The 54,024-nt window shown below is 67.1% G+C and carries 58 protein-coding genes, 1 tRNA gene and 1 pseudogene (2 of these 60 running past the window's edge); 36 read left to right on the top strand and 24 right to left on the bottom strand.

The features are described from left to right. Both pdxA and rsmA read left to right on the top strand, forming a co-directional pair. Nucleotides 1-908 carry the 3' portion of a 4-hydroxythreonine-4-phosphate dehydrogenase PdxA gene (gene pdxA, locus H7X47_RS21615; RefSeq protein WP_193370838.1) on the top strand. Its footprint begins 79 nt before the window's first position, so the window shows 908 of its 987 coding nt (coding positions 80-987); the start codon falls outside the window, past its left edge; its stop codon occupies nt 906-908. Continuing rightward, nucleotides 905-1,762: a 16S rRNA (adenine(1518)-N(6)/adenine(1519)-N(6))-dimethyltransferase RsmA gene (rsmA, locus tag H7X47_RS21610; RefSeq protein ID WP_193370837.1), complete on the top strand. Its 858-nt coding sequence runs from the start codon at nt 905-907 to the stop codon at nt 1,760-1,762. Before pdxA ends, rsmA begins: the two co-directional genes overlap by 4 nt. A gap of 9 nt (nt 1,763-1,771) precedes the next feature. Here rsmA and gmk read toward each other — a convergent pair whose 3' ends face one another. Then, entirely contained in the window at nt 1,772-2,410 is a 639-nt protein-coding gene (gene gmk, locus H7X47_RS21605) for a guanylate kinase (protein WP_193370836.1), read from the bottom strand. Nucleotides 2,411-2,414: 4 nt separating this feature from the next. Then, nucleotides 2,415-3,287, bottom strand: a complete 873-nt coding sequence (locus H7X47_RS21600) for a YicC/YloC family endoribonuclease (protein ID WP_193370835.1) — start codon at nt 3,285-3,287, stop codon at nt 2,415-2,417. Between the two features lie 168 nt (nt 3,288-3,455). On the opposite strand from H7X47_RS21600, the gene H7X47_RS21595 reads away from it, so the two are divergent. Further along, nucleotides 3,456-4,229 (top strand): SDR family NAD(P)-dependent oxidoreductase, encoded by a 774-nt coding sequence (locus tag H7X47_RS21595; protein WP_193370834.1) that lies wholly within the window; start codon nt 3,456-3,458, stop codon nt 4,227-4,229. Nucleotides 4,230-4,241: 12 nt separating this feature from the next. Here H7X47_RS21595 and mltG read toward each other — a convergent pair whose 3' ends face one another. The 5 genes from mltG to fabD all read right to left on the bottom strand — a co-directional run bounded on the left by mltG (nt 4,242) and on the right by fabD (nt 8,746). After that, nucleotides 4,242-5,237, bottom strand: coding sequence for an endolytic transglycosylase MltG (mltG, locus tag H7X47_RS21590; protein ID WP_193370950.1), 996 nt, complete (start codon nt 5,235-5,237; stop codon nt 4,242-4,244). A gap of 12 nt (nt 5,238-5,249) precedes the next feature. Continuing rightward, complete coding sequence (fabF, locus tag H7X47_RS21585; protein ID WP_193370832.1) at nt 5,250-6,515, bottom strand: beta-ketoacyl-ACP synthase II; 1,266 nt, start codon at nt 6,513-6,515, stop codon at nt 5,250-5,252. 78 nt (nt 6,516-6,593) lie between these two features. Next, entirely contained in the window at nt 6,594-6,830 is a 237-nt protein-coding gene (locus H7X47_RS21580; RefSeq protein WP_193370831.1) for an acyl carrier protein, read from the bottom strand. Nucleotides 6,831-6,994: 164 nt separating this feature from the next. Next, complete coding sequence (gene fabG / locus H7X47_RS21575) at nt 6,995-7,732, bottom strand: 3-oxoacyl-[acyl-carrier-protein] reductase (RefSeq protein WP_193370830.1); 738 nt, start codon at nt 7,730-7,732, stop codon at nt 6,995-6,997. A gap of 72 nt (nt 7,733-7,804) precedes the next feature. Continuing rightward, nucleotides 7,805-8,746 carry an ACP S-malonyltransferase gene (gene fabD, locus H7X47_RS21570; protein WP_193370829.1) on the bottom strand — a complete coding sequence of 314 codons (942 nt, stop codon included), beginning with the start codon at nt 8,744-8,746 and terminating at the stop codon, nt 7,805-7,807. Between the two features lie 358 nt (nt 8,747-9,104). Between fabD and rpsF the strand changes: the two genes are divergently transcribed. From rpsF to H7X47_RS21505, 13 genes and pseudogenes are all read left to right on the top strand, one after another. Continuing rightward, nucleotides 9,105-9,593 (top strand): 30S ribosomal protein S6, encoded by a 489-nt coding sequence (gene rpsF, locus H7X47_RS21565; protein WP_193370828.1) that lies wholly within the window; start codon nt 9,105-9,107, stop codon nt 9,591-9,593. Further along, nucleotides 9,590-9,844: a 30S ribosomal protein S18 gene (rpsR, locus tag H7X47_RS21560; RefSeq protein WP_193370827.1), complete on the top strand. Its 255-nt coding sequence runs from the start codon at nt 9,590-9,592 to the stop codon at nt 9,842-9,844. Before rpsF ends, rpsR begins: the two co-directional genes overlap by 4 nt. Before the next feature lie 22 nt (nt 9,845-9,866). Next, nucleotides 9,867-10,442, top strand: a pseudogene (gene rplI, locus H7X47_RS26390) (50S ribosomal protein L9); the annotation flags it as partial. Nucleotides 10,443-10,738: 296 nt separating this feature from the next. Then, the gene (locus H7X47_RS21550) at nt 10,739-12,259 is read left to right on the top strand and encodes a replicative DNA helicase (RefSeq protein ID WP_193370825.1); all 1,521 of its coding nucleotides are present in this window, start codon (nt 10,739-10,741) and stop codon (nt 12,257-12,259) included. Then, complete coding sequence (gene alr, locus H7X47_RS21545) at nt 12,234-13,391, top strand: alanine racemase (RefSeq protein ID WP_193370824.1); 1,158 nt, start codon at nt 12,234-12,236, stop codon at nt 13,389-13,391. Before H7X47_RS21550 ends, alr begins: the two co-directional genes overlap by 26 nt. Nucleotides 13,392-13,397: 6 nt before the next feature. Then, entirely contained in the window at nt 13,398-14,171 is a 774-nt protein-coding gene (locus H7X47_RS21540) for an MlaE family ABC transporter permease (protein WP_193370823.1), read from the top strand. Next, nucleotides 14,168-15,001: an ABC transporter ATP-binding protein gene (locus H7X47_RS21535; RefSeq protein ID WP_193370822.1), complete on the top strand. Its 834-nt coding sequence runs from the start codon at nt 14,168-14,170 to the stop codon at nt 14,999-15,001. Before H7X47_RS21540 ends, H7X47_RS21535 begins: the two co-directional genes overlap by 4 nt. A 44-nt stretch (nt 15,002-15,045) precedes the next feature. Next, nucleotides 15,046-16,506, top strand: a complete 1,461-nt coding sequence (gene radA, locus H7X47_RS21530; RefSeq protein WP_193370821.1) for a DNA repair protein RadA — start codon at nt 15,046-15,048, stop codon at nt 16,504-16,506. A 27-nt stretch (nt 16,507-16,533) separates the two neighbouring features. Beyond that, nucleotides 16,534-17,238 (top strand): CvpA family protein, encoded by a 705-nt coding sequence (locus tag H7X47_RS21525; RefSeq protein WP_193370819.1) that lies wholly within the window; start codon nt 16,534-16,536, stop codon nt 17,236-17,238. Continuing rightward, nucleotides 17,235-18,698, top strand: coding sequence for an amidophosphoribosyltransferase (gene purF / locus H7X47_RS21520; RefSeq protein ID WP_193370817.1), 1,464 nt, complete (start codon nt 17,235-17,237; stop codon nt 18,696-18,698). The genes H7X47_RS21525 and purF overlap by 4 nt, the downstream gene beginning before the upstream one ends. A gap of 24 nt (nt 18,699-18,722) precedes the next feature. Then, complete coding sequence (locus tag H7X47_RS21515; protein ID WP_193370816.1) at nt 18,723-19,220, top strand: DUF2937 family protein; 498 nt, start codon at nt 18,723-18,725, stop codon at nt 19,218-19,220. After that, a complete protein-coding gene (locus tag H7X47_RS21510) occupies nt 19,220-19,951 on the top strand; it encodes an SDR family NAD(P)-dependent oxidoreductase (RefSeq protein WP_193370815.1) in 732 nt (243 codons plus the stop codon). The genes H7X47_RS21515 and H7X47_RS21510 overlap by 1 nt, the downstream gene beginning before the upstream one ends. Before the next feature lie 45 nt (nt 19,952-19,996). Then, on the top strand, nt 19,997-20,587 hold the full coding sequence (locus tag H7X47_RS21505) for a LysE family translocator (RefSeq protein WP_193370814.1): 591 nt from the start codon (nt 19,997-19,999) through the stop codon (nt 20,585-20,587). 7 nt (nt 20,588-20,594) lie between these two features. On the opposite strand, the gene H7X47_RS21500 is transcribed toward H7X47_RS21505, so the two are convergent. The 6 genes from H7X47_RS21500 to H7X47_RS21475 form a co-directional block, all read right to left on the bottom strand. After that, nucleotides 20,595-21,650 (bottom strand): pentapeptide repeat-containing protein, encoded by a 1,056-nt coding sequence (locus H7X47_RS21500; RefSeq protein WP_193370813.1) that lies wholly within the window; start codon nt 21,648-21,650, stop codon nt 20,595-20,597. Nucleotides 21,651-21,985: 335 nt separating this feature from the next. After that, the gene (locus H7X47_RS21495; protein WP_193370812.1) at nt 21,986-22,756 is read right to left on the bottom strand and encodes an alpha/beta fold hydrolase; all 771 of its coding nucleotides are present in this window, start codon (nt 22,754-22,756) and stop codon (nt 21,986-21,988) included. A 13-nt stretch (nt 22,757-22,769) separates the two neighbouring features. Next, complete coding sequence (der, locus tag H7X47_RS21490; RefSeq protein WP_193370811.1) at nt 22,770-24,158, bottom strand: ribosome biogenesis GTPase Der; 1,389 nt, start codon at nt 24,156-24,158, stop codon at nt 22,770-22,772. 102 nt (nt 24,159-24,260) lie between these two features. Then, nucleotides 24,261-25,592, bottom strand: coding sequence for an outer membrane protein assembly factor BamB family protein (locus H7X47_RS21485; RefSeq protein WP_193370810.1), 1,332 nt, complete (start codon nt 25,590-25,592; stop codon nt 24,261-24,263). 7 nt (nt 25,593-25,599) lie between these two features. After that, nucleotides 25,600-26,244 carry a tetratricopeptide repeat protein gene (locus H7X47_RS21480; protein ID WP_193370809.1) on the bottom strand — a complete coding sequence of 215 codons (645 nt, stop codon included), beginning with the start codon at nt 26,242-26,244 and terminating at the stop codon, nt 25,600-25,602. Nucleotides 26,245-26,457: 213 nt separating this feature from the next. Further along, nucleotides 26,458-27,009: a thioredoxin family protein gene (locus H7X47_RS21475; protein WP_193370808.1), complete on the bottom strand. Its 552-nt coding sequence runs from the start codon at nt 27,007-27,009 to the stop codon at nt 26,458-26,460. Between the two features lie 274 nt (nt 27,010-27,283). On the opposite strand from H7X47_RS21475, the gene H7X47_RS21470 reads away from it, so the two are divergent. From H7X47_RS21470 to H7X47_RS21460, 3 genes are all read left to right on the top strand, one after another. Further along, nucleotides 27,284-27,640: a hypothetical protein gene (locus tag H7X47_RS21470; protein ID WP_193370807.1), complete on the top strand. Its 357-nt coding sequence runs from the start codon at nt 27,284-27,286 to the stop codon at nt 27,638-27,640. A gap of 174 nt (nt 27,641-27,814) precedes the next feature. Then, on the top strand, nt 27,815-28,144 hold the full coding sequence (locus H7X47_RS21465; RefSeq protein WP_193370806.1) for a DUF2794 domain-containing protein: 330 nt from the start codon (nt 27,815-27,817) through the stop codon (nt 28,142-28,144). 372 nt (nt 28,145-28,516) lie between these two features. Next, nucleotides 28,517-28,873 carry a PilZ domain-containing protein gene (locus H7X47_RS21460; protein ID WP_193370805.1) on the top strand — a complete coding sequence of 119 codons (357 nt, stop codon included), beginning with the start codon at nt 28,517-28,519 and terminating at the stop codon, nt 28,871-28,873. 99 nt (nt 28,874-28,972) lie between these two features. On the opposite strand, the gene H7X47_RS21455 is transcribed toward H7X47_RS21460, so the two are convergent. Then, a complete protein-coding gene (locus tag H7X47_RS21455; RefSeq protein ID WP_193370804.1) occupies nt 28,973-29,857 on the bottom strand; it encodes a c-type cytochrome in 885 nt (294 codons plus the stop codon). Nucleotides 29,858-30,211: 354 nt separating this feature from the next. Here H7X47_RS21455 and H7X47_RS21450 point away from each other — a divergent pair, with 354 nt between their 5' ends. Continuing rightward, nucleotides 30,212-31,486 carry an NAD(P)/FAD-dependent oxidoreductase gene (locus tag H7X47_RS21450; RefSeq protein WP_193370803.1) on the top strand — a complete coding sequence of 425 codons (1,275 nt, stop codon included), beginning with the start codon at nt 30,212-30,214 and terminating at the stop codon, nt 31,484-31,486. A 201-nt stretch (nt 31,487-31,687) separates the two neighbouring features. Next, nucleotides 31,688-32,362: a hypothetical protein gene (locus tag H7X47_RS21445; RefSeq protein ID WP_193370802.1), complete on the top strand. Its 675-nt coding sequence runs from the start codon at nt 31,688-31,690 to the stop codon at nt 32,360-32,362. Between the two features lie 15 nt (nt 32,363-32,377). Here the strand turns inward: H7X47_RS21445 and H7X47_RS21440 are convergent, their stop codons facing one another. Continuing rightward, a complete protein-coding gene (locus H7X47_RS21440; RefSeq protein WP_193370801.1) occupies nt 32,378-33,271 on the bottom strand; it encodes a LysR family transcriptional regulator in 894 nt (297 codons plus the stop codon). A 100-nt stretch (nt 33,272-33,371) separates the two neighbouring features. Between H7X47_RS21440 and H7X47_RS21435 the strand changes: the two genes are divergently transcribed. The 3 genes from H7X47_RS21435 (at nt 33,372) to H7X47_RS21425 (ending at nt 35,030) form a co-directional block, all read left to right on the top strand. After that, nucleotides 33,372-34,109, top strand: coding sequence for an NAD(P)H-dependent oxidoreductase (locus tag H7X47_RS21435; RefSeq protein ID WP_193370800.1), 738 nt, complete (start codon nt 33,372-33,374; stop codon nt 34,107-34,109). A gap of 208 nt (nt 34,110-34,317) precedes the next feature. After that, nucleotides 34,318-34,620 (top strand): BON domain-containing protein, encoded by a 303-nt coding sequence (locus H7X47_RS21430; RefSeq protein ID WP_193370799.1) that lies wholly within the window; start codon nt 34,318-34,320, stop codon nt 34,618-34,620. Nucleotides 34,621-34,643: 23 nt separating this feature from the next. Further along, nucleotides 34,644-35,030, top strand: coding sequence for a DUF488 domain-containing protein (locus H7X47_RS21425; RefSeq protein WP_193370798.1), 387 nt, complete (start codon nt 34,644-34,646; stop codon nt 35,028-35,030). A 3-nt stretch (nt 35,031-35,033) separates the two neighbouring features. Here H7X47_RS21425 and H7X47_RS21420 read toward each other — a convergent pair whose 3' ends face one another. Further along, nucleotides 35,034-35,387 (bottom strand): RidA family protein, encoded by a 354-nt coding sequence (locus H7X47_RS21420; RefSeq protein ID WP_193370797.1) that lies wholly within the window; start codon nt 35,385-35,387, stop codon nt 35,034-35,036. A 184-nt stretch (nt 35,388-35,571) separates the two neighbouring features. Here H7X47_RS21420 and msrA point away from each other — a divergent pair, with 184 nt between their 5' ends. Further along, nucleotides 35,572-36,078 carry a peptide-methionine (S)-S-oxide reductase MsrA gene (gene msrA / locus H7X47_RS21415; protein ID WP_193370796.1) on the top strand — a complete coding sequence of 169 codons (507 nt, stop codon included), beginning with the start codon at nt 35,572-35,574 and terminating at the stop codon, nt 36,076-36,078. A gap of 15 nt (nt 36,079-36,093) precedes the next feature. On the opposite strand, the gene guaA is transcribed toward msrA, so the two are convergent. The 4 genes from guaA to guaB form a co-directional block, all read right to left on the bottom strand. After that, complete coding sequence (gene guaA, locus H7X47_RS21410) at nt 36,094-37,641, bottom strand: glutamine-hydrolyzing GMP synthase (RefSeq protein WP_193370795.1); 1,548 nt, start codon at nt 37,639-37,641, stop codon at nt 36,094-36,096. Between the two features lie 82 nt (nt 37,642-37,723). Then, nucleotides 37,724-38,266: a GNAT family N-acetyltransferase gene (locus H7X47_RS21405; protein ID WP_193370794.1), complete on the bottom strand. Its 543-nt coding sequence runs from the start codon at nt 38,264-38,266 to the stop codon at nt 37,724-37,726. Beyond that, the gene (locus H7X47_RS21400) at nt 38,263-39,603 is read right to left on the bottom strand and encodes an RsmB/NOP family class I SAM-dependent RNA methyltransferase (protein WP_193370793.1); all 1,341 of its coding nucleotides are present in this window, start codon (nt 39,601-39,603) and stop codon (nt 38,263-38,265) included. Before H7X47_RS21400 ends, H7X47_RS21405 begins: the two co-directional genes overlap by 4 nt. 106 nt (nt 39,604-39,709) lie before the next feature. Then, the gene (gene guaB / locus H7X47_RS21395) at nt 39,710-41,173 is read right to left on the bottom strand and encodes an IMP dehydrogenase (protein ID WP_193370792.1); all 1,464 of its coding nucleotides are present in this window, start codon (nt 41,171-41,173) and stop codon (nt 39,710-39,712) included. Between the two features lie 241 nt (nt 41,174-41,414). Here guaB and H7X47_RS21390 point away from each other — a divergent pair, with 241 nt between their 5' ends. After that, a complete protein-coding gene (locus tag H7X47_RS21390) occupies nt 41,415-41,864 on the top strand; it encodes a host attachment protein (RefSeq protein ID WP_193370791.1) in 450 nt (149 codons plus the stop codon). Here the strand turns inward: H7X47_RS21390 and H7X47_RS21385 are convergent. After that, nucleotides 41,861-42,631 carry an RlmE family RNA methyltransferase gene (locus tag H7X47_RS21385; protein WP_193370790.1) on the bottom strand — a complete coding sequence of 257 codons (771 nt, stop codon included), beginning with the start codon at nt 42,629-42,631 and terminating at the stop codon, nt 41,861-41,863. The genes H7X47_RS21390 and H7X47_RS21385 overlap by 4 nt on opposite strands. Before the next feature lie 13 nt (nt 42,632-42,644). Then, a complete protein-coding gene (locus H7X47_RS21380) occupies nt 42,645-43,772 on the bottom strand; it encodes a Ppx/GppA phosphatase family protein (RefSeq protein WP_193370789.1) in 1,128 nt (375 codons plus the stop codon). 263 nt (nt 43,773-44,035) lie between these two features. Between H7X47_RS21380 and H7X47_RS21375 the strand changes: the two genes are divergently transcribed. The 3 genes from H7X47_RS21375 to H7X47_RS21365 all read left to right on the top strand — a co-directional run bounded on the left by H7X47_RS21375 (nt 44,036) and on the right by H7X47_RS21365 (nt 45,058). Further along, nucleotides 44,036-44,109, top strand: a tRNA-Gln gene (locus tag H7X47_RS21375). Between the two features lie 146 nt (nt 44,110-44,255). Continuing rightward, entirely contained in the window at nt 44,256-44,462 is a 207-nt protein-coding gene (locus tag H7X47_RS21370; protein ID WP_193370788.1) for a hypothetical protein, read from the top strand. A gap of 293 nt (nt 44,463-44,755) precedes the next feature. After that, nucleotides 44,756-45,058, top strand: coding sequence for an acyl-CoA dehydrogenase family protein (locus H7X47_RS21365; protein WP_193370949.1), 303 nt, complete (start codon nt 44,756-44,758; stop codon nt 45,056-45,058). Here the strand turns inward: H7X47_RS21365 and H7X47_RS21360 are convergent. Further along, nucleotides 45,055-47,007, bottom strand: coding sequence for a 3-hydroxyacyl-CoA dehydrogenase NAD-binding domain-containing protein (locus H7X47_RS21360; protein WP_193370787.1), 1,953 nt, complete (start codon nt 47,005-47,007; stop codon nt 45,055-45,057). The genes H7X47_RS21365 and H7X47_RS21360 overlap by 4 nt on opposite strands. Nucleotides 47,008-47,240: 233 nt before the next feature. On the opposite strand from H7X47_RS21360, the gene H7X47_RS21355 reads away from it, so the two are divergent. From H7X47_RS21355 to ggt, 6 genes are all read left to right on the top strand, one after another. Then, nucleotides 47,241-48,029 (top strand): alpha/beta fold hydrolase, encoded by a 789-nt coding sequence (locus H7X47_RS21355; RefSeq protein WP_193370786.1) that lies wholly within the window; start codon nt 47,241-47,243, stop codon nt 48,027-48,029. A gap of 241 nt (nt 48,030-48,270) precedes the next feature. Further along, the gene (locus tag H7X47_RS21350; RefSeq protein WP_193370785.1) at nt 48,271-49,044 is read left to right on the top strand and encodes a transporter substrate-binding domain-containing protein; all 774 of its coding nucleotides are present in this window, start codon (nt 48,271-48,273) and stop codon (nt 49,042-49,044) included. Nucleotides 49,045-49,081: 37 nt separating this feature from the next. Continuing rightward, entirely contained in the window at nt 49,082-49,777 is a 696-nt protein-coding gene (locus H7X47_RS21345; protein ID WP_193370784.1) for an ABC transporter permease, read from the top strand. Next, nucleotides 49,777-50,493, top strand: a complete 717-nt coding sequence (locus tag H7X47_RS21340) for an ABC transporter permease (RefSeq protein ID WP_193370783.1) — start codon at nt 49,777-49,779, stop codon at nt 50,491-50,493. Before H7X47_RS21345 ends, H7X47_RS21340 begins: the two co-directional genes overlap by 1 nt. 1 nt (nt 50,494) lies before the next feature. Further along, nucleotides 50,495-51,253 (top strand): GntR family transcriptional regulator, encoded by a 759-nt coding sequence (locus tag H7X47_RS21335; protein ID WP_193370782.1) that lies wholly within the window; start codon nt 50,495-50,497, stop codon nt 51,251-51,253. A 15-nt stretch (nt 51,254-51,268) separates the two neighbouring features. After that, a complete protein-coding gene (gene ggt, locus H7X47_RS21330) occupies nt 51,269-52,855 on the top strand; it encodes a gamma-glutamyltransferase (protein WP_193370781.1) in 1,587 nt (528 codons plus the stop codon). Nucleotides 52,856-53,059: 204 nt separating this feature from the next. Here the strand turns inward: ggt and H7X47_RS21325 are convergent, their stop codons facing one another. Next, the gene (locus H7X47_RS21325; protein ID WP_193370780.1) at nt 53,060-53,371 is read right to left on the bottom strand and encodes a type 2 periplasmic-binding domain-containing protein; all 312 of its coding nucleotides are present in this window, start codon (nt 53,369-53,371) and stop codon (nt 53,060-53,062) included. A 216-nt stretch (nt 53,372-53,587) separates the two neighbouring features. Between H7X47_RS21325 and H7X47_RS21320 the strand changes: the two genes are divergently transcribed. Beyond that, nucleotides 53,588-54,024: the start of a substrate-binding domain-containing protein gene (locus tag H7X47_RS21320; protein ID WP_193370779.1), read on the top strand. The gene runs 583 nt beyond the window's last position; only the first 437 of its 1,020 coding nucleotides appear in the window; its start codon is at nt 53,588-53,590; the stop codon falls past the right edge of the window.

Below are 54,024 nucleotides of genomic sequence, written 5' to 3'. Positions count from 1 at the left end.
TCTTCGTCATCGACGACCCCGAGCGCCTGAGCCGCCTGGCCGCGCGCCTGAACTGGCAGGCACCGCTCCGGCCCATCGACGGTCCGGCCACCGCCACCCGGGTTTTCGACGAAGCCTTGCCGGTGCTGCCGCTGTCCCGTCCCGTGGCCGCCGAACCGGGCCGCCTGGACCCGGGCAACGCCGAGGCGGTGCTGGAGGCGATCCGCCAGGGCGTCGCCCTCACCCTGGAAGGCGCGGCCGCCGGCATCGTCACCAATCCGATCCACAAACAGGTCCTGATGGAGGCCGGCTTCAAGCATCCCGGGCACACCGAATACCTGGCCGAGCTCTGTGCCGGCGAAGGCCCGCCGGTGATGATGCTGGCCTGCGCGGAGCTGCGGGTCGTGCTGGTTACGGTGCACCTGCCCCTGCGCCGAGTGCCGGAGGTGCTGACCAGCGACAAGATCGTCGAGACCGGCCGCATCACCGCCCGGGCCCTGCAGCAGCGTTTCGGCGTCGCGGCCCCGCGCCTCGCCGTCGCCGGCCTCAACCCCCACGCCGGTGAAGGCGGCCAGCTGGGCGGCGAGGATGACGCCGTCATCGCCCCCGCCGTACGCCGCCTGCAGGCGGACGGCATTGACGCCTTCGGCCCCGTCCCCGCCGACACCCTGTTCCATGCCGGCGCGCGCCGGGGCTACGACGCCGCGCTCTGCATGTACCACGACCAGGCGCTGATCCCGATCAAGACCATCGACTTCGAGGGCGGCGTGAACGTGACCCTGGGCCTGCCGATCATCCGCACCTCGCCCGACCACGGCACCGCCCTGGACATCGCCGGGCGTGGCGTGGCTTCGCCGGCCAGCCTCCTGGCCGCCCTGAAGATGGCGGCGCAGATGGCCGCGGCCTCGCAACTCACGGCAGAGCGATGACTGTCCCCGCCGACCTGCCGCCTCTGCGCGAGGTCATCGCGCGCCACGGCCTGGGCGCGCGCAAGGCGCTGGGCCAGCATTTCCTCCTCGACCTCAACCTCACCGGCCGCATCGCCCGGGCCGCGCCGGGGATCGGTGAAGGCAGCGTGATCGAGGTCGGCCCCGGCCCCGGCGGCCTGACCCGCGCCCTGCTGGCCGAGGGCGCGGCCCGCGTCATCGCCGTGGAGAAAGACAGCCGCTGCCTGGAGGCGCTGGCCGAGCTGGCCGCCGCCTATCCCGGCCGGCTGGAGGTGGTGGAAGGCGACGCCCTGGAGCTCGACCTGGGGGCGCTCGGCGCGGCGCCGCGCCAGATCGTCTCCAACCTGCCCTACAACATCTCGACCGCCCTCTTGGTGAGGTGGCTGACCACCCTGGCGGGCGACCCCCGGGCCTTCTCGGCCATGACGCTGATGTTCCAGAAGGAAGTCGCCGAGCGCCTCATCGCCGCGCCGCGCAGCCGCGACTACGGGCGCCTCTCGGTGCTCACCCAGTGGCTCTGCCAGGCGCGCCCGCTGTTCGACATCCCGCCGCGGGCCTTCACCCCGCCGCCCAAGGTCACCTCCACCGTGGTGTCAATCATCCCGCGCGAGCAGCCCCTGGCCCCGGCCTCCCTGACGACCCTGGAGAAGGTCACCGCCGCGGCTTTCGGCCAGCGCCGCAAGATGCTGAGGCAAAGTCTGAAGTCGCTGGGCGGGAAGTCGGAAGGCGGGCCGGCGGCCTGGTTGGAGGCGACGGGCATCGCGCCGACGGCGCGGGCCGAGGAACTGTCGGTGGAGGACTTCTGCGCCCTGGCCGCCTGCGTCGACCGTGGCTGAACGGCGGGGCTAGCTGCCGGACTGCAGACCTTTGACGAAGGCGCCGAGGCCGATGCGGCGCTCGCGCTTCAGGCGCTCGGCGGTAAGGATGGCCTCGACCTGCTCGACGCTCTTGTCGACGTCGTCGTTGATGATGATGTAGTCGTACTCGGCCCAGTGGCTCATCTCGTCCGCGGCCTTGGCCATGCGGCCGCGCACCACCTCTTCGCTGTCCTGGGCGCGGGCATAGAGGCGGCGCTCCAGCTCCTCCGTCGAAGGCGGCAGGATGAAGACGCTCACCAGGTCCTCGCGCGCGGCCTCGCGCACCTGCTGCGTGCCCTGCCAGTCGATGTCGAACAGCACGTCGCGGCCGGTCTCCAGCGCACGCTCCACCGGCGCGCGCGGCGTGCCGTAGTTGTTGCCGAAGACCAGGGCGTATTCCAGCAGCTCTCCGCCCGCGACCATGGCATCGAAGCGGGACTGGTCGACGAAGAAGTAGTCCTTGCCTTCCACCTCGCCCGGGCGCGCCGGCCGCGTGGTCGCCGAGATCGAGAGCGACAGGTTGCCGTCGGTGTCGAGCAGCCGCCGCGAGATGGTGGTCTTGCCGGCGCCCGAAGGCGACGACAGCACGAGCATCAGTCCACGGCGCTTGATTTCCGTATCGACCATTCGCCTACTCGATGTTCTGGACCTGCTCGCGCAGCTGCTCGATCGCCGACTTGAGATCGAGGCCGATGCGCGTCAGCTCGACGTCGGCGGACTTGGAGCAGAGGGTGTTGGCCTCGCGGTTGAACTCCTGGCAGAGGAAGTCGAGCTTGCGCCCGATGGCGCCGCCCTGGGCGAGCAGCTCGCGCGACGCCTCCACGTGGGCGGCCAGGCGATCCAGCTCCTCGCGCACATCCGCCTTGCCCGCCAGGATGGCCAGTTCCTGGGTCAGACGTTCCTCGGAGACGCCGGTGTTCTCCTCCAGCAGCAGGGCCACCTGATCCTTGAACCGCTGCTTCAGCGTTTCCGGCTGGGTCGCCGCGCAGCTCCGCGCCGCCTTGGCGAGGCGCTCGATTTCGTCGATGTGGCCGCGCGCCATGTCCTGCAGGCGGGCGCCTTCGGCCGCGCGCATGGTCACCAGGGCCTCCAGCACCGCCTTCAGATCCTTCTGCAGGGCCTTGAGGCGCGCCTCCTGGCGCTCGGGCGCTTCCTCCTCCTCCACGGCCTCGAGAATGCCGCGCAGGCCGAGAATGCCGTCCAGGCTGGCCGGGGTCGCCTTCGTGCGCTTTTCCAGATCGCCCATGAGGTCGAGGACCTGCTGCAGCAATTCCTCGTTGACCTGCAGTTGCAACGGCGCGTTGCCGCGTTTCATGGAGAGGTTCACCTGGACATTGCCGCGCGCGCAGGCGGCGCTGACCGCGCTGCGCACCACCGGGTCCAGGCTTTCGTAGCCCTGGGGCAGCCGCGCGCGCATATCAAGGCTGCGGCCGTTGACGCTCTTGACCTCCCAGGTCCAGCTCGCCGCCTCGTCGCCGCCCTCGCGGCGGGCGAAGCCGGTCATGCTGTGAACCGCTTTGCTGGCGCCCGTCACCTTGCCCCCGATCGCTTACAGTTGAGCCGCCCGCCCGCTTGGAAATCTCCCTGCCCCCGCGCGGGCGGTGCCCCTATATACTGGGCTCCCCGAGTCTCAACAAGCCGGGAGCGCCAAGCCCCCAGGTCTGGGAGAGTTATGAAGGACCCGAAATCCATCGTCATCACCGGCGGCTCCAGCGGCATCGGCGAGGCGCTGGCGCGCGACTACGCGGGGCCCGGCGTCTTCCTGGCGCTCAGCGGCCGTAACCGGGAACGCCTGGACCAGGTCGCCGAGGCCTGCCGCGCCGCCGGCGCGGAGGTCGCCACCGCCGTCCTGGACGTGCGCGAGCGCGACGCCCTGGCCGCCTGGCTGGCGGAGCTGGACCGCGACCGTCCGCTGGACCTGGTGATCGCCAACGCCGGCATCTCGGCGGGCACCGGCAGCTTCGGCGAGACCAGAGAGCAGGCCCGCGCCATCCTGGCGGTCAACATCGACGGCGTCGTCAACACCTGCCTGGCCGCGGTGGAACTGATGCGCCCGCGCCGCCACGGGCAGGTCGCCATCGTATCCTCCTTGGCCGCCTTTCGCGGCTTTCCGGGCGCCCCGGCCTACTGCGCCTCCAAGGCCTATGTCCGGGTCTGGGGCGAGGCACTGCGCGGCGCGCTGCATGGTGAGGGGATCTCGGTCAACGTCATCTGCCCCGGCTTCGTCAAAAGCCGCATGACCGCGGTGAACGACTTTCCCATGCCCTTGCTCATGGAGGCCGAGCGGGCCGCCGGTATCATCCGGCGCGGCCTGGCCGCCGACAAGGCGCGGATCGTCTTCCCGCGCCGCCTCTTCGCGGCAGTATGGCTGCTGTCTCTGCTGCCGCCGGCCTGGACCGACCCGCTGCTGCGCCGCCTGCCGGAGAAGCCCGCCGTCGGGGACTAGGACCCGCAGCGGCTAGTCCGTCTGCTTTTTCTTCAGGCTGCGCAGATGCTTGCGCCACTTGGCAACGTTGCGGTTGTGCTCCGCCAGGGTCTTGGCGAAGGCGTGGCCGCCGTCGCCGGCGGCGACGAAGTAGAGAAACTCGGTCTCCGCCGGATTGACCGCCGCCTCCAGGGCGGCGCGCCCCGGGTTGGCGATGGGCCCCGGCGGCAGGCCGCTGATCTGATAGGTATTGTAGGGAGTAGGATTGGCCAGATCCTGGCGCGTCAGGGAACGGCCCAGCGGCGCCTTGCCCAGGGTGATCCCGTAGACCACGGTCGGATCGGACTGCAGCGGCATGCCCTTGTCGAGGCGGTTCACGAAGACCCCGGCCACCAGCGCCCGCTCGCCGTCGACACCGGTTTCCTTCTCGACGATGGAGGCCAGCACCAGCGCCTCCTCGGGGCTCTTCAAAGGCAGGTTCTCAGCCCGCTGCTCCCAGACCTCGGCCAGCGCCTCGGTCATCGACTGGCGCATGCGCGCCAGTATGTCGGCGCGGGAATCGCCACGGTGGAAGTGATAGGTCTCGGGCAGCAGGGTGCCGTCCGGCGGCACTTCGCCGATCTCGCCGTCCAGCGCCTCGGCCTCGTCCAGCAAAGCCACGATCTCGACGCTGGTGAGCCCCTCCGGCACGGTCAGGCGGTGCACCACGGTGCGCCCGCTGGCCAGCAACTCGGCCACGTCCTTCATGGACATGCCGTAAGTAAAGGCATACTCGCCAGCCTGCAGGGCGCGGGCGTCGGCGAAGAGGCGCACCCCGAGCCGGAAGACCGTAGGATCCGAGACGACGCCCGCCTCCGCCAGGTCATCGGCAATGGCGGCGAGGCCGGCGCCGCGCGGCACCACGACCACGACCTCCTCGGTCACCGGTCCCGGTTCTTCAAACGTCAGCTTCAGAAAGAACCATGAGCCGCCGGCGGCGAGCAGCAACACAACGACGACAGCAATGGCGATACCGCCCAGTCGTCGCATCACGGGAGGCCGCTACTGGTACTCTGCCAGGATGACACTGGCGTTGGTGCCGCCGAAGCCGAAGGAGTTGGAAAGCGCGCGGCGGACCGGACGCTCCTTGGCCGTATGCGGTGTCAGGTCGATGTCCGCACAACTCGGCGAGGGATTGTCGAGGTTCAGGGTCGGCGGCACCACGTTGTCGCGGATGGCGAGGATCGAGAAGATCGATTCCACCGCGCCGGCCGCGCCCAGCAGGTGGCCGATGGCGGACTTAGTGGAAGACATCGAGATGTCCGCCACTGCGTTGCCGAAGAGACGCTTGACCGCACCCACCTCGATCTCGTCACCCAGCGGCGTCGAGGTGCCGTGGGCGTTGATGTAGTCGATATCGCTCGGGTCCAGGCCGGCCCGCTTCAGCGCCGCCTGCATGGCCCGGTAGCCGCCATTGCCGTCTTCGGGCGGCGCCGTGATGTGGTGGGCGTCGCCGGAGAGGCCGTAACCGACCACCTCGGCGTAGATCGTCGCCCCGCGCGCCTTGGCGTGCTCCAGCTCTTCCAGCACGACGACACCGGCGCCTTCGCCCATGACGAAGCCGTCGCGGTCTTTGTCCCAGGGGCGCGAGCCCTTCTCCGGCGTGTCGTTGAACTTGGTCGACAGCGCCCGCGAGGCGCAGAAACCGGCAATGCCCAGGCGGCAGACCGCCGCCTCCGCGCCGCCGGCGACCATGACATCGGCGTCGTCCAGCATGATCAGGCGGGCCGCGTCGCCAATGGCGTGCGCCCCGGTCGAGCAGGCCGTCACCACCGCGTGGTTCGGCCCCTTGAAGCCGTGCTTGATCGACACCTGTCCGGAGACGAGGTTGATCAGCGCTGCCGGAATGAAGAAGGGCGACAGCCGCCTAGGTCCGCGATCGTGCACGGTGATGGAGCCGTCGCAAATGGTCTCCAGGCCGCCGATACCGGAGCCGATCATCACGCCGGTACGCCAGCGGTCCTCGTCTTCCTCGGGCTTCCAACCGGAATCCTCGATGGCCTGCTGCGCGGCGGCCATGCCGAAGACGATGAAGCGGTCCAGCTTGCGCTGGTCCTTTGGTTCGACGAATTCGTCCGCGTTGAACAGCCCCTCTGAGGCTTCGCCCAGGGGAACCTGGCCGGCGATCTTCGACGGCAGGTCGGAAACATCGAAGCTTTGGATGCTGCGCAGGCCGGACTGGCCGTTGAGAAGTCGATCCCAAACATGGCTAACACCGCTTCCCAGCGGTGTTACCAGTCCCAATCCTGTAACGACAACGCGTCTCATACTGCAAGCGACCTTATGTGCGGCGAAACGGTTGAGCGACAGCCCGCGCCTGAGCGCCGCTGTCGCCTTCGCCGACGGTCAGGAGTGTTCCTGAATAAAGTCGATCGCGTCCTTGACGGTGACGATCTTCTCCGCCGCGTCGTCGGGAATCTCGCAACCGAACTCTTCTTCGAAAGCCATCACCAGTTCCACCGTATCCAGGCTGTCGGCGCCCAGATCGTCGATGAAACTAGCTGTCTCGGTTACCTTTGCATCATCGACGCCCAGATGCTCGACGACGATCTTCTTCACGCGCTCGGCGATGTCGTTGCTCATAAGAATTAGCCCTCAGGTTCTTAAGACGCTTCTTGGCGGGAAGCGGGTACCGTCAAAATGAATGGCGTCCTCGCATCTGCGCAAGGCGCCGCCTCTTATCACAGTTCTTGAAGGTTTGCCAACGCCCTACAGACGCCTGTTTCGAGTGTGTCCCCCAGGAGGGCTCATATCATGGCCATTCCGCCATTTACATGCAAGGTTTGGCCGGTCACGTAGGCGGCTTCCTCGCTCGCCAGATAAACCACGCCCGATGCGATTTCCTCAGATTTCCCAAGACGTTGCATGGGGATTGCCGTGAGGATGCGCTCGCGCTGCTGATCGTTCAGGGCGTCGGTCATGGCGGTTTCGATCATGCCCGGCGCCACGCAGTTCACCGTGATGCCGCGACTCGCCACTTCCTGGGCCAGCGACTTGGTCATGCCGATCAGGCCCGCCTTGGAGGCCGCGTAGTTCGCCTGGCCCGGATTCCCGGTCACCCCGACGATGGAGCTGATGCCGATGATGCGGCCCCAGCGCCGCTTCATCATGCCCTTCAGGCTGGCACGCGTGAGGCGGAAGGCGGCGGTCAGGTTCACGTCCAGAACCTGCTGCCAGTCCTCGTCCTTCATGCGCATGGCCAAGCCGTCGCGGGTCAGGCCGGCGTTGTTGATCAGAATGTCGAGTTGGCCGGCCTCGGCCTCGACCTGTCCAACCAGCGCCTCGGTCGCGGCGGGATCGCCCAGGTTGCAGGTCATGACCTGCGTGCGTTCGCCCAGTTCGCCGGCCAGCGCCTCCAGGGCCTCGGCCCGGGTGCCGCTCAGCACCACCGTCGCGCCCTGCCCGTGCAGGCGCCGCGCGATGGCCCCGCCGATGCCGCCCGAGGCGCCGGTCACCAGGGCGATCTTTCCAGTCAAATCAAACATCAAGACGTCTCCACGACGATAAAACTTGAACCTGCCCCTAGACCTTTTAGGGACTTCGCAGGGGCCCTGCGGCTAGAGCTGCGCCAGGGCGGCCTCCACTTCCTCCGGCGTCTCGACCGACAGCGCCGTCAGGCTGCGGTCGATCCGCTTGGAGAGCCCGCTCAATACCTTGCCGGCGCCCAGCTCCACCACCTTTTCAACCCCCTGGCCGGCCATGTAGGCCACGCTCTCGCGCCAGCGCACCATCCCGGTGACCTGCTCGACCAGCTTGCGGCGGATCTCCTCCGGGTCGCTCAGGTGGCTGGCGGTCACGTTGGCCACCAGCGGCACCGCGGGCATCTGCAGGGTGACGCCGGCCAGGGCCTCGGCCATCACCTCGGCCGCGGGAGCCATGAGGCTGCAGTGGAAGGGCGCGCTCACCGGCAGCAGGATAGCCCGCTTGGCGCCCTTTTCCTTGGCGATCTCGATGGCCCGCTCCACCGCGGCCGTGTGGCCGCTGAGCACCACCTGGCCGGGGGCGTTGTCGTTGGCCGACTGGCAGACCTCACCCTGGGCCGCTTCCTCGGCCACCGCCTGCGCGGCCTCCAGGTCGAGGCCCAGAACAGCCGCCATGGCGCCCTCGCCCACCGGCACGGCCTGCTGCATGGCCTGGCCGCGGCGGCGCAGCAGGCGCGCGGCGTCGGCCAGTTGCAGGCTGCCGGCGGCCGCCAAAGCGGAATATTCTCCCAAGGAGTGGCCGGCCACATAGGCCGCCTTGTCGGCGAGGCGCAGATTGCCCTCGCTCTCCAGCACCCGCACCACGGCGAGGCTGGCCGCCATCAGGGCCGGCTGGGCGTTCTCGGTGAGCCGCAGCTCGTCTTCCGGTCCCTCGGCCATGATCCGCGAGAGGCTCTGGCCCAGGGCGTCGTCGACTTCTTCAAAGGTCTGCCGGGCCACCGGAAAGGCGGCGGCCAGGGCCTGGCCCATGCCGACGGCCTGGGACCCCTGTCCCGGAAACACAAACGCCAGGCTCATGAATGGCAACTCCGCGAGAAATGGGGATGGCGAACGAAATGCCGCCCAGACATAGCCACACAGTCCTGCCTGTCAAGCCGGATCGGCGGGCAAATGGCGGAAAATAGCGGATTGCGAAGGTAAACGCCGCCGCCGCCGCGGCCTGCCGGGCCCGCCTGAAAGGCGCCGATTCCGGCCGCCGCGCGCCCGGCGCCTCGGCGCTTGCGCGCAGGAGGATAAAGTGTATAGTCCCGCGGCTTCGCAGCCCTTTCCGGGCGGCGGAGCACTCCTTGCCGGGACCCCGCTTTCGGGGCCGGCTAGGGCCGGGCGGCTGAGCTTCGACCAGCGCCGGTCCATGAACAGCCAGAGGGAGTAAACCATGGCATTCTATGAGTGCGTGCTGATCGCACGCCAGGACGTCTCTGCGTCCCAGGTCGAGAGCCTGGTCGCGGACTACACCAAGATCCTCGAAGACAATGGCGGCCGTGTCGCGAGTTCCGAGTACTGGGGACTGCGCACCCTCGCCTACCGCATCAAGAAGAACCGCAAGGGCCACTACCAGATGCTGCGCATCGACGCCCCGGCGGAGGCGGTGCACGAGGTGGAGCGCAACATGCGTCTCAGCGACGACGTGATCCGCTACATGACCGTGCGCGTCGAAGAGCTAGAGGAAGGTCCCTCCATCGTCATGCAGCAGCGCAACACCCGTGATGACCGCGGCCCCCGCGGTGACCGCCGTGGCGGGCGCCGCTCGGGCGGTGACGGCCCCCGGGGCGATGGTCCCCGCGCCCGGCGCCGGCCGCGTGCCAACGACGGCGCCCCCGCGCCGCCCGCCAGTGCCCCTGCCAGTGAAGGAGCTGCAGAATGACCGTTCAAGTCGTCAGCGGCGGCGGTGGCCGTCGCCCGTTCTTCCGCCGCCGCAAGAGCTGCCCCTTCTCCGGGCCCAAGGCGCCGAAGATCGACTACAAGGACACCCGTCTGCTGCAGCGCTTCGTCTCGGAGCGGGGCAAGATCGTGCCCAGCCGCATCACCGCGGTGTCCGCGAAGAAGCAGCGTGAGCTGGCGCGCGCCATCAAGCGGGCGCGCTTCCTCGCCCTGCTGCCCTATGTCGTGAAATAAGCGGCGAAGCAGGAGAACAGACATGGAAGTGATCCTGATGGAGCGCATCGAAAAGCTCGGACAGATGGGCGACGTCGTGTCGGTCAAGCCGGGCTTTGCGCGCAACTATCTCTTGCCGCAGAAGAAAGCCCTGCGGGCGACCAAGGACAACCTCGCCCGGTTCGAGCGTGAGCGCACTCAGCTCGAGGCCGAGAACCTGAAGCGCCGTGAGGAAGCGGAGCGCGTGGCCAAGGACCTGGAAGGCCTGACCGTCACCGTGATCCGCCAGGCCGGCGAGAGCGGCCAGCTCTACGGTTCGGTGAACAGCCGCGACGTGTCGGAGGCGGTGAGCGCCGCCGGCGTCACCGTGGCTCGCCGCCAGATCGATCTGGGCGCGGTCATCAAGACCCTGGGCCTGCACAAGGTTCGCGTGCAGCTGCACCCGGAGGTCGTCGTGACCATCACTGCCAACGTGGCGCGCTCGGACGAAGAGGCCAAGACGCAGCTGGAAAGCGGCCGCGTCGTGACCGCCGAAGACCTGCGCCAGGCCGAAGAGGCCGCCGAGGCGGAGATCGAAGCGGTGGTCGAGGCCGTCGCGCAGGAAGAGGCCCCGGAGGCCGAGGCCGAGAGCAGCGAGGAAGCGGCGCCCGAGTCGTCCGGCGACGAGGCGAGCGACTCGGAGAGCGAGGAGACCAAGCACGCCTGCCCCCCTCCCGCTACCCCCCCGCCGGAGACCAGAGCGGCGCCCCCCCGGGGGGGGACCCGCCGTTTTGCTTTTTCCCTTTGCTGTCAAGCGCGCACTCGACGTCCTTATCCCCGCTTTGCAACCTACCCACACCTTTGAACTCAGCGTCGACTGTTTGCCTGTCGCGGCGTTCTGTTATTGTGGTCGGCCATCTGCAATTCGCTACGGCCATGGAATCGACACAGCCCTCTCTGACACACCTGCACGACCCGCTCACGGGCGAGGATCACCTGCGCCTGCCGCCGGCCAATGACGAAGCCGAGCAGGCTCTGCTGGGCGCCATCCTCGCCAACAACGCCGCCTATGAAAAGGTCGCCGACTTCCTCAGGCCCGAGCATTTCTCCGACGGCGTGCATGCCCGCATCTTCGAGGCCTGCGGCAAGCTGATCGAACGCGGCCAGGTCGCCAACGCCATCCAGCTGAAGAACCTCTTCGAACAGGAAAGCGCCCTTACCGAGGTCGGCGGCGCCCAGTACCTGGCGCAGCTGCAGTCGAGCTATGTCACCATCATCAACGCCGTGGACTACGGCAAGACGATCCACGACCTCTACCTGCGCCGGCAGTTGATCGACCTCGGCGAGGACATGGTCAACGACGCCTTCGACTACGACCTGGACATCGACGCCAGCCAGCAGATCGCCGTCGCCGAGGACAAGCTCTACAAGCTGGCGGAAATCGGCGAGACCGAGGGCGGCCTCGCCCCCTTCAAGTCGGCGGTGCTGGAATCGCTGCACATGGCCGAAGCGGCCATGAAGCGCGACGGGTTGGCGGGCGTGGCCTCGGGGCTGAACGACCTCGACAAGCTGCTCGGCGGCTTCCATCCCTCCGACCTGATCATCCTCGCCGCGCGCCCCTCCATGGGCAAGACGGCGCTGGCCACCAACATTGCCTTCAATGTGGCCGCCGAAGCACGCACGGAAAGGGACGCCGAAGGCAACCCCACCGAGCAGCGCCAGCCGGTCGCCTTCTTCTCCCTGGAAATGTCGGCCGAGCAGCTCGCCTCGCGCATCATCGCCGAGCGTACCGGCGTGCGCTCGGACTCCATGCGGCGCGGCGACATCCGCGACGAAGAGTTCGATTCCATCTTCGAGGCCAGCCGCCAGCTCTTCGAACTGCCGCTCTTCGTCGACGACACCCCGGCCCTCTCGGTCAGCCAGGTGCGCACCCGCGCCCGGCGCCTGAAGCGCCAGCACGGCCTCAGCATGATCGTCGTCGACTACCTGCAGCTCATGCAGCCGCCGGCGGGCAAGCGCAGCGACAATCGCGTGCAGGAGGTCTCGGAGATCACCCGCGGCCTGAAGGCCATGGCCAAGGACCTGGACGTGCCGGTTATCGCCCTGTCGCAGCTATCGCGCGCCGTCGAGCAGCGCGAGGACAAACGCCCCCAGCTCGCCGACCTGCGCGAATCCGGCTCCATCGAGCAGGACGCCGACGTGGTCATGTTCATCTACCGCGAGCAGTACTACGCCGAACGCGCCGAACCGACCCAGCGCGACGGCGAGGACGACAACAAGTTCCACGAACGCCTGGAGCGCTGGAAAGAACGCTGCGAGCGCGCCTACGGCAAGGCCGAGATCATCATCGCCAAGCAGCGTCACGGCCCGATCGGCTCGCGCGAGTTCGCCTTCGACGGCGACACCACGCGCTTCAGCGACCTGGTCGCCGATGACCACCTTCCCGACCACTACTGATGTGACGGTGGAGACCGCCCTGTCCGAGGTCTCGCCCCGCGCCGCCGGGGTGCTGACCGTGGATCTGGCCGCCATCGCGGAGAACTACCGCCGCCTGAAATCCGCCTTCCTGGAGAAGGCGCTGGCGGCGGTGGTGAAGGCCGACGGCTACGGCCTGGGCGCCGAGCGCGTGGCGCCGGTGCTGGTCAAGGCCGGGGCGCGCAGCATCTTCGTCGCCCAGCTCGACGAGGCCCTGGAGCTGCGCCCCCTGCTCGACCGCTGCCACCCGGCGGTGGCGCTCTACGTGCTGAACGGCCTTATGCCGGGGGCCGAGGCGGACTACGCCGAGCACAACATCCTGCCGGTGCTGAACTCCCTGGGGGAGATCGACGCCTGGACCGCCTTCTGCCGGGCGCGCGGCACCGCCCTGCCGGCCGCCGTCCACCTGGACAGCGGCATGTGCCGCCTGGGCCTGCCGCCCGACGAGGTGGAGGTGCTGCGCGGCGATCCGGAGCGCCTGGCCGGCCTGGTGCCGACCTGCATCCTCAGCCACCTGGCCTGCGCCGACGAGCCGGGCCACCCGATGAACGCCGAGCAGCTCGCCGCCCTGAAGGCGGCCCTCACCGCCCTGCCCCGGGCGCCGGTCTCCTTCTGCAACTCCTCGGGGATCTTCCTGGGACGCGACTACCACTTCGACCTGGGCCGCCCGGGGGTGGCGCTCTACGGCGTGAACCCCACACCGGAGGCCCCCAGCCCCGTGCAACCCGTGGTGCAATTGCGGGCCAAAATCCTGCAAGTCCGGCAGATTGACGCTCCTCAGAGCGTTGGCTATGGTGCCACGCACCGCGCCACGGGGCCGGCCCGAATCGCGACCGTTGCCGCCGGCTACGCCGATGGCTATCTCCGGTCGATTTCCAATCGCGGGCATGCCTGGGTTGCCGGTCATCAGGTTCCTGTGGTTGGACGAGTCTCCATGGATTTGCTTGCGCTGGATGTGACCGGAGTAGCGCCGGACGCGGTCCGCCCCGGTCTCTGGGCGGAGTTGCTGAACGGCGAACAAGACGTCGATGCTCTGGCGCGCGAAGCCGGGACGATCGGCTACGAAATCCTGACCTCCCTGGGAGCGCGCTACCACCGGGTCTACTTGGATTAGTCATTAATGCCGATTCTCCAGCCGATCGGTCGCACCTTTCTGGTTTTCCTGGAAGCCACCGGCCGGCTTTCGCTCTTCACCATCATGTCGCTGTCACACTGTCTGCGGCCGCCCTTCTATCCGCGCCTGGTCCTGCGCCAGATGATCGAGATCGGCTACTACTCCCTGCCGGTCGTCGGCCTCACCGCCATTTTCACCGGCATGGTGCTGGCGCTGCAGAGCTACACCGGCTTCGCGCGCTTCTCGGCGGAGAGCGCGATCCCCAACGTGGTGGTGGTTTCCATCACCCGCGAGCTGGGGCCGGTGTTGGCCGGCCTCATGGTCGCCGGGCGTGTCGGCGCCTCCATGGCCGCCGAGATCGGCACCATGCGGGTGACCGAGCAGATCGACGCCCTCGACACCCTGGCAACCAATCCCTTCAAGTACCTGATCGCCCCGCGCCTCATCGCCGGCCTGACCATGCTGCCGATCCTGGTGCTGATCGCCGACATCATCGGCGTCTTCGGCGGCTACATCGTCTCGACCCAGAAGCTGGGCTTCAACCCGGCGGCCTACCTGCAGAACACCTGGGATTTCATCGAAGCCCAGGACGTCATCTCCGGCCTGGTGAAGGCCGCGGTCTTTGGCTTCCTGGTGACGCTCATGGGTTGCTACCACGGCTACAACTCGCGCGGCGGCGCCCAGGGCGTCGGCGCCGCCACCACCAATGCCGTGGTCTCCGCCTCGATCCTGATCCTCAGCTTCAACTACTTCATCACCGAGCTGTTCTTCGCCCGATGAATCACACACCCGAAGCCCCGGCCGCTGCGAGCCAGCCCACCGCACCGGCTGCCGATAGCGCGGTGCCGAAGATCCAGATCCGCGGCCTGACCAAGGTCTTCGGTGACAAGGTCGTGCTCGACGGCATCGACCTGGACATCCAAAAGGGCGAGTCGATGCTGGTCATCGGCGGCTCGGGCAGCGGCAAGTCAGTATTGCTGAAGTGCATCCTGGGCCTGCTGCACCCGGAAGCCGGCTCCATCAAGGTCGACGGCGAGGAAGTCGTCGGCCTCTACGGTGACGACCTGGAGCGTATCCGCCGCAAGTTCGGCATGCTGTTCCAGAACGCCGCCCTCTTCGACTCCCTGACGGTCTGGGAGAACGTGGCCTTCGGCCTCGTCCAGGGCCAGCGCATGGCGCGCGACAGGGCCCGCGGCATCGCCTACGAGAAGCTGGCCGCCGTCGGCCTGGGCGAGGACGTCGGCCAATTGACCCCGGCCGAGCTTTCCGGCGGCATGCGCAAGCGCGTGGGCCTGGCCCGCGCCATCGCCACGGAGCCGGAGATTATCTTCTTCGACGAGCCCACCACCGGCCTCGACCCGATCATGGGCGACGTCATCGACCGCCTGATCGTGGACTGCGTGAAGCAGTTGGGCGCCACCGGCCTGTCGATCACCCACGACATGGCCAGCGCGCGGCGTATCTCCGACCGCATCGCCATGCTGTACAAGGGCAAAATCATCTGGGTTGGCCCGACCGCGCAGATCGACGTGTCCGGCAATCCCTACGTCGAGCAGTTTATCAACGGGCGCGCCGAGGGCCCGATCCAGATGGAAGTCCGCGCCCTTTGAGGCTCGACCGGACCCAAACCTCCTCATGGGGAGGAAGGCTCTAGATGGCAAAGCCGCGCTCACAATACGTCTGCCAGGACTGCGGCGCCGTCGCGGCCAAGTGGACCGGGCGCTGCGAGGGCTGCGGCGCCTGGAACACCCTGGTCGAGGAAAGCGTGCAGCGTGCGCCCGGCGGCCTGTCGGGCGGCGGGGGCAAGGCCCGTGGCAAGATCCGCTTCGTCGACCTGCAGAGCGAGAGCCAGCCGCGCCCGCGCTTGACCTGTCAGATCGCCGAATTCGACCGTGTCACCGGCGGCGGCCTGGTGCCCGGCTCGGCGGTGCTGGTGGCCGGCGACCCGGGCATCGGCAAGTCGACCCTGCTGCTGCAGGTGGCCGCGCGCATGGCCGTGCCCGAACCTCAAGGCAGGGGCGCCGAATGCGCCTACATCTCCGGCGAGGAGTCCATCGACCAGGTCCGCCTGCGCGCGCGCCGCATGGGACTGGCTGAGGCCCCGGTGCAGCTCGCCTCGGCGACCTCCGTGCGCGACATGGTGGCCAGCCTCGACCAACCTGACGGCCCGGCGGTAGTGGTCGTCGATTCGGTCCAGACCCTCTACATCGACAGCCTGGAATCGGCGCCGGGCACGGTCTCCCAGGTGCGCGCGGCGGCCCAGGAACTGATCCGCCTGGCCAAGAAGCGCGGCTTCGCCCTGCTGCTCGTCGGCCACGTCACCAAGGAAGGCACCATCGCCGGCCCCAAGGTGCTGGAGCACATGGTCGACACGGTCCTGACCTTCGAAGGCGACCGCGGCCACCACTTTCGCATTCTCAGGGCGGTGAAGAACCGCTTCGGCCCGACCGACGAGATCGGCGTCTTCGAGATGACCGACGAGGGCCTCAGCGAGGTCGCCAACCCCTCGGCCCTCTTCCTGGCCGAGCGGCGGGGCAATATCGCCGGCGCGGCGGTCTTCGCCGGGCTGGAGGGCACGCGCCCCCTGCTGGTCGAGATCCAGGCCCTGGTCTCCACCTCGCCCCTGGCGACCCCGCGACGGGCCGTGGTCGGCTGGGATTCCGGCCGCCTGGCCATGGTGCTGGCGGTCCTGGAGGCACGATGCGGGCTGGCATTGGCCGGCCAAGAGGTATATTTGAACGTTGCCGGCGGCCTCAGGATCGGGGAGCCGGCGGCGGACTTGGCCGTTGCGGCGGCCCTGGTATCGGCGGCAACGGGACAGGAAGTGCCGGAACAGACGGTGATATTCGGCGAAATCGGCCTTTCCGGCGAGATTCGCCCGGTGAGTCAGGTGGAACTGCGCCTCAAGGAAGCCGCGAAACTGGGCTTCACGCGCGCCTGGATCGCCCCGCGCCGCAAGCAGGCAAAAAGTAAATCGGGTGGAAGATCAGGCGGCGGCCAGAGTCTGGCTGTGGAGGAGATCGCCCACCTACAGGACCTGGTGGCGCGCCTGGCGGCACCGGAGTCGCCGCGGCCGGAACCCCGGCTCGGCCGGGCCCAGCAGTCGGCCCACTGACAGAGTTAACGGGCGCAGCGGAGCGCAATGGACAGCTTGCCGATCAATCTGGCGGACCTCATCGTCATCATCGTCCTGGTGGTGTCGGGGATCTTTGCCTTCGTGCGCGGCTTCGTGCACGAGGTCCTGGCCGTGGGCTCCTGGGTCGGCGCCGCCTTCGTGACGCTATATGCCTATCCGCATGTGCAGCCCTGGGTGCTGGGCGTCATCGCCGTGGAGTTCATCGCCAGCCTCCTGACCGGCGTCGGGCTTTTCCTGGTGACCCTGGTGCTGTTTTCGGTGCTGACGCGCATCCTTTCCAACCGCATCCAGCAGAGCAGCCTGGGCGCGCTCGACCGCTCTCTCGGCCTGCTCTTCGGCTTCGCCCGCGGCGCCGTCATCGTGGTGCTGGCCTGGCTGGCTCTGGACTACGTGGTTATCGAGGACGAGCGCCCAGGCTGGATCCAGGAGGCCAAATCACGCCCCCTGGTCGAGCGCGGGGCCGACATGCTGCTGACCCTGGTGCCGGCCGAACTGCTGGAGCGCGGCGACGAAGCCGCCGAGGATGCCCGGCGCCGCGCCGAGGAGATGCGCCGCGCCGAGGAAACCTACCAGCAGCTGGTGTCACCGCTCAGAAAAGCCGATGCACCGGAAGACCAACCCGCGTATAACGAAGGCATGCGCGACGAGATCGAGAAGGCCATCGAAGGCCTGATGTCGAACGAAACCGCGCCGGGAGAGACCACGCAGTGATTAGCACCAATCCTCTGGCCCCTCTAGACGACGACAAGTTCCACGAGGAATGCGGCGTGTTCGGGATCTTCGGCAGCGAAGATGCCGCCGCCATGGCCGCCCTGGGCCTGCACGCGCTGCAGCACCGCGGCCAGGAATCGGCCGGGATCGTCGCCTACGACGGCAAGCACTTCAACGCCCACCGTGACCTCGGCCACGTCGGCGACATCTTCTCCTCCGAGGAGGTCATGGCCCGCCTCGCCGGGCGCGCCGCGATCGGCCACAACCGCTATTCCACCACCGGCGAGACGGCGCTGCGCAACGTGCAGCCGCTCTTCGCCGACCTCTCGCTCGGCGGCTTCGCGCTGGCCCACAACGGCAATCTCACCAATGCGCGCCACCTGCGCCGCCAATTGGTGAATCAGGGCGCCATCTTCCAGTCGACCTCCGACACCGAAGCCATCCTTCATCTCATCGCCACCTCCGAAGCAGGCAGCCTGATCGACCGCATCATCGCGGCCCTGCGCCAGGTCGAAGGTGCCTATTCCCTGGTCGCCATGTCGAGCAACTGCATCTTCGCCGTGCGCGATCCCATGGGCGTGCGCCCGCTGGTGCTGGGGCGCCTGGGCAATGCCTACGTGGTGACCTCCGAGACCTGCGCCCTCGACATCATCGGCGCCGAGTTCGTGCGCGACATCGAAGCCGGCGAACTGGTGGTGCTGGATGAGTCCGGCGTGCATTCGCTCCGCCCCTTCCCGCCCGCGCCGCGCCGGCCCTGCATCTTCGAGTACATCTATTTCGCGCGTCCCGATTCCATGATGGAGGGGATCAGCATCTACGAGACCCGCAAGCGCATCGGCGCCGTGCTGTCGGAGGAAAGCGGCATCGACGCCGACGTGGTGATCCCGGTGCCTGACTCCGGCGTGCCCGGAGCCATCGGCTACTCGGAGCGCTCGGGCATTCCCTTCGAGCTGGGCATCATCCGCAACCACTACGTCGGGCGCACCTTCATCGAACCGGGCCAGCAGATCCGCAACCTCGGCGTCAAGCTGAAGCACAACGCCAACCGCCGCTACATCGAGGGCAAGCGCGTCATCCTGGTGGACGATTCCATCGTGCGCGGCACCACCTCCGTCAAGATTGTTGAGATGGTGCGCGCCGCCGGCGCGACCGAGGTACACATGCGCATCGCCGCGCCGCCGACCACCCATTCCTGCTTCTACGGCATCGACACGCCCGAACGCAGCGAGCTGCTCGCCTCCTCAATGGACGTGGAGGCCATGGCCCGCCACATCGGCGTCGACAGCCTGGCCTTCATCTCCATCGACGGGCTCTACCGCGCCATGGGCGAGCCGGGCCGCGACGCGGCGCTGCCGAAGTTCTGCGACGCCTGCTTCACCGGCGACTACCCGATCCGGCTGACCGACTTCGAGGGCCACAACGAGCCGGCCCAGCTGTCGCTGCTGGCCGAGCGGGCCTGAGGGCCCGGGGCAGTCCGCTTCGGAATGTTCGCCCGCCTGTTCTACAGCCTCGGCGCCGCCGGTGGCGGTGCGGCCTTCTCGCAGTTTCCCGAGTACTACGCCCACTACGTGCAGCGCCTGGGCGGGCGCATCGACCAGGCCCGCCAGCGGGCGGAAGAAATCCGCATCGACGCCGCGGAAAAGGGCCTCTCGGTCGAGGACTACATCGAGCAGTTCCTGGAGAGCGCGCCGCACAGCCTGGAGGGCGCGCGCATGTCCGAGAGCATCTTCCAGCTCGACCGCATGGAGGCCGCCTATCGGGCCCTGCGCGACGCGCCGCCCCTGCAGCGCCCCTTCGCCTTCGCCGAGCACATGAACAGCGGCCTTCTCGAGGCCACGCTGGGCGACTTCAATCCCGCCGTGCCGCTCACGCCCGAAGGCCTTGCCTATGCGGCCTGCGGCGTGCTGGCCGGCCTGGTCTTCGTATTCGGCTCGCGGCGCGTCCTGCGCCGGCGGCGCCGTCCCAAGGAGTTGGAAGTTTGATGTCGAATGGTACTGGTCCCGCCACTGGCCGCCTCGAGGGCCGCCTCGCCGTCATTACCGGGGCCTCGCGCGGCATCGGCGCCGCCGTGGCCAGGCGCTTCGCCGCCGAGGGCGCGCAGCTGGTCCTCATCGCCCGCACGGTCGGCGCCCTGGAGGAGCTGGACGACGCGATCCGCGCCGAAGGCGGCAAGCAGCCGGTCCTGGTGCCCCATGACCTGCGCGACTTCGACGGCCTGGACCGCCTCGGCGCCTCCCTGCACGAGCGCTATGGCAAGCTGGACATCCTGGTCGGCAACGCCGGCATCCTGGGACCGCTGACCCCGGTGGGGCACATCTCCCCGGACATCTGGCAGGAGGTCATGGACGTGAACGTGACCGCCAACTTCCGCCTGATCCGCAGCCTCGATCCGCTGCTGCGCCTCTCCGACTCCGGGCGCGCGGTCTTCGTGACCTCCGGTGCCTCCAGCGGCCTGAACGCCTACTGGGGCCCCTACGCGGTTTCCAAGGCCGCCCTGGAAGCCCTGGTGCGCACCTACGCCGCCGAGATCACCAAGACCAAGGTGAAGGCGAACCTGCTTTCCCCCGGCCCGATCCGCACCATGATGCGCGCCGCCGCTTTTCCCGGCGAAGACCCGCAGTCCCTGCGGCCACCCGAGGCGATCGCCGATCTCTTCGTCGCCCTGGCCGAGCCCGCCTGCACGAAGAACGGTGAGCTCGTGGAGGCGCGGTAGAAGGCTTGAGGCTGATCGAACCTTTCCAGACCGGGGACGGCCTCCGTGCTTGAGTTCGCCGCGGCGGTCTTCTTCCTCATCATCACCCCCGGGCCCGGTGTGCTCTCCATCGCCGGTGTCGGCTCGGGCTACGGCTACCGGCCCGGCATCGCCTATCTGGGCGGGCTCTGGGTCGGCAACAACCTGGTCGCCGCCCTGGTGATCTCCGGCGTCGCCGCGGCCGCCCTGGCGCTGCCCTGGCTGCGCGCGGTGCTGCTCTGGGGCTCCGCCCTCTACCTGCTGTGGCTGGCGGCAAAGATCGCCTTCGCCGGCGCCCGCATCGCCTTTATCCACTCGGAAAGGTCGCCGGGTTTCTGGAACGGCCTGGCGCTGCAGCCGATCAATCCCAAGGCCTACGCGGTCAACACGGCGCTCTTTTCAGGCTTCGCCTTCCTGCCGGCCAGTCTGGCCGCGGAGACGGCGATCAAGCTGGCGATTTTCAACATCATCTGGATTCCAATCCACATCGCCTGGCTCTGGGCCGGGGTGACGCTGCGCCGCCTGGATCTGGCGCCGGGGATACAGCGGGCCATCAACGTGGCCATGGCCGCCTCTATGCTGGCGGTGGTCGGTATCGCCGTGATGGCGCAGCTCTAGAGAGGTTTCAGGCGCTGAGCTTGAAGCCCTCGGGGAAGCGGGTCTTCATCCCGGTCTCCGGCAGCGTGCCGATGTCGGCCCGATCGAAGTGGGCCTCCTCCAGCAGGGCGCTCGACAGGTTGCTGCCGCGCAGGTCGCTGTGCGAGAGGTTGGCGGCGCGGAGGTTGGCGTTGGTGAAATCGCAGGCCGCCAGCACCGCGCCCCGGAAGTCCACCTTCGTCAGGTTGGAATTGACGAAGGAGATGGCCGCCAGGTTCCGCTCCGCCAGGCTGCGGCCGGCAAGATTGTAGGCCGTGAAGTCGGCGCGAAGGCCGAAGCGGCCGCCGGTGTCGACCCAGCGCGCGTGCTCATTGAGGATGTCGTTGAGCTCCTCGTCGTCGATCGGCTTGGCCGGGGCGGCCTTGATGCCCAGCTCGCGGACGTTCATCTCCTCGAAGCTGGCGCCGCGCAGATCGGCTTCGTGCAGGCTGGCGTTGGCGAGGCGCACGTCCTTGAACTCGGCGGCGACGAAGCGGCTGCCGCGCAGGTCGGCGCCTTCCAGGTTCGTCGTATCCAGGTTGGCGCCGCTGAAGTCCACGTCCTTCAAATGAGCGTAGCTGAGATTGGTGCGGCTGAGGTCTGCTTCGCGAAAGGACGATAAGAGACCGTCCGACACCGCCAGGTCTTCGTCCTCGCCGGAAATGATGGCGCATTTGCGCAGATCGGCGCGATCGAAAGACGTCCCGTCCAGCAGCGCCTTGTCGAAGGTCACGGCCCGCAGGTCCGCCCGCTGGAAATTGGCGCGGGTCAGGTTGGCGCCATCGAACTTCGAGGCGAAGAGCTTGGCGCGGCTGAAGTTGGCGGCGGTGAGATCCGCACCTGTGAAGTTGCATCCCAGAAACTGGGACTCCGCAAAGCACATGCCCTTGAAGTTCAGCCCGGCGAGCAGGCAGCTCTGCATGATGATTCGACGGCCGTCACGCCGTCGGGCGGCAAAGCGGGCACTCACGATGGCGAGCTTTTCTAGGGCCTCCTGCGAAATGCGGCGCTTGCGGATGACGATGTTCTTGGATTCGTAATGCATACAGCGAAATCTTCGCTCCCTGGAGGTCGATGCGTTCCGTGGTTCAGGCCAGATAGAGCCCGGTGCCCGCGGAACCAGGGTGCAATTTGCAGAACAGGAATGCACAAATATTTAAATTCGGCCATTATTACAAATTGATTGGAAAAAATGCCCTAGATAGGAAAAGTAATTTCAACCATGGAGAACATGGTGTTTGGACCAGACCACTCTCTGATCTGCTGAAACACCCGGGCGCCCTGCCAATCGACGGCCACAACTCGGCGCTCTGACCGCGGTTGTACTTTCACCGATGACCACTACACCAGGAGTAAATGGACAAATTGCCCGGTTGCCTGTTAGTTGAACAGGGCGCCTTTCAGAAAGCCGAGGACCAGTGCGTTGAAGATTTCCGGCGCCTCGAAATAGGTCGAGTGGCCGACGCCGGGGATGACCTCCAGACGCGCGTCCGGGATCGACGCCGCCACCTCCTCCATTACTTCCGGCGGGAACAGCACGTCCTCGGGGCTGGTGATCGCCAGCGTCGGCACGGCGTACCCCTCGAGGTCCTGTTGCGACACCGCCTTGGCCGAGGTCAGGCGGTTGAAGCTGCGCGGGAAGTTGCAGTTGAGGCCGGAGATCTGCCGGGCCAGGTAGGTCCCTTCCGGATTGGCGGCGACGAAGCTCTTGCCGATCTGTCCCGTGCCCGGCGGGATGGCGCCGGAGGCGATGTGCGCGATGGCCGCGTTGGCCTTGGGCGTGTCCAGGCCGCCCGGCGTGTTGGCCAGCACCAAGGCGGCGACGCGCTCGGGCTGCGTCACCGCCAGCTTCAGCCCGCCCCAGCCGCCCATCGACTGGCAGACCATGCCCGCCTTCTCGATGCCCTCGGCATCCAGGATGGCGGCGATGTCGCGGGGGAAGTACTCGGCCTCGAAGTGGTCGTTGTCGCAGCGCGAACGCCCGAAGCCGCGATGGTCGAAGACGACGACCTTGAAGTGCTTCGCGAAGGCCGGCACCTGCTGCCACCAGGAAGCACAGTTGCCGCCGCGCCCGTGGGCGAAGACCACCGCCGGTCCCTCACCGTGGGTTTCGTAGTAGAGGCTCGCGCCTTCGTTCTCGACCGTCGCCATGCTTCCCGCCGTCCTACTTCGCGCGCTTCTTCCTGTCCTTCTTCGGCTTCTTCCGGCCGGCATAGGGGTTCTCGCCCTTGCGGAAGTTGATCCGGATCGGCGTGCCCGGCAGGTCGAAGGCCTCGCGCAGCCCGTTCTCCAGATAGCGCAGGTAGGATGGCGGCAGTTCCTGCGGCTTGGAGCAGAAGATGGCGAAGGTCGGCGGGCGCGCCTTGGCCTGGGTCATGTACTTGAGGCGCACGCGCCGGCCGTTGACCGCCGGCGGCGGGTGCGATGACGTCACCGCCTCCAGCCAGCGGTTCAGGTCCGCGGTCGCCACGCGGCGGTTCCAAACGTCGTAGGCCTGGAACACCGCCTCCAGCAGAGCGTCGATGTTGTGGCCCTGCAGGGCCGAAAGGGTCACCACGGGAATGCCGCGGGTCTGCGGCAGGGAGCGCAGCAGGCGGTCGTGGATGCCCGCCAGGGCGGCGTCGCGCTCGCGGCAGGAGTCCCACTTGTTGACACCGATGACCAGCGCCCGGCCTTCTTCCACCACCATGCGGGCGATGGTCAGGTCCTGCTTCTCCAGCCCCTCCTCCACGTCCAGCAGCAGCACCACGACCTGGGCGAAGCGGATGGCGCGCAGGGTGTCCTGGGTGGAGAGCTTCTCGATCTTCTCTACCACCCGCGCCTTGCGGCGCAGCCCGGCGGTGTCGACCAGGCGCAGGGGACGTCCCTTGTAGGTCCACTCCACGGCGATGGAATCGCGGGTGATGCCGGCCTCCGGGCCGGTCAGCAGGCGCTCCTCGCCCAGCAGCTTGTTGATGAGGGTCGACTTGCCGACGTTGGGCCGGCCGACCACGGCGAGCTGCAGCACGCCGCCGGTCTCGTCTTCTTCTTCCGGCTCTTCCGGCCCCTCTTCTTCCGCCTTGGAGGCGACGGCGGCGACGGCGTCGTAGAGGTCGCTCATGCCGAGGCCGTGCTCGGCGGAGATCGGGATGGCCTGGCCGAGGCCCAGGCTGTAGGCGTCGTTGAGGCCGGCCTCGGACTCCCGTCCCTCGCACTTGTTGGCCACCAGGGCCACAGCCTTGCCGCTGCGCCGCAGCCAGCGGGCGAAATGCTCGTCCAGGGCGGTGATGCCGGCACGCGCATCAATCACCAGCAGCGCCAGGTCGGCATCCGCCACGGCGCGCTCGGTCTGGGCGCGCATGCGTCCCTCCAGGCTGGCGTCGAAGACCTCCTCCAGGCCGGCGGTGTCGATGGCCCGGAACTCCAGCCCGAAGAGGTTGGCCTCCCCCTCGCGGCGGTCGCGGGTGACGCCCGGCGTGTCGTCGACCAGCGCGAGGCGCTGCCCGACCAGGCGGTTGAAGAGGGTGGACTTGCCCACGTTGGGGCGTCCGATGATGGCGACGGTGATGGTCATGGCACTGGAATAGGGTGCCGGCCGCGCCGCCGCAAGCCCCATCGCCGGGTGGCGCGAAACCGGGCGCCTTCGCGGGCGCTTTCCCGGCTTGGGCCGGACCGCCTAGCGCAGGGCGACCAGTTCGCCGCCGCTGGTGACCAGGTAGAGGCTGTTATTGGCCACCACCGGCGCCACCGCGGCCCCGTCGCCCAGGTCGAAGAAGCCGAGCAGCTTGCCGTCATAGGGCGATACGGAGATCACCTCGCCGTGGGACCCGGCAATGACCAGGCGGTCGCCGGCCAGCACCGGCCCGCGCCAGCGGATCGGCACCTCCTGTTCCTCCGGGTCGGCGAAGCGCGGCAGCGGCGTCACCCAGCGGATGCGGCCGTCGCGCCGCTGCAGGCAGACGACTTGGCCGTCGTTGGTCAGCACATAGAGGAAGTCGCCGGCGGCCCAGGGCATCTGCACACCGCCGATGTCCGCCTGCCAGGCGCGCACGCCCTGGCGCAGGTTGACCGCCAGCATCTGGCCGGCGTGACTGACCGCGAAGACGATATCGCGGTCGATGACCGGCAGGCCGCGGATCTGGGCGATGTCGGCCAGGGGATCGAGGCGGCGTACGGCACTGAGGTTCTCGCTCCACACCTGGCGGCCGTCGTCGGTGAGCAGCGCCAGGACCTCACCCGACGAATAGGGCACCACAACCGTGTTACGCGACACTGCCGGGCTCGCCGTGCCCAGCAGGCCCGCGGTCTCCTGCACGCCGACGTGGTTCCACAGGCGTTCGCCGGTCTCGGCGTTCAACACCAGCAGCTGGTTGTCCAGGGTGACGACGAAGACCCGCCCGTCGCTGGCCACCGGGGCGCCGCGCATGGGGCCCGGCGCCTTGTGGATCCACAACAGCTCGCCGGTCTTGGAATCCAGGGCGAAGACGCGGGCGAAGCCGGTGGAGACAAAGACCCTGCCCTCGTCCGCCGCGATCCCGCCGCCGAAATAGAGGCCGTCCTCGTCGTCGTCCTCCAGATCGACCCGCCACAGGCGGCTGCCGTTGGTGGCCGAGAAGGCGGAGACCGTCGAGCGCGCGTCCATGGCGTAGACGACATCCGCGACGACGATGGGCTGGGACAGCAACTGAGCCACATCGCCCGAGCCCTCGCCGACGTCGGCGCTCCAGACCCGGCGCGGATTGGCGCTGAGCGAGAGATGATACATGGCGTGGGCCGCGCTGCCGCCGGGCTGCGCCCAGTCGGTGTTGATGTAGGGCTCCGGCAGGCGCACGGGAACATCGGCGATCGAGGGGTCGGCCCGGAGGCCGCGCTCATAGGCCAGGATGGCGATCCGCTGGCCGGGCAGCGGCGGGGCCTCGGTCTCGCCGAACCAGTCGCTGATACCGCAGGCGGAAAGCACGAGCGGCAGGGAAAGCGGCAGCAAGAGGCGCTTGAACATCAGGTGCATCGGAAAATCATCCAGGCAATGAGGCGAGCAGTTCCGCAGCGCGGGACCGGGTGCCGGAAGGCGCTGAGGGATCGTCGGTGATCTTGATCAGGTGCTCGCGCGCCGCTTCCTGGTCGCCTTCGCGCAGGGCCAGAACGGCAAGCAGTTCCAAAGCCGTGAAGCGGTAGGGCGCTTCGGGCCCCGCCAGAGACTGCAGTTCACCACGCAGCGCCGCCGGATCATCCTTGTCCATCCGCTTCAGCACCGCCAGCAGGCTGCCCAACTGGCTCATCGCCGCGCCGGAACCTCCGTCGCTGGCCAGACGCTGCCAGATCTGTTCGGCGGCGGCCGCGTCATCGCCCTCGGCGGCGAGCTGCGCCTCGGTCAGGGCCGCGAGCAGCGCGTAGCCGTCGCCGGTCGGGTCGCTGAGCGCCGCCAGGACCTCACGGGCCTTGGCCTCCTCGCCGCTGTCGATCAGGGCCAGGGCTTCGGCATAGCCGTCGGAACGCTCGCCGCGCAGCTTCAGGTCATAGGCCTGCCAGCCCTTGTAGCCGGCCACCCCGAGAACCACCACCGCCGCGGCGGCATAGATGAAGAGGCTGTAGCGCTTCCACCACTCGGTCGCCTTGTCGCGGCGAAGTTCCTCATCGACTTCCTGAAAGATATCGGCCACTGGCCACTCCCTATAACGCACCCTGCCGGTTGTGCCGGCCCCGGCGATTCATCTTCGAGGCCGCTGCCGGTCTTCTGCGGTTGGACCCGTAAACCCGACGGCGCTTCGTTGATAAAGCCCTTGCCCGCCAGCTTCAACCACGGATTCACCGCTTTTCGGCGCTACACCCTTTGGCGCGGCGCCCGCGGCAGCACGCCCCGCTCGCCTTCGGCCTCAGGCGGCCTTCCACTTGATGCTGCAGCCCATGGAAGCGATCTGGTCGTCCGGCCCCTTGCCGGTCCCGGCTACCTGCTTCATGGCCTCGTAGAGCTCGCGCCGGGCGCCCGGGACCAGGGTGGTACGGGATTCGTCCAGGCGGCCGCGGTACTGGAGTTCCAGGTCCTTGTTGAAGCCGAAGAAATCCGGGGTGCAAACCGCCCCATAGGCGCGGGCCGTTTCCTGGGTGGGATCAACCAGATAGGGAAACCCCAGGCCATGGTCCCGGGCGAAGGCCTTCATGTTCTCGAAGGAATCCTCGGGATAGGCCGTCGGGTCGTTGGCGTTGATGCCCGCAACGCCGATCCCCAGCTCCGCCAGGGCCCGGGCCTCCTCGGCCAGACGGCCGGCGATGGAGCGCACATAGGGGCAGTGGTTGCACATGAAAACGATCAGCGTGCCCTTCGGGCCGGCCAGGTCGGCCAGACTGTAGGTCCTGCCGTCGATGCCCTGCAGGGAGAAGTCCACGGCCTTCCAGCCGAAGTCGCAGATAGGGGGCGATTCCGCCATACTTCCCGACCTCCATTTTCTTTCTATAACAGACACTTGAAATGTTTTTCTAAGGTACCGTCAAACACCCCGGACGTTAACAGATTCTTCAGCGCGGGGCGCCAGACTGGAGGCTGGTGTTTGGCGAAAATCCAATACACCGCGCCTTGCCCGGCGGCCGCCCGCAGCATCCCTGTTCGGGAGCTATCCTAAGCGCCAGCGGTCCCCTTGTCAGGACGCCAAGGTCAGGAACGACAGTCGGCCGCAGACACAGCGGCGATCAGGAGCTCAAGGTATGAGGATGAAGCTGAAATCCGTCTTCGCCACGCCCCTTCTCGTGGGGGCCCTCGCCGCCTGCGACCCGGGCTCCCAGGCCCTGCTGGCCGGCGCCTCCCTGGTGACCTTCGTGCATACCGACAAGACCATCAGCGACCACGTGGCCACCTGGGCCTTCGACAAGGACTGCTCGACCCTGAGCCTCGCCAACGGCGAGGGGTACTGCCATGAGATCGTGACCGAGGAACAGCGCAAGGCCGCCGAGGCCGAGGCCGCCGCGGCGCTGGCCGGCACCTACTGCTACCGCACCCTCGGGGCCATCAACTGCTACCGCCAGCCCGACACCATGGCCAGCAGCGCCGCAAGGGTCCGCTAGACGCCCTTCGCCCCCCCGCCCGAATCGGCTCCGGGCGCCCCAACAGCCTGAAAAACCCCGCTCTTCTCCCGTCTTTGGGCCTCATGGCTGGACGGCGGTCGAAAATTGCGGAAAACTGCTCTCCGTCACCGATTGGAGACTCCCCTTGAGCTTCGCAGGAGGCCAGCCGCCTTCATGAGCCAACTGTACAGCTTTAACGAATTCCGCAGGACCCCGCGGAGAGTGTTTTTCGACCGGGCCGAACTGAACCAGCTGCTCTCGCTCTACAGCCGCAATGTCGCCAGTGGCGAGTGGCGCGACTACGCCATCGACCAGGTGGGCGGCGCGGCGATCTTCTCGGTGTTCCGCCACACCCACGACGCACCGCTGTACGCCATCGCCAAGCAGCGCAACAACCGCTCCATCGAGTATGTGGTTTTCTCGGGGCGCGAAAAACTGAAGCGAGCCAAGACGTTGGGCGATGCACTTAAGATTTTCCGCAAACGACTGCGCGTGGTGTCCTGAGGCTTTTCCGGCAGCCGGACCTCCCTGAAGTTTCCCGTCCCTCCCGACAAACAGCCCTTCGCGAGAAATCACTATAGATATCTCGCCTAAGATGTTGTTTTAATGGGTGAAAACAAGAAAGCGCTGATGAAGCAGGCGATGGATCAACTTTGCGGCGAAGGCCTTTCTTAACCGAATAACTTAAGCGCGGGGCAATCAAATGGTGGGACCATCGGGCAATTCCTAAGCTTTCCCCAATCGGCTTGAGGAAGAGTATCTGTCTCGATCGAGCCAGCGGTAGATTCCCCCAACTGCCGCTGGCTCATTTTCTTTGCGAGACAAAAGTGCAACCCAAGGGCGGTCCCGAAGGCCCCCGAGCAAACGGTGGTGATCATGCCCTGGGACCAGGACGTCGGCGCTTCCCAACTTCAGGATTCGGATCCTTCCGAGCGGCGCCACTTCATCCGCGCCGCCACGGTCCTCAAGGCCCGTCTGGTAACGCCGGAGGGCACCATCGAAGGCACGGTCCTCGACGCCTCCCTCAACGGCGTGAAGGTCTGGGCAGCGGGCGACGTGCCGGTCGGCACCAAGGTGACCCTGCTGCTGGCCGGCGCCGTGCACTTCGGCGGTGAGGTGGTCTGGCGCCGCGGCGAGACCCTTGGCCTCTGCTTCCTGGACGATCCGGAAAAGGTGGCCGCCATCATGGCCGCGCTGCTGCCGCAGCGCTGCCTGCAGGTCGGCCACGCCTGACCCTGAACTGCCGCTCTTCCCTTCCGTCCCGGCTTTAGACGCCAGGACCCGGGCGGCAGCGCCGCCCAGGCCCCTGGCCCCTGTCTTGGCACCCCTCAGTTATCTTTCTGGCAGGCTGCGCAGGTAGGCGACGATCGCGTCGAGGTCGGCCACGGCGAGCTTGGCGTAGTAGCCCACCGGCATGGGCGGCAGCAGCCGGCTGCCGTCGGGACGCACGCCGCTGGTGATCACCTTCTTGATGTCGGCGTCGCTCCAGTCGCCCAGGTTCGTCGGCGTGATGTTGGCGCCGTGACTGACGCCCCAGGGTCCGGGGAACGCCAGGCCGCCGGCGCCCGTCTGGTTCTCCCAGTCCGGCCCCTTCGGCCCCATCGGGGAATGGCATTCGATGCAGTGCCCCAGCGGCCCGGCCAGGTAGAGGCCATAGGCGGGTCCGTCGGCCGGCGTTACCTCGGCGACCGAGATGACCGGCGGCCCGTAGCTGGGCGGCAGCGACATGCGGTAGTCCGACTTCGGCACCTCGTTCCTCACCGGCTTCAGGCTGCGGATATAGGCGACGATGGCCTGAACGTCGCGGTCGGAGATGTCGCGGTAGAGGGAGATCGGCATCGGCGGCCCGATGATGGTGCCGTCGGGGCGGCGCCCCTCGCGAATCGCCGTGATGATCTGCGCGTCGGTCCAGCCGCCGATGCCGGTCTCGACATCCGGCGTGATGTTCGGCGCATAGGCCGTGAAGGGCTCGTCCTCCATCAGGAAGCCGCCGGCCAGCTCCATGCCCGGCAGCTCGCCGTCGGGGCCCTTCGGGGTATGGCAGTTGCCGCAGGCGACAATGCTCTGCATCAGGTAGGTTCCCCGCTCCAGCAGGGTTTCCGCCCGCCCCTCTCCACTGGAGAGCGCCACGGCGGCAAGACTGAAAAAGGCACACACAACGGTCCCGGCCTGGCCCCTGAAGCGGCGCGGCGCGGTGGCACCCCTATGCGATCGCATGATGTTCTTGTTCCTCAAAAGAATCGGCGCTTGCCTGCGCCTGTTGATTGCGGCGGCGTTCTCTAGCCGGTTTCAGGCTGCCACACCAGCCGGATTCAGCAGCACAAAAGAGTAGGAAACTCGGGCAATGTCGGCGTTTCTTCGCTGTCCCGTCGGCGCCACCACGCTTGCAGATTGAACCCCGCCGCCGCGCTCCACATCAGATAGGCAGCGCGGGGTGCAACGCCGGTCGCAGCTTGGCGGACGCAATAGATGAACGCCGGCGGCTCCGTCGCTATAACAGGCCTCGGCACAGGGTAGACCGGAAGGCCCGTCGCGGCCCGGACAGATATTCGATGCGGACGAAGGAGTTCCATGCTCGGTGATTCACGGTCTCACGGTTTGTGGGAGAAGACGGCCCCGGCCGCACCGCCGACGACGGCTCTGGCGGGCGACCACCTCAGCGACGTTGTCGTTGTGGGCGGCGGCTACACCGGCCTGTCGACGGCCCTGTACCTGGCGGAAGCCGGCGCGGGCGTTGTCCTGCTGGAGGCCGCGGAGATCGGCTTCGGCGGCGCCGGACGCAACGTCGGCCTGGTCAACGCCGGCATGTGGGTCCAGCCGGATGCCCTCGTCAAGACCATGGGAGAGGACCGGGGTGAAGCGCTTCTGAATCTGCTCGGCGGCGCCCCCCGCCTGGTCTTCGACCTGATCGAGAAGCACGGGATCGCCTGCGAGGCCGTGAACCGCGGCACACTCCATTGCGCCGTCGGCCCGGGCGGTTTGAAGGAACTGCAGGAGCGCGCGGCGCAGTGGCGCCGCCGTGGCGCGGCCGTTGAACTGCTCGACGCCGCAGAGACCGCCGAGAAGACCGGCACCACCGCTTTCGCGGCCTCACTTCTGGACCGCCGCGCCGGCACCATCCAGCCGCTGGCCTATGCGCGGGGGCTCGCCCGGGCCGCCATCGCCGCCGGCGCGGTCATCCACACCCGCTCCAAGGTCGACAGCCTTCAGCGGAGCGGATCGGCCTGGCACCTCGTCACCGCGGAAGGATCAGTGACGGCCGGGCGCGTCATCGTCGCTACCGACGCCTATTCCGCCCCCCCCTGGAACAACCTCCGCAGCGAGCAGGTCAAGCTGCCCTTCTTCAACTTCGCCACCGAACCACTCCCGGCCGACCTGCAAAGCAGGATCCTACCCGAGCGGCAGGGCGCCTGGGACACGAAGACGGTGCTCACGTCCTTGCGTCTGGACCAGGCCGGACGGCTGGTCGTCGGCAGTGTCGGCGCGCTGCGGGGCACCGGCATCGCCGTCCACCGGGCCTGGGCCAAGCGCAGCCTGCGCCGCCTCTTCCCGGAACTCGGCCATGTCCGCTTCGAGGCCGAGTGGTACGGCGCCATCGGCATGACCGACGACAACCTGCCCCGCTTCCACCGATTGGACGACAACGTCTTCACGATCTGCGGTTACAACGGCCGGGGCATCGCGCCGGGCACGGTCTTCGGGCGCTGCCTGGCCGACCTGGCGCTGGGCCGCAGGACCGAGAACGACTGTCCCCTGCCCTGCACCACGCCGCAGGACGCGCGCTTCCGGCTGCTCCGCGAAGGCGTAATAGAGCTCGGCGCCCAACTCGTCCACCTCGCGCCGTAGTGCCGGCTTGTCCAAGGCGGTGACGACCGCCAGGCAAGACCCCTTAGTTGCAATCGTCAGGTCCGACGCCCCGTGCTAGGCTCGCTCCTTCAAGATGCAGGTATCTGAAAGCATCGGTTCGGCCAGGCCCCTTGCGGGCCGCACGGCCTCGCGGCGTTTGGGGGGTTACGACCGCCGGCGACACCACGAAGGAGTGGAACCATGTGGCGCAGACTAGCCTTCTTTCTATCCCTCTGCCTGCCGGCCGCGGCCTGCAGCAACAGCTACGTCCTGACCGACAGTGCTCGGCAGATCACGCTCGGCCCGGCGCTACCCGGCACCGTGGTGGAACTCAGCGCCTGCGGCGCCTGCGTTTTCGGCGAACCGGACCAGGTCTTCGCGGTGCCGCCCAACTTCGCCCAGATCAACTTTTACCGACTGAGCAGCCTGGACGGCGGCTACTACCACAAGCCCGGCACCTGCGACTGCTTCGTCGGCGAGGTCTGGATGTACTTCAACTCGAACATCCAGCCCTATCCCGACGGCAATCCGGAACGGGTGGTCGTTACCGGCAGCGGCTTCGACACGCCAAGCTCCTCGGGCTACGGCCAGACGGTGCCGACCACGCAGGAGGACTGCCAGCGCTACTACCGCGCGACACGAATGTGGGAAAAGAAGGAAGGTACCGACACCTGGAGCCAGATCGGCAAGCAGATCAACACCGGAACTTGGTCGGGCGGGTCCGGAGGCAGTTGTAACATCGGCAGCGCCATGACCTACAGCCCCTTCCCCTCAAACACGAACCAGGCGCGCAAAGTGCGCGTCGCAGTGAAAGTCCTGGTCCGGGAGACGGCGCAGAAGGCAGCGGTCGAGACCAGCCAGCCGCCGCCGAAGTGAGCGCCCGGGAAGGCCTCAGCCCGCTCCCGCAAAGCGCGCCTGCCGCGCCTTCGCCGCCTCGGCGGTGAAGTCCAGGAAGGCCCGGATCCGCGCGACCCGCCGCAGGTCCGGATGGGTCAGCAGCCAAAGGTCGATGGCCAGCTCGTCGATCGGCGCCGCGACCCGCCGCAGCCGGGGATCGGCGTCGCCGAGATAACAGGGCAGCACCGTCAGCCCCGCGCCCTCGGCCGCCGCCGCGGCCATGCCCAGCATGGTGTCAACGCGCAGGCCGCAGGCGGCGTCGTAGCCTTGCGCCGCCATCCAGCGTTCCAGCTGGCCATAGGGCATTGCCTCGTCGGGCCCGATCCAGGGGGCCGCGCCCAGGTCGGGATTGCGGCCGAGCGCGCGGACGAGGCCCGGCGCGCCATAGATCGCCTGGGCGATGACCGCCACCTTGCGCCCGACCAGGCTCTCCGGCGGCGCGGCGGCGGGGCGGATCGCCACCTCGGCCTCGCGCTTGGAGAGGCTGAACAACTGGTTTGAGACGGCGATCTCCAGGCTGATGTCGGGAAAGGCCTGGCGGAACTCTGTACAGACCTTGGCGAAGATTCCCGCCAACAGGGTGTCCGTGGTGGTCACCCGCAGGCGCCCGGAGGGGCGCAGGTCGCGCCCGGCGAGCCGCCGCTCCACGTCCAGCACCTCGGCCTCCACCCGGCGCGCCGCCGCGGCGGCTTCCTCGCCGGCCACCGTGGCCGCGTAGCCGCGGCGCGAGCGGGTGAACAGCCCGACGCCCAGCCGCGCCTCGATCTCGCCCAGGCGCCGGAACACCGTCGCATGGCTGACGCCAAGCCGCCGGCCGGCCCCGGCGAGCGAGCCGGCTTCGGCGATCGCCAGTACCAGCCTCAGGTCGTCCCAGTGAAGTCTGTTCATTTATGCAAACTAAACTGTCAGTTTTTTATAGTTATCATGCAAATACGAACATCATAGCTTTCCCGCGTCAACGCTGAAATTGGACCCGGGAGCCCCCGTCATGAATGCCCTCATCGTCCTCGCCCACCCCGAGCCGACCTCCTTCAACGCCGCCTTGAAGGATGTCGCGGCCGCCACGCTGCGCTGCCTCGGCCACGAGGTCGAGGTCTCCGACCTCTATGCCGAGGGCTTCGATCCGGTGGAAGCGCCGGCCCACTACACTCCGCGCCATGACGGCCACCGCTTTGCGCCTCTGGCCGAACAGCGTCATGCCGCGGAGGCCGGCTGCCTACCCGGCGAGGTGCAACGCGAGATCGACCGCCTGCAGCGCGCCGACCTGGTAATTCTGCAATTTCCGCTCTGGTGGCACGCCCAGCCGGCGATGCTGAAAGGCTGGTTCGACCGTGTCTTCGTCAGTGGCGGGCTCTACAGCAGCCGCATGCGCTACGACCGCGGCTACTTCCGTGGCAAGCGCGCCCTGCTGTCGATGACCAGCGGCGCCCCGGCAGGCGCTTTCGGGCCGGGCGCGCGCGGCGGCGACATCGATACGCTGCTCTGGCCCCTGCACTACTCGCTGCACTACATGGGCTTCAGCCTGTTACCGCCCTTTTGCGCCCACGGCATCCAGGGTCACGGCTACGCCTACCGGGAAGAGTCCGAATTCCTCTCCATGCTGGAAACCTACAAGGCGGACTTGGCGCAGCGCCTGGTCAACCTCGAGGAGACGGCGCCGCTGATTTTCCCTGGCTGGGATGACTGGGACGCCGAGGGCCAGGCGAAGATGCGCCTGACCGGCTAGATTCCAGGCACCAGGCGCAGTTCTCCCAGGCTTCCCTTCCCGGTAAGAGGTCCGCGGCCCCTTTGTCCATCTGGACGTCCGGGGCGCAGATACCAATAATAGAGCCGATACGGCAAGACGATGACGTGCCGCCGGCATCGGCCGAGGGAAGAAACCCTCCCGCCGGGCGTCATGTGAAGTAGCGCCACCGAGGTAAAGGAAGGCAAGAATGAAAGCTCTGCGTCTTTTGAAGATTCTCTTTGTCGTCAGTCTCCTGGCCGCCCCCCTCGCAGCCTGCAGCGGAGAGACGGCTGGTGAGTACATCGACGACTCGGTGATCAGCAACACGGTCCGCGCCAAGCTCCTCGACGACAAGGACCTGAACCTTTTCCAGGTCGACGTGACCACCCTGAAGGGCGAGGTGCAGATCAGCGGATTTGTCGATTCCCAGGCCGACAAGGACCGCGCCACCCGGGTCGCCAAAACCGTGGAGGGTGTGAAGAAGGTCCACAACAACCTCGTCGTCAGATAGCCGTCGCGCGTCCGAGGCGCCCCATGACCGTTCGTATCGTTCGCCTCGGCACGCCGCGCCATCCCGAGGAGGGCCCCCGCATCGGCACCGTCAGGCGCCCGCCGCGCGGGGTGAAGAAGGACCGCTACGCCGCCGACGACTGGTACGACGTCTGGTACCCGGAACTCTCACCCAGTCAGGCGCTGGTCACCCAGGCCCTGAAGGCCGAGACGGAGGCCGAGTGGAACGCCTTCGTGCGCGCCTTCAAGAAGGAGATGAAGGAGCCCGCCGCCGCCCGCAGCCTGGACCTGCTGGCCGCGCTGTCGCAGGAAGCCGACTTCTCGGTCGGCTGCTACTGCGAGGATGAGGCGCACTGCCACCGCTCGGTCCTGCGCGCCCTGCTGGCCGAGCGCGGCGCCAAAATCGCCTGAGGCTCACACCGCCGCGACGACGGCGATCTCCACTTTGTACTGCGGGGCCGCGAGCTTGGCCTCGACGCAGGCGCGTCCCGGCGTTTCCCCCGGCACGACCCAGGCATCCCAGACGGCGTTCATCTCGTCGAAGGTCGACATGTCGGTGATCCAGATCGTCGCCGACAGCAGGCGGGACTTGTCGCTGCCCGCCTTGGCCAGCAACGCGTCGATTCCGGCGAGGATGTCCTTGGTCTGCTCGGCAACGGAGGCGCCCGCGGCGTCATGAGCCACCTGGCCGGCCAGGAAAACGAGGTTGCCGTGGACGACGGCCTGGGACATGCGCGGGCCCACGTCGATGCGCTTGATGTCGGTCATGATGGATCCTTCTTCAGAGACTCGAGTCCGATAAGCCCGCTTGGGATACGTTTGCGGAAAGAGCCCGTCGAGAGAAATCGGCGGACCGCCGCGGCAGGCCCTCCGGCCTTCACGAAATCGGGATTGGCAAGACCCGCTGCCCGCCCCCATATTTGGCTCAGGTTTCAGGAAGGGAGATATCGCAATGACCGAGCGCGCAGTTCTGGCCGGAGGCTGCTTCTGGGGCATGCAGGACCTGATCCGCAAGCTCCCCGGTGTCCTCGATACCCGTGTGGGCTACAGCGGCGGTGACGTGCCCAACGCGACCTACCGCAACCACGGCACCCATGCCGAGGCCATCGAGATTCACTTCGATCCCGAGAAGATCAGCTACCGGCGACTGCTGGAGTTCTTCTTCCAGATCCACGACCCGACCACGCCCAACCGCCAGGGCAACGACCTAGGCCCCTCCTACCGCTCGGCGATCTACTACGCCAATGAGGAGCAAAAGCAGATTGCCGAAGACACCATCGCGGACGTGAACGCCTCGGGCCTCTGGCCGGGCAAGGTGGTGACCGAGGTGGAGCCGGTCGGCGCCTTCTGGGAGGCGGAACCAGAGCACCAGGACTACCTGCAGCGCATCCCCAACGGCTACACCTGCCACTTCCCCCGTCCCAACTGGGTCCTGCCCAGGCGCAGCGCGGCGGAGTAAGCGACCGCTAGGCTCCTACTCCCACTCAATGGTCCCCGGGGGCTTCGAAGTCACGTCGTAGACGACGCGGTTGATGCCGCGCACTTCGTTGATGATGCGGGTGGCGACCCCGGCCAGGAAATCGTGGTCGAAAGGATAGCTCTCCGCCGTCATGCCGTCGGTGGAGGTGACCGCGCGCAGGGCGCAGACATAGTCGTAGGAGCGCGCGTCGCCCATGACGCCGACGGTCTTCACCGGCAGCAGCACCGCGAAGGCCTGCCAGATGGCGTCGTAGAGCCCGGCCTTGCGGATGGCGTCCAGATAGACCGCATCGGCCTTCCTCAGGATGTCGGCCTGCTCGCGGCTGACCGGCCCCGGAATACGGATGGCCAGGCCCGGCCCCGGGAAGGGATGGCGGCCGACCAGGGCCTCGGGCAGGCCCAGCTCGCGGCCCAGCTCGCGCACCTCGTCCTTGAAGAGCTCACGCAGGGGCTCGACCAGCTGCATGTTCATGCGCTCGGGCAGGCCGCCGACGTTGTGGTGCGATTTGATGGTGACGCTCGGCCCGCCGGTGAAGGAGACGGACTCGATCACATCGGGATAGAGCGTGCCCTGGGCCAGGAAGTCGGCGCCGCCGATCTTGGCCGCCTCCTCCTCGAAGACGTCAATGAAGGTGCCGCCGATGATCTTGCGCTTTTTCTCCGGATCATCGACGCCCTCCAGCTTGCCGAGGAAGAGGTCGCTGGCGTCCCTGTGAACCAGCGGAATGTTGTAGTGGTCGCGGAAGACGTCCACCACCTGCTCGGCCTCGTTGAGGCGCAGCAGGCCGTGGTCGACAAAGATGCAGGTGAGCTGGTCGCCGATGGCCTCGTGGATCAGCACGGCCGCCACCGAGGAGTCGACGCCGCCGGAGAGGCCGCAGATCACCTTGGCGCCGCCGACCTGGTCGCGGATCGCGTCGATGGCCTGCTGGCGGAAATGCGCCATGGTCCAGTCGCCGGAGCAGCCGCAGACCTGGTGGGTGAAATTGCTGAGCAGCTTGGCCCCGTCGGGCGTGTGCACGACCTCAGGGTGGAACTGCACAGCGTAGATCCTGCGCTCTTCGTTGGCGATGACCGCGTAGGGCGCGCCCTCGGAGGTGCCGTAGACCTTGAAGCCCTCCGGCAGGCGCACGACGCGATCGCCGTGGCTCATCCACACCTGGTGCTTTTCGCCGGGGGACCACACGCCCTTGGTCAGGATGGTGTCGGCCTGCAGTTCGACGAAGGCCTTGCCGAACTCCTGGTGGTCGGACCCCTCGACCTCGCCGCCCAGCTGCGCGCAGATGGTCTGCTGGCCATAGCAGATGCCGAGGATCGGCTGGCCGCTGTCGAACACCTCCTGCGGCGCGCGCGGCGTGTCGCTGCCGGTGACCGAAGCCGGACCGCCGGAGAGGATGATGCCCTTGGGCGCGAAGTCGGCGATGCGCTGCGGGTCGGTGTTGAAGGGAAAGATTTCGCAGTAGACGCCGCTCTCACGCACCCGCCGGGCGATGAGCTGGGTCACCTGGGAACCGAAATCGAGAATAAGAATGCGGTCTGTCATGCAGCTATCCGTCCTGATCGCGCCCCGTTATGAGGCTGCCTTGCGCCCCGGCGCTCCGCGCCGCGGCATCACGTCCTTGTCTTCAACTTTGCGTCTGGGCCAGCCAGGATTCCAGGTCCGGCCAGCCGTAAGCCAATTCTTCCAACTCCGTTCCGGCGAAGCTCTCCATGCGCTCACCGGCCCGCTCACCGCCCATGGCCTCGTAGAAGAAGCGCGCCGGGTTGGCCGCCAGCACCCAGACCATGGCCCCCTTGTGCTTCTCCTTCGAGAGCGCCTCCAGCGCCGTGGAGAGCAGGCGCCGGCCCAGACCCTGCCCCTGCCAGTCGACACCGACATAGAGGGCATAGATTTCCCCGCCGTAGGGCATCTCCGGGTTGCGCGTCGGCCCGAAGGAGATGAAGCCGACAACCTCTTCGTCGACCTCCGCCACCATGAGGTCGTTGCCCTTTTCCGCCTTGGCGGCGGCGCGGTGCCACTGCGGCGAGGAGCGCGCGACGCTCATGCGCGCCAGGTAGTCCGAAGGCACCAGGCCGGCGTAGGTGTTCTGCCAGGTCTCAACGTGGATCCGGGCGATGGCGTCGGCGTCGCGCGGCAAGGCGGGGCGCAAAACGAAGATCTCGTTCATGCCTCTTCCTCCCGCCGGAAAATGGCGACAAAGAAGCCGTCGGTGCCGTGGCGCGCCGGCGTCAGGGTCAGATAGGGGTCTTCGCCGGGATAGGGCACAGTCAGCACCTGCGCCCAGACCTCACCAAGCGGCAGGGCGGCAAAGTCCGGCGCGTCGGCCAGGAAGGCCTCGACCTGATCCTGGTTCTCCTCCGGTAGCAGAGAGCAGGTGACGTAGATCAGGCGCCCGCCGGGCTTCACCAGAACCGCCGCCTGGCGCAACACATCGTGCTGCGCCGCCTTGTAGCCCTCCAGAGCTTCCGGGGTGAGGCGCCAGCGGGCGTCCGGATGGCGCCGCCAGGCGCCGCTGCCGCTGCAGGGAGCGTCGACCAGCACCCGGTCGAAAGTGCCCTGCAGGTCTTCCGCCGCCGCCAGGTTCTTCTGCGCGCGGCGCTCGACGAAGCCGCCCCCTCCTTCACTTAAACCCGCACGCTTCAGGCGGATGGCGCTGCGGTCGAGCCGCGCCTGCTCGGCATCCATGGCCAGCAGCCGGCCCTGCCCCTTCATCTCTGCCGCCAGGGCCAGGGTCTTGCCGCCGCCCCCGGCGCAGACGTCGGCGACCGCCATGCCCGGTCGCGCGTCACAGAGCAAGGCGGCGAGCTGCGAGCCCTCGTCCTGCAGTTCAACCAGGCCGGCGCCGAAGGCCTGGGTGGCGCGCAGCGCCCGCCGCCCGCCAAGACGCAGTCCGCGCGGCGACAGCGGCGTCGGCGCAGCCTCGATGCCCTCCTCCGCCAGGGCCGCGACAGCATCCGCGCGGCTGCCCAGCAGGGTGTTCACCCGCAGGTCCACCGGCGCTTCCTGCAGCAGGGCGGCGGCTTCCTGTTCCGCCGCGGCGCCGAAGGCGGCCTCGAGGCGCGGCATAATCCACTCCGGCACCTCGTTGGCGACCCAGGCGGGTGGTTGCTCCGGTTCCCGGGCGGCTTCTTCCAGTCGCTCGACCAGCGCCGCCTCCTCCGTCGTCAGCGGTGGCGGGGCGTAGCGCGAGCCGTCGAAGAGACGGTTCAGCGCCTGAGGATCTTCATGCTCGCAGAGCAGCAGGTAGGCCAGCAGCTGCTGGCGCGACGCCGCGGCGCTGCCCCGGCCGCGCTGCAGCCACCAGGCCAGGCGCGCATGGTGGCGCAGCACGTCATAGGTGAGCGCGGTCACGGCGCGGCGGTCCTTGGAGCCGATGTAGCGGCGCTGGCGCAGGTAGTCGTTCACCACCCGCTCCGCCGGACGAACGGCCCCTTCGCCGGCGCCTTCGCCGGTGATCCCGTCCAGAATTTCGATGGTCGCCTGCAGGCGCGCCGCCGGCATCATGGCGCCAGCCTCCTTCGGGAACTGGCCCTACCCCGGCGAAAAAACGCCGCTCGCTGCGGGCGCACTGGCGGCCTGGGCGGCGTGGGGAATGACAGCCCGCGCCCGATCACATCTCGTTGCGGTAGTTGGGCGCCTCGCGCGTGACGGTGACGTCGTGCACGTGGCTCTCGCGCAGACCCGCATTGGTGATCCGCAGGAAACGCGCGTTCTTCTGCAGGTCGGGAATGGTGGCGCTGCCGGTGTAGCCCATGGCGGCGCGCAGGCCGCCGACCAGCTGGTGGATGACGGCGCCCACGGGGCCCTTGTAGGGCACACGCCCCTCGACGCCCTCGGGCACCAGCTTCAGATTGTCGGCCACTTCCTGCTGGAAATAGCGGTCGGCCGAGCCGCGCGCCATGGCACCCACCGAGCCCATGCCGCGGTAGGACTTGTAGGAGCGGCCCTGGAACAGGAAGACCTCGCCGGGGCTTTCCTCGGTGCCGGCGAAGAGCGAGCCGATCATGGCGCAGCTGGCGCCGGCCGCCATGGCCTTGGCCAGGTCGCCGGAAAACTTGATACCGCCGTCGGCGATCACCGGAACGCCCTGCTTGGCGCAGACCTCTGCCGTGTCAAGCAGCGCGGTGAGCTGCGGCACGCCGACACCGGCAACCATGCGGGTGGTGCAGATCGAACCCGGCCCGATGCCGACCTTCACCCCGTCGGCGCCGGCGTCGACCAGGGCGCGCGCGCCCTCGGCGGTCGCAATGTTGCCGGCGATGACCTGGGCGACGTTGGACAGGCGCTTGACTTCGCGGACCGCGCCGAGGACGCCCTTGGAGTGGCCGTGGGCGGTATCGACCACGATGACGTCGACCCCGGCATCCAGCAGGGCGTCGGCCCGGGCGATGCCATCGGGACCGACGCCGATGGCGGCGGCGGCGCGCAGACGGCCCTGGTCGTCCTTGCAGGCATGGGGATAGGCCTGCGCCTTCTCCATGTCCTTCACGGTGATCAGGCCGATGCAGCGGTAGTCGTCGTCCACAACCAGCAGCTTCTCGATGCGGTGCTGGTGCAGCAGGCGCTGGGCCTCTTCCTTGCTGACGCCTTCCTTGACGGTGATCAGGCGCTCCTTGGTCATCAGCGCGGAGACCGGTTCCTGTGGATTCTCCGCGAAGCGCACGTCACGGTTGGTCAGCACGCCGACCAGCTTCTTGGTCTTTCGCTCGACCACCGGAATGCCGGAGATCTTGTGGCTCTCCATCAGCGCCAAGGCGTTGGCCAGGGGTTCGTCCGGGTGGATGGTCACCGGGTTGACCACCATGCCCGATTCGAACTTCTTCACCCGGCGGACCTCGTCGGCCTGCTGGTCGATGTCCAGGTTCTTGTGGATCACGCCGATGCCGCCGGCCTGGGCCAGGGCGATGGCCAGACGGCCTTCGGTGACCGTGTCCATGGCGGAGGAAACGAGCGGAATGCCCAGCTCGATGGAGCGGGTCAGGCGGGTGCGCGTGTCTGTCTGATTTGGGAGGACTGCGGACTCCGCCGGCTCGAGAAGGACATCGTCGAAAGTAAGAGCCTGTCGGAGTTCCATGCCTATCCCCTTGGCGGTGATTGGCGCCGCATCATACACATAGGCCCCGCTATGCCAAGCGGATTGCGCCCCTCCCCCGACTTGACGTTAGCATAGCGGGGGCGCGTGCCACTCATGGCTGGCGCCGCGGGCTCCGGCCCGCGGGTCCCGGGGCTCGCGCCGATTGACCTGTATCATCGCGCCGCCCGTGAAGCGGCGGGAATATCACCCTGAAATCTTTACCGAAGTCAGGAAAGTCGCCATGAAACCAACTCGCAGCTGGATCGTCATTGCCGATGGCGCGCGGGCGCGGATCCTGGAGAATACCGGCCCCGGCCAAGGACTTACGCCCCTGCCGGAAGAGGAAATGCGTCACCCCCACAAGCCGAGCCGCGACATCGATGCCGACCGGCCGGGCCGTACCCACGACCGCATGGGTCCGCAGAGCCACGCCATGGAACCGCCGAGCGACGCCCATCGCGAGGAAAAACGGCGCTTCGCCGATGAACTGGCGGAGTTGCTGAACACCGCGGCCCGGCTGAAAAGCTATGACCGGCTGGTCCTGGTGGCCCCGGCCAAGACCCTCGGCGATCTACGCCAGGCCCTGAACAAGGAGGCCGCTGCCAAGATCGACGGCGAACTGTCCAAAGACCTGACCCCGATTCCCGACCACGAGCTGGCCGAGCACCTGGGCGAGGTCATCGCCGTCTAGGCGCCGGAGCCGCCGTCTTCATCGTCTTCTTCCGGGCGCGCGCCACGGAACCCGGTGGCCACCAGGTACATTTCCGCCGAATCGGCCCGACTGGCGGCCGGCTTCACGTGGTTGACCTTGGCGAAGTCCCGCTTCAGTTCGGTGAGCAGCCCGCGCTCCGTGCCGCCCTGCAGCACCTTGGCCACGAAGGCCCCGCCGGGGGCCAGGACCTCGCGGGCGAAGAGGTGCGCGGCCTCGGCCAGGGCCATGACCCGCAGGTGGTCGGTCTTGGCGTGCCCCGTCGAGGAGGCCGCCATGTCCGACAGCACCACGTCGGCCGGACCGCCCAGCGCCGTCTTCAGGCGGTCGGGCGCGTCGTCGTCCAGAAAGTCCCCGACCAGCAGGTCGGCGCCGGTCACCGGCTCCACCTCCTGCAGGTCGATTCCGACAATGCGCCCGCTGCGCCCGCAGCGTTCCGCCACCACCTGCAGCCAGCCGCCGGGCGCGCAGCCCAGGTCGACGATGCGCGCCCCGCTCTTCAGGAAGTGGAAGCGATCGTCAAGCTGGATCAGCTTGAAGGCGGCGCGCGAGCGGTAGCCGCGCTTGCGCGCCTCGGCCACGTAAGGATCGTTGAGCTGGCGCTCCAGCCAGCGGGTCGAGGAGATCGAGCGCCGCTTGGCGGTTTTCACCCTGACCTTGAGATTGCGGCCCGAGGTGTCGCGTCCCGCCCCGCCACGCCCGGAAGACCTTGCCCCGCCGCCTCGCGCCCTGCCGCCGCCTTTCGCCACGCTCCCGGTCCCCTCAGTCCAGACCGGGGGCTGCACCCAGGTCGGCCCAGCGGCCCTCGGGCGCGCTGATGCCGTGGATCATGGCATAGAGCATGCCCTCGCGCAGGCCGCGGTCGGCGACCCTCAGGCGCTCGGCCGGCCAGAGGCGGCAGAGCGCGGAAAGGATGGCGCAGCCGGCCACTACAAGATCGGCCCGCTCCGGGCCGATGCAGGGATGGGCCGCGCGCTGGTCGTAGGTCATGGCGGTGATGCGCGCGCAGATATCGTGCACCGTCGGCATGTCCAGGTAGCTGCCGTCGACCCGCGAGCGGTCGTAGCGCGGCAGGTTCTTATGGACCCCGGCCAGGGTGGTCACCGTGCCGGAGGTGCCCAGCATCTGCAGCTTGCCGCCGGCCACCGAGGCGGTCACCTTGTGGCGGGCGTCGAAGACCGCCACCGCCGCCGCCATCTCCGTCGCCATGGCTTGGTAGGTATCGGGCGAGATTTCGCCGCCGCCGTGGCGCTCGGCCAGGGTGATGACACCAATGGGCACCGAGGCCCAGGCGAAGAGCGACAGCTCCGCCGCGGCCAGGGGGGCGCCCTCCGCCGGCCCGCCGGGCGCGGGCTCGGCCTTCAGCCAGCAGATCTCGGTGCTGCCGCCGCCGATGTCGAACAGCAGGATGTCGGGGATGTCCGGGTCGATGAGGGGCGCGCAGCCGCAGATCGCCAGCGCCGCCTCCTCGTTCTGGGAGATGATCTCCAGTTCGATCCCGGTCTCGCGCCGCACCCGCTCCAGGAAGTCCTCGCAGTTGTCGGCCCGCCGGCAGGCCTCGGTCGCCACGGCGCGCACCCGGGTGACGCCGCGCCGGCGGATCTTGGCGGCGCAGATCTTCAGGGCCTCCAGGGTGCGCGACATGGCCGGCCCAGACAGGCGGCCGCTGGCGGCCAGCCCCTCGCCCAGGCGCACGATGCGCGAAAAGGCATCGACCACCCGGAAACCGTCCTGGGAAGGTTTTGCCACCAGCAGGCGACAATTGTTGGTGCCGAGATCCAGGGCCGCGTAAAGCCCCTCGGAGACGGCTTCTGTGGTACCCGGGCGCTGCCGGCTGGCGTCCGGCCGCCCCCAAGAATCGCGGCCTTGCCCGTTGACGGAGGCGGTCACCTGAAGCTCGTTCCTGTTCTTCTTAAGGGCGCCGGATTGGCCTCCGGCGCCGCTTGTTCAAGGCTTTGGCGGCTATCTTAGCGTGATCACAGGGCTTTTCGCCAGCACCCCTGGTCACGCTGCAGCGCGAAATCGGCAAAAAAATAGCCTGAAAGGGGCCGAAAAACGCCCCAAAAGTGGTTGTCATCAGGGGGGTGGTAGGACTATGTAAAGCACCGCCGCGCTATGAAGAGCCCGCCTGAGGCTCTCTCAGGCCCGCCTGCTGGGGGATAGTTTAGCGGTAGAACTCTCGGCTCTGACCCGAGCAGCCCTGGTTCGAATCCAGGTCCCCCAGCCACTCTTCCAAAAGTACCAGAAAAATCAGTTGCTTACAGGCGCGGAGACGCTCTGTACCACAGAGCTGTACCACACGGCTTGTCCACAAGACGGCCGTTCAAGGGCCTCTCTCCTGGCTACGGCGCACCCACGAAAAGGCCCGCCAGCTTGTCGATCCAGAACCAGCACCGGCGCCGCCGCGGCGCCCTCTACCGCTTCCGCCGCCGCGACCTGCCGGGCGGTGACCTGAGCTACCTTCCCAACGGCCATCGCGAGAAGATCTCGAAAGGCACCGCAGATCCTCTGACGATGGAGCGATACCGCAGCTACCAGGCCCGCGGCATCTTTGCAGCCGTGCGCCAGCAGTTTGCCTGAAGGTGCCAAGCCAATCTTGACGGCATCGCGGGGAAAACGGGCGGATGTTCCGGACAAGCAAATGAATGTCCGTTTAGGGTCACGAGCCGCCTTTCCGGAGGCCACCTCCTCGGGCCTGGTCAGCGCCGCCAGGCTGACATTTGAGGCGTCCAACTCGTCTATGTCGGCATGCAGCCGGGGAGCGGACCAGTCTGCCGCTTCTGATAAACGGCCGCTGAATGCCAGGAGGCGACATCAACTCCTTGGAAGAGCGCGCCTTCACCCCATAGGCAGGTCTAGTCGCGGCGACAAAACTGGAGGCGGCGCAGCTGCTGCTCCTTCGGGCCGCGGCGACAGCGCCAGGCGGCCTGCCCTCCGCACAGGCAGCCGCCATGGCCAAGCTCGCCTGTAACGAAGCCGGTTACTTCGCCGCCAACGAGGCGTTGCAGATCATGGGCGGCATGGGATTTTCCGAGGAAATCACCGTTCAATACTGCCAACGCCGCACCAGGGGTTGGATGATCGCGGGCGGATCGGTTGAGATCCTCAAGACCAAGATCGCCGAGGGCGTTTTTCGTCGCCGCTTTTCTCAACGGCCAGCGGATTCACCTGATTAGCGGGCACCGGCCATGAACATGGGGCCACCTTTATGCCGTGGGAAGCCATAGCCCAGCACCATTACGACGTCGATATCACCAGCGCTTTCGGCAATGCCTTCCCGGAGAATTGCTCTTCCCTCCTCCTGCATGACGCCGAGAATCCGCTGCATGACCTCTTCAGCGGAGAACCGGCGGCGTATCCGGCCGGCCTTTTCGCTCTCCTCCTCGAGGATGTGCAGTACTTCCGCGTCCGGTTCGGCCACTCCCGTGCTGTAGTCGTACCATCCCTTTCCGGCCTTGCGCCCCAGGCGCCCGGCCTCGCAGAGACGATCGGCAATATGCGTATAGCGCTCGGAAGGATCGCGATGCGCCGCGCGAGCCCTGCGTTGCGCCCAGGCGATATCCAGCCCGCTCATGTCCTGCACCTCGTAGAGACCCATAGCGAAACCAAAGTCGCGCATGGCGGCATCGATCTCATGCGGCAGCGCTCCCTCCTCAAGCATGAACTCACAATCCCTGCGGTAAGCGGCCATGATCCGATTGCCGATGAAGCCATCGCAAACGCCAGCCACAACCGGGATCTTGCGCAGCAACCTGGCCAGTGCCGCCGCTGTGGCCAGGGCCCGCGCGCCAGTTGCCCCGCCGCGAACCACCTCAAGCAGCTTCATGACATGGGCCGGCGAAAAGAAATGCAGACCGAGAAGGCGCGACGGGTCTCGGGTCATCGCGGCCAAATCGTTCACATCGAGATAGGAGGTGTTCGTCGCCAGAATCGCGTCCGCCGGCATCACGTCATCCAGGGCGGCAAAGACCTCGCGCTTGACGCTCATGTCCTCGAACACGGCCTCAATCACCACCGGGCAATCCGCCAACGCCGCATAGTCATCACCCGGAATAAGCCGGGCCAAAGCATCATCGGCCTTCGCCTGGGTAACGACCCCCCGCTTGACGCTGCCCGCCAGTGTTTCGGCGACCCGCCGGCGCGCCGCCTCGACAGCAGTTGCGTTTCGTTCTATCAGCCGCACCCCGGAGCCCGACAGCAGCAGCGCGGTAGCTATCCCCGCCCCCATCGTCCCGCCGCCGATCACACCGACATGCGTCAGATCGACGGGCTTGGCATCGACGGACTTCAGACTCTGCCCCGCGGCGCGTTCGGCGAAGAAGATGTGGCGGAGAGCTGCGGCCTCGTGGGAGGCGGCGAGCCGCAAGAACCGCGCCCGTTCTCGGGACAGTGCTTCGGCCGCCGGCAGATCGGCACCTTCTCGCAGGGTAGCCAAGGCCTCGAGCGGAGCCGTCGCACCTCGGCTGCGCTTTAGAAGGCGCCCCTCTTCGACGGTCCAGTCCACCGGGTCGCCTGGCACCAACCTCCTCGATAAGGTCGGCACCGGATCACCCTGCCCTGCAAGCTCAAGTGCCATGGCCCTGGCATCGGCAAGCAGGTTACCGTTGCTCAGCGCGTCGACCAACCCCGTATCGAAGGCCGCTTCAGCCTCCACCGGCTTGCCGCCCGTCACCATTCCGACGGCCGTTCTCATCGGCACAAGTCGCGGCAACCGTACAGTACCGCCCGAGCCTGGAATGATGCCAAGAGTCACTTCAGGCAGCCCCAACTTCGCCGATGGCGCAGTGACGCGCCCGTGGCAGGCCATCGCCAGTTCAAGCCCGCCACCGAGTGCGGTGCCATGGATCGCCGCGACCCAGGGCACCCGCGAGCCTTCGATCGCCGCCAGCACGTCAGGCAGATAGGGTTCGAGGGGCCTCTTCCCCAATTCGCGGATGTCCGCCCCCGCAACGAAACTGCGCCCCTTGCAGGACAGGACAACGGCCTTGACCGAGGGATCCTGGTCAATCGATCGGCAGGCATCCAGGAGCCCGGCCCTTACCTCGCGCCCCAGCGCGTTCACCGGCGGATTGTCGATGATGACGCTGGCGACCTGGTCGTGGACTTCAAGGCTGACGACGGACATATGGTTCCCTCCATCGATGAAGCGCCCCATGCGAGTGCGCCTGCTTTGGGCTGGTATAGGCGCTGCTATGTTTGGAGTAACCAAACAAATGGTTGGGTCTAGACCACACGGTATTTGGGTATGCTTCTCCGGAAGTCGACCGGCGGGCTCGTTCTTCCAGTGCGGGTCAAACCGGCCGGCAAGGTCAAAGGTGCTGTGAGAACTTCAATTACCCTCAGGGACATCTTCAGAGGATGAGTGGCCTACCGGTCTTTGCCTACGATACCGGTCCTGAAAGCGACCTGCCGCCGCTGCTGCTGATCCACGGCCTTTTGTCCAGCCGGGAGCATTGGCTGCCGAACCGGGCCCTGTCGAAAGTGTTCCGCATTATCCGGGTCGACCTTCCCGCGCACGGCGCATCGCCCACGCTGGAGGAGCCCGAAGCGGCTCGACCAGAGGCCATGGTTCGCGCTCTGGACATACTGCGCTGCTCCCTGGGTATTCCGCGGTGGCATATCTGCGGGCAGAGCTTCGGAGCAGGCCTCTCGCTGAGATATGCGCTCGACTACCCGGATCGATGCATCGCGCAGATCTTCACCAACGCGAACGCAGCGCTACGCCGGCACTGGCCTCCAGACGCGCAGGCCGCGCATCGCGATCTGGTTGCGGCGCTGTGGTCCGGTGGGCCCACGGCGATCCGCCGGATACCCTATCATCCGGTCCATGCCCGTCGCTTCTCTCCCGAAATCCGCAAAATCCTGAGCATAGAAGCCGACAAGGTCGATCCCGGAGGCTATGCACTCCTGCAGCAAGAGGCGATCCCGCGACTTTTCGTTTGTGACCGGCTGGGTGAACTGCGGGTCCCGACCTTGCTGGTAAACGGGTTGAAGGAGCGGCGATTTCAGCCAACGCGCGACTGGTTAGCCGCAACTCATCCGGAAATATCCATCACCGATCTCGATGGTGGTCATTCGATCAACATCGAAAACCCTGCGGAGTTTAACCAAGCGGTATCCAGCTTTCTGCAAGACCATGGACCATGACATTTCAATCCGGCGCCTGAGATCCCTCAGCCTGATTTTTGCTTCAGCGGCCTGTTCGCGGCGTTCTTCGCTTTGGCTATTCCAAAGTCCGCGGAATGCGTGGAGGCATTCCGGAGGGCGCGGAGCGTCGAACGCGATTGGGCTCAAAGAGCTTCAGCCGATGTCGTCGGCCAGAGAGACAGTTGACGCAGCCTCGATCGCATGCAATATTGTATACAATAACGACAACAGGGAGCCTGTCATGCGAACCACCGTCAGCCTGATCTTGGGCACGCTTCTGCTTGCCATCCCCGCTTCCGCGCAGGAGCTGCCCAACCCACTCCGGATCGCGACCGAAGGCGCCTACGCGCCCTTTAACTACCTCGACGACGAAGGCAAGGTGCAAGGCTTCGAGATCGACTTGGCGCGTGCCATGTGCGATGAGATCGGGGCGAACTGCGAGTTCGCGGTGCAGGACTGGGATGGCATCATTCCCGGCCTCCTGGCGCAGAAATACGATGCCATCATCGCCTCCCTCTACATCACCGACGAGCGGCGCGAACGCATTACCTTCTCGGACAAGTATTACCAGGTGCCGGCTCGCTTCGTGGTCCCTAAGGCGAGCACGCTCGAGATCAGCCGGGAGGCCATGCAGGGGAAGGTCGTCGGCACCCAGCGCGCCACCAGCTTCGAGCGCTTCATGCGCGATGAGATGGCCGGCATCGACTTGAGGGTCTACGCCACGATGGAAGAGGCCTATCTCGACCTCCAATCGGGCCGCGTCGACGCCATCATGGCCGACGTTGTCGCAGCGTCCGAAGGATTCCTGAAGACGCCGGAGGGAGAGGGCTTCGAGTTCCGCGGCCCGGAGTATACTGGCGCGAAGTGGTTCGGCTACGGCGCCGGTGTCGGTGTGCGCAAGGAAGACGCACACATCGCGGACGCCTTCTCGGACGCCATTGCCAAGGTCCGTGCCGACGGCACGTATCAGAAGATCTCCGAGAAGTGGTTCGGCTTCGATGTCTACGGGGAGTAGATTGCCTGACTTTCGATAGCTTCGCCCACCGACGCTGATGCTCGACCTCAAGGGCTACGGCTGGCTGCTTTGGGAGGGGGTCCAGCTGACGGTAATGGTCTCCGTCGTCTCTATGGCGGGGGCCGTCATCGTCGGGCTCCTTGCCGCCCTCGCGAAACTCGGCCGGTCCAGGCTCCGTTCCGCCATCGTGGAAGCCTACACCACCGTCGTGCGCGGCGTGCCGGAGCTGGTTCTGCTGCTGCTCGTCTACTACGGCGTGCCGACGCTCGTCCAGGACGTGGCGGCGTCGCTGGGATATGACTTCGTCGTCGCTATCAATCCCTTTGCCGCCGGCATCGCAACGATAACCTTCATCTACGGCGCCTTCGCTTGCGAAGTGTTCCGGGGCGCCTACCTGAACGTGCCGGCCGGACAGCACGAGGCCGCCGCCGTCCTGGGGTTGAATCGCATGGCTGCGCTGCGCCTCGTTATTCTGCCGCAGGTGTTCCGCTACGCCCTGCCCGGTCTCGGCAATGTCTGGATGGTTCTGGTCAAGGCGACGGCACTGATCTCGATCATCCAACTGCCCGAGTTGATGCGCAATGCCGACGTGGCCGCACGGGCAACGCGGATGCCGTTCACCTTTTTCTTTGCCGCCTGCCTCGTCTACCTGACGATCACGTTGGCTTCCATGTGGGCACAGGCGCGGGCGGAAGGCTGGGCGGGCCGTGGTGTCGTCGGCGGCAGGCTCTGATGCTCACATTCCTCTCGGATCACCTGGATGCCTTCGCAAGCGGTGCTGTCATCACGCTGCAGTACACGGCGCTCAGTTGCCTCTTCGGCGCAGTGCTTGCCCTGCCCATCGCGCTCATGCGCCTGTCCCCGAAAGCGGCGGTATTCTGGCCCGCCACGATCTACGTGCTGTTCTTCCGGGGAACGCCCCTGCTGGCGCAGATCTTCCTGATCTACTATGGCAGCGGGCAGTTCCGGCCTACCCTCGAGGCCGTGGGCCTGTGGCAGTTCTTCCGCGAGCCGTGGTTCTGTGCGGTCCTGACCCTCTCCCTGAACACTGCCGCCTACAGCTCGGAGATCTTTCGTGGCGCCCTCCAGGCCGTCCCCCGCGGCGAGGTGGAGGCGGCGATGGCGCTCGGCATGTCCGCCCTCCAGCGTCTGCGCTTCATCCTGTTCCCCCGGGCACTGGCGGCGGCGTGGCCCGCCTACACCAACGAAGTGGTCTACCAACTGCAGGCGACCTCGCTGGTATCCATCATCACGGTGATGGATATTACCGGGGTGGCGCGAGTCATCGCCTCGCGGAACTTTGCCTTCTACGAAGCCTTCGTGACCGCGGCGGCGTTCTACCTTGCGATCGTGTATCTCGTCATCTTGCTTGCCAGGCGGGTGGAGAGGCGGCTGCATGCGCATCTTGCAGCGGCCGACGCCAACGGCAGCAGGAAAATCAGGGCCTGATATGAGCCAGAAAGACGCCAGCCCCGACGCAAAGCGACCGCACGCAGGCGGCGGCGCCCTGCGCCGGCATGCCTACGAAGCCCTGAAGGGCATGATCCTGTCCTCGACCTTCCATCCCGGCGAGCGGCTCTCGGAGGTAAGGCTCTCGAAATTGATCGGTGTCAGCCGCACACCGCTTCGCGAAGCGCTCATGCTTCTGGAGGCAGAGGGCCTGGTCATCGGTAGGCAGAATAGCGGCTATTCCGTCGTCCACTTCGAGCCGGAGGCGATCCGCAACCTGCTGGTGGCGCGCGAGGGCCTCGACGCTTATGTCGCCGAGGTCGCCTGCCGCACGGCAACCGACGAGGATCTGGCCCGCCTGAAGGCGGTCATGGCGGAGATCGAGGCGATCAACCAGCACCAGGACAGCGAGTCCCGGGAGCCCGCCCGCGAGCTGGAGCTCGGCCTGAAGGTTCACGAAGTGATCGTTTCGGCAACCCGAAACCCGGTGCTGCAGGATATGACTCGCCGGCTCTACGAGCAGCTGCGGGTTGCCCTCTGGCTTGAAGTGCTCTGGATCGACTCCTGGGATGACGCCGTCGAGCAGCACCGTGAAATCATTGACGCGGTCGTTGCCCGTGATGGGCCTCGGGCTGCCGAAGCGGCACGCGAGCATATACGGGACTCCCTGCGCAACATGGCTCGGATCGAGCGCCTCTACGAGGAACGGCGTCGGCGTTTTGCGTTGCCGCAGCGGCCACCGGGCCGCGCCAAACGATAGAACAGGAGAGATCTTTTGCGCGATTTCGACTTCCCCGGTCGATCGACCGTGCACGCTTGCAACGGCATGGCGGCCACCTCTCATCCGCTCGCGACGGGAGTTGCAATCGATGTCTTGCGCAAGGGCGGCAATGCCCTCGACGCCGCCATCGCCGCCTCGGCGACGCTGGCCGTGGTGGAGCCGCAGTCTACAGGCATCGGCGGCGACTGCTTCGCCCTCATGTGCCTTGGCGGCAGTGAGGAAGTCATCGGCTTCAACGGGTCAGGGCGGGCGCCTGCGGCGGCGGCCCTGGACCTCTTCCTTAAACAAGGCATGCGCGAGATCGAGGCAACCTCTGTTCACGCCGTGACCATGCCAGGCGCCATCGATGCCTGGACCAGATTGCACGAGACCCACGGCTGGATGGACTTCAGTCGTCTGCTCGCGCCTGCCATCGCCTATGCGCGCGGCGGCTATCCGGTGCATGCCCGCGTCCGCTTCGACTGGTTGCGCGCCGCGAATCAGCTTCGGCAGAACGAAGCTGCGCGGGCCGTCTTCCTGCCGCGGGACCAGGTTCCTGGCGAGGGCGACCTGCATTGCCAGCCCGCCCTTGCCGAGACGCTCGCCAAGGTCGCCGCCGGCGGGCGCCGGGCGTTTTATGAGGGAGAGATCGCGGAGGCCATGACCGCCACGCTCCGCGCCGCCGGCGGCTGCCACGTCCTCGAGGACTTCGCGGCCGTGCAAGGCGAATACGTGACGCCGATCTGTACCGACTATCGCGGAATCCGCGTGCACCAGATTCCGCCCAACAATCAGGGCCTGACGGCCCTCATCATGCTGAATATCCTGGAGGGCTTCGACCTCCAGGACTGGGCGCCGCTATCGGCCGAGCGAACGCATCTCGAGGCCGAGGCGGGCCGGCTGGCCTTCGCCGCCCGCAACGCCGCGATCGCCGATCCTGCCAGCATGACTGCGAAGCTCGAGCGACTGCTGTCGAAAGACTGGGCGGGCGAACTACGCTCGAGCATCCGACTCGACCGCCCGCTGGAGAACCTGCCGGACCTCGGCCTCAGGAAGTCCGACACCGTCTACGTCTGCGTCGTCGATCGCGACCTCAATGCCGTCAGCTTTATCAATTCCATCTACGATTCCTTCGGCAGCGCCATCCTCTGCCCACAGACGGGTGTGCTGTTCCAGAACCGGGGCCGATCCTTCCGCCTCGATGCAGACCACCCCAATTGTATTGGCCCCTCCAAGCGGCCCATGCACACCATCATGCCGGGCATGGTGACGCGCGCCGGTCGGGCGCTGATGCCTTACGGCGTGATGGGCGGCGACTATCAGCCGTTCGGTCACACACGCTTGCTGACCAATGTCTTCGACTACGGCCTGGACGTGCAGGCCGCCCTCGACATGCCGCGGGTCTTCGCCGGCGAGTCCTCGCTCGAGCTCGAGAAATCGTTTCCGGCAGAGACAATCCGAGCTCTGCTCGCGATCGGCCACGACGTGCGCCTGGCTCCTGAGCCTTTGGGCGGCGGCCAAGCCATTCTCATCGATCACGGCCGGGGTATTCTCTCCGGCGGATCGGATCCCCGAAAGGACGGTTGCGCCCTGGGCTATTGAGTTCCACGACGCCGCCCCGGCACAGGGCCAGAGGACCCGGGCGGGTTCTACCCATCGGGCGGCAAAGCCACCCATCCAAGCAGGTGGCGGCCGCCAGGTTCCCGCCTCCGCGATGCCTGGCGTATCCTGCTCCTCCCGCTGCAGCAGATCCCGTATCGAACCTAGAAACCTCATCAATGTCGGTGACGGCGCGGCACTTTCGGGTCAAGTGAGGAAACATCCCTCACCGCTATCGCAGGTCTCGTCGAACGGAGCCACCAGGCTGCCGTTCTGCAATTGCCTTTTGACGAAAGCCTTGACCGCCAGGGCGACGCCGCTATTGCGGGAGGCCGCTTCATGGGCCAGAGCCGAGCTCTCGGAGCGACTTCCCGATTCCGGATTCACCTTGGTGCCGACCGGCATGATCCACAGCAGCCAAACCGTCTGCTGGACAAGCGCATTGAGAGACTGGGGAAGTCCCGAGCACAGGCGAAAGCAGCGCAGAACAAGACCATGGCTGGGAAAGCAGCACTCCATGGCAAGGCCCCTCGTCTTCGGGTCATCTCGCGAGCGGGGTGCTTGGTGCAATAAATTTCAGTAATCGAATTATTTCTCGAATCTGATTGACAGCCTCGGGGCACCCTGCTTTTGATAGAGGTCGCGCGATAAATTTCGTATAGTGAAAAAAATCGCACGCTGGGTTGAATAAAACGAACCCGGCTCGAACGCCGGGAGATAAAGCGGAGGAACACTATGAGACTCTTCGGTTTGGCCGGGGCGCTGACCGCGGTCGCAATGGCGCTTACCCTGACGACCGCCAACGACGCTGCGGCTCAAAGCAGGTTTCAGTGTGAGCCGGGGGAAACCTACATCATGAACGTGATGGTTTCGGCCCATCCCTACTGGGTCCCTGTCTATCAGGGCTTCAAGCAGGCCGCCGAGGCGATGGGTTGCGAAACGATCTTCTCGGGCACCCCGGATTACGACATCACGAAGCAGATCGCCTCCTTCGAACAGGACATGGTAAAGCAGCCTGCGGGCATCCTGCTGCACCCCATGCAGTCGGACCCCTTCATCGAACCGATCAACCGCGCCATCGACAGCGGCATCGAGGTGGTGACCTTCGCCGCCGACTCGCCAAAGTCGAAGCGCTCCGCCTACATCACGTCGGACAACGTTGCCGAGGCCAA

Source organism: Pelagibius marinus (assembly GCF_014925385.1).
GTDB classification, from domain to species: Bacteria; Pseudomonadota; Alphaproteobacteria; order Kiloniellales; family Kiloniellaceae; genus Pelagibius; species Pelagibius marinus.
The sequence above is the reverse complement of the archived record's forward strand: the minus strand, read 5'-3'. Positions and strand labels throughout refer to the sequence as shown.

What these genes read in the sequence shown, in the direction of transcription:
- H7X47_RS21460 (WP_193370805.1), top strand. Translation starts at nt 28,517, where the DNA reads ATGCCCTGGGACCAGGACGTCGGCGCTTCCCAACTTCAGGATTCGGAT.
- H7X47_RS21325 (WP_193370780.1), bottom strand. Translation starts at nt 53,371, where the DNA reads ATGGAGTGCTGCTTTCCCAGCCATGGTCTTGTTCTGCGCTGCTTTCGC.
- H7X47_RS21495 (WP_193370812.1), bottom strand. Translation starts at nt 22,756, where the DNA reads ATGGCGACGGTCGAGAACGAAGGCGCGAGCCTCTACTACGAAACCCAC.
- H7X47_RS21340 (WP_193370783.1), top strand. Translation starts at nt 49,777, where the DNA reads ATGCTCACATTCCTCTCGGATCACCTGGATGCCTTCGCAAGCGGTGCT.
- H7X47_RS21405 (WP_193370794.1), bottom strand. Translation starts at nt 38,266, where the DNA reads ATGAACGAGATCTTCGTTTTGCGCCCCGCCTTGCCGCGCGACGCCGAC.
- mltG (WP_193370950.1), bottom strand. Translation starts at nt 5,237, where the DNA reads ATGCGACGACTGGGCGGTATCGCCATTGCTGTCGTCGTTGTGTTGCTG.
- der (WP_193370811.1), bottom strand. Translation starts at nt 24,158, where the DNA reads ATGACCATCACCGTCGCCATCATCGGACGCCCCAACGTGGGCAAGTCC.
- H7X47_RS21465 (WP_193370806.1), top strand. Translation starts at nt 27,815, where the DNA reads ATGAGCCAACTGTACAGCTTTAACGAATTCCGCAGGACCCCGCGGAGA.
- H7X47_RS21335 (WP_193370782.1), top strand. Translation starts at nt 50,495, where the DNA reads ATGAGCCAGAAAGACGCCAGCCCCGACGCAAAGCGACCGCACGCAGGC.
- H7X47_RS21390 (WP_193370791.1), top strand. Translation starts at nt 41,415, where the DNA reads ATGAAACCAACTCGCAGCTGGATCGTCATTGCCGATGGCGCGCGGGCG.
- H7X47_RS21400 (WP_193370793.1), bottom strand. Translation starts at nt 39,603, where the DNA reads ATGATGCCGGCGGCGCGCCTGCAGGCGACCATCGAAATTCTGGACGGG.
- fabF (WP_193370832.1), bottom strand. Translation starts at nt 6,515, where the DNA reads ATGAGACGCGTTGTCGTTACAGGATTGGGACTGGTAACACCGCTGGGA.
- H7X47_RS21420 (WP_193370797.1), bottom strand. Translation starts at nt 35,387, where the DNA reads ATGACCGACATCAAGCGCATCGACGTGGGCCCGCGCATGTCCCAGGCC.
- H7X47_RS21440 (WP_193370801.1), bottom strand. Translation starts at nt 33,271, where the DNA reads ATGAACAGACTTCACTGGGACGACCTGAGGCTGGTACTGGCGATCGCC.
- H7X47_RS21485 (WP_193370810.1), bottom strand. Translation starts at nt 25,592, where the DNA reads ATGCACCTGATGTTCAAGCGCCTCTTGCTGCCGCTTTCCCTGCCGCTC.
- fabD (WP_193370829.1), bottom strand. Translation starts at nt 8,746, where the DNA reads ATGAGCCTGGCGTTTGTGTTTCCGGGACAGGGGTCCCAGGCCGTCGGC.
- H7X47_RS21580 (WP_193370831.1), bottom strand. Translation starts at nt 6,830, where the DNA reads ATGAGCAACGACATCGCCGAGCGCGTGAAGAAGATCGTCGTCGAGCAT.
- radA (WP_193370821.1), top strand. Translation starts at nt 15,046, where the DNA reads ATGGCAAAGCCGCGCTCACAATACGTCTGCCAGGACTGCGGCGCCGTC.
- H7X47_RS21535 (WP_193370822.1), top strand. Translation starts at nt 14,168, where the DNA reads ATGAATCACACACCCGAAGCCCCGGCCGCTGCGAGCCAGCCCACCGCA.
- H7X47_RS21540 (WP_193370823.1), top strand. Translation starts at nt 13,398, where the DNA reads ATGCCGATTCTCCAGCCGATCGGTCGCACCTTTCTGGTTTTCCTGGAA.
- H7X47_RS21350 (WP_193370785.1), top strand. Translation starts at nt 48,271, where the DNA reads ATGCGAACCACCGTCAGCCTGATCTTGGGCACGCTTCTGCTTGCCATC.
- H7X47_RS21355 (WP_193370786.1), top strand. Translation starts at nt 47,241, where the DNA reads ATGAGTGGCCTACCGGTCTTTGCCTACGATACCGGTCCTGAAAGCGAC.
- guaA (WP_193370795.1), bottom strand. Translation starts at nt 37,641, where the DNA reads ATGACAGACCGCATTCTTATTCTCGATTTCGGTTCCCAGGTGACCCAG.
- H7X47_RS21525 (WP_193370819.1), top strand. Translation starts at nt 16,534, where the DNA reads ATGGACAGCTTGCCGATCAATCTGGCGGACCTCATCGTCATCATCGTC.
- H7X47_RS21600 (WP_193370835.1), bottom strand. Translation starts at nt 3,287, where the DNA reads ATGACCGGCTTCGCCCGCCGCGAGGGCGGCGACGAGGCGGCGAGCTGG.
- H7X47_RS21455 (WP_193370804.1), bottom strand. Translation starts at nt 29,857, where the DNA reads ATGCGATCGCATAGGGGTGCCACCGCGCCGCGCCGCTTCAGGGGCCAG.
- H7X47_RS21500 (WP_193370813.1), bottom strand. Translation starts at nt 21,650, where the DNA reads ATGCATTACGAATCCAAGAACATCGTCATCCGCAAGCGCCGCATTTCG.
- H7X47_RS21450 (WP_193370803.1), top strand. Translation starts at nt 30,212, where the DNA reads ATGCTCGGTGATTCACGGTCTCACGGTTTGTGGGAGAAGACGGCCCCG.
- rpsR (WP_193370827.1), top strand. Translation starts at nt 9,590, where the DNA reads ATGACCGTTCAAGTCGTCAGCGGCGGCGGTGGCCGTCGCCCGTTCTTC.
- H7X47_RS21425 (WP_193370798.1), top strand. Translation starts at nt 34,644, where the DNA reads ATGACCGTTCGTATCGTTCGCCTCGGCACGCCGCGCCATCCCGAGGAG.
- H7X47_RS21550 (WP_193370825.1), top strand. Translation starts at nt 10,739, where the DNA reads ATGGAATCGACACAGCCCTCTCTGACACACCTGCACGACCCGCTCACG.
- H7X47_RS21345 (WP_193370784.1), top strand. Translation starts at nt 49,082, where the DNA reads ATGCTCGACCTCAAGGGCTACGGCTGGCTGCTTTGGGAGGGGGTCCAG.
- fabG (WP_193370830.1), bottom strand. Translation starts at nt 7,732, where the DNA reads ATGTTTGATTTGACTGGAAAGATCGCCCTGGTGACCGGCGCCTCGGGC.
- H7X47_RS21470 (WP_193370807.1), top strand. Translation starts at nt 27,284, where the DNA reads ATGAGGATGAAGCTGAAATCCGTCTTCGCCACGCCCCTTCTCGTGGGG.
- H7X47_RS21430 (WP_193370799.1), top strand. Translation starts at nt 34,318, where the DNA reads ATGAAAGCTCTGCGTCTTTTGAAGATTCTCTTTGTCGTCAGTCTCCTG.
- H7X47_RS21435 (WP_193370800.1), top strand. Translation starts at nt 33,372, where the DNA reads ATGAATGCCCTCATCGTCCTCGCCCACCCCGAGCCGACCTCCTTCAAC.
- guaB (WP_193370792.1), bottom strand. Translation starts at nt 41,173, where the DNA reads ATGGAACTCCGACAGGCTCTTACTTTCGACGATGTCCTTCTCGAGCCG.
- alr (WP_193370824.1), top strand. Translation starts at nt 12,234, where the DNA reads ATGACCACCTTCCCGACCACTACTGATGTGACGGTGGAGACCGCCCTG.
- H7X47_RS21510 (WP_193370815.1), top strand. Translation starts at nt 19,220, where the DNA reads ATGTCGAATGGTACTGGTCCCGCCACTGGCCGCCTCGAGGGCCGCCTC.
- H7X47_RS21595 (WP_193370834.1), top strand. Translation starts at nt 3,456, where the DNA reads ATGAAGGACCCGAAATCCATCGTCATCACCGGCGGCTCCAGCGGCATC.
- H7X47_RS21515 (WP_193370816.1), top strand. Translation starts at nt 18,723, where the DNA reads ATGTTCGCCCGCCTGTTCTACAGCCTCGGCGCCGCCGGTGGCGGTGCG.
- H7X47_RS21475 (WP_193370808.1), bottom strand. Translation starts at nt 27,009, where the DNA reads ATGGCGGAATCGCCCCCTATCTGCGACTTCGGCTGGAAGGCCGTGGAC.
- H7X47_RS21445 (WP_193370802.1), top strand. Translation starts at nt 31,688, where the DNA reads ATGTGGCGCAGACTAGCCTTCTTTCTATCCCTCTGCCTGCCGGCCGCG.
- rsmA (WP_193370837.1), top strand. Translation starts at nt 905, where the DNA reads ATGACTGTCCCCGCCGACCTGCCGCCTCTGCGCGAGGTCATCGCGCGC.
- msrA (WP_193370796.1), top strand. Translation starts at nt 35,572, where the DNA reads ATGACCGAGCGCGCAGTTCTGGCCGGAGGCTGCTTCTGGGGCATGCAG.
- H7X47_RS21360 (WP_193370787.1), bottom strand. Translation starts at nt 47,007, where the DNA reads ATGTCCGTCGTCAGCCTTGAAGTCCACGACCAGGTCGCCAGCGTCATC.
- rpsF (WP_193370828.1), top strand. Translation starts at nt 9,105, where the DNA reads ATGGCATTCTATGAGTGCGTGCTGATCGCACGCCAGGACGTCTCTGCG.
- gmk (WP_193370836.1), bottom strand. Translation starts at nt 2,410, where the DNA reads ATGGTCGATACGGAAATCAAGCGCCGTGGACTGATGCTCGTGCTGTCG.